Genomic DNA, 54024 nt, shown 5'->3' with positions numbered 1-54024 from the left:
AATTAGATTGATCATCATATCACAAAAATATTCTTGACCAAATAAAAGAATACTGTTAAAATTACAAATTATCGTAGAATAATAGCTTGAGAGTTTGTTGATAGAAACAAATCTCAGCTGTAAATAATATAATCAAGCAAGCTATGAATGTTATGGGTCAAACTATAACAGGAGCGGCTTCTGGAGAGATCGCATATTGCGACGCCGAAGGGTTCACAATCTCAGGCAAAAGGACAGAAGAGTAAAGATACTATTTGGTATGATTGGAAGAGTAAGTAAGTTCTCTTTTAACATTTTACCATGTGTATTTGTTATTCTGACGTTTTAAGAGATTGGGGGGGAACTCCAGTCTCTTTTTTTATTGCTATTATTCTTACAATAATTATTTGAAAGAAAACGGAGGAATTTCAAGTGGCACAGCATGAGTTAAAAAGGGAACTGAAAAATCGTCACGTACAACTAATCGCAATCGGTGGAACGATTGGTACCGGCTTATTTTTAGGTTCAGGAAAAGCAATTTCATTAGCAGGTCCCTCAATCATCTTAGCTTATTTAATAGTGGGTATAGCAACCTTTTTTGTTATGAGAGCATTAGGGGAGCTTTTGTTATCGAATGCAGGTTATCAATCGTTTACCGATTTTGCAGTGGATTATATTGGACCATGGGCAGGCTTTGTAACCGGGTGGACGTACTGGTTCTGTTGGATTATGACGGCGATGGCCGATATTATTGCGGTAGGAATGTATGTGCAGTATTGGTTTGATATTCCACAATGGGTACCAGCGCTTATCTGTTTAATCATTTTATTAGGATTGAATCTATTAACAGTAAAGCTTTTTGGAGAATTAGAATTTTGGTTTGCCATTATTAAGGTTATAACGATTCTTGCTTTAATTGTTATTGGGGTTGTTTTACTAGTGATTGGATTTAAAACAGAGGCTGGAACGGTTTCTGTACAAAATTTATGGCAACACGGAGGGTTTTTCCCGAATGGAATTAGCGGCTTTTTGTTTTCTTTCCAAATGGTCGTATTTGCTTTTGTTGGAGTAGAGTTGGTTGGTGTATCAGCTGCAGAAACAGCGGATCCAAAGAAAAATATTCCTTCAGCCATTAACAAAATTCCTTTAAGAATTCTGTTCTTTTATGTAGGTGCTCTAATTGTTCTACTTTGCATCAATCCATGGAATCAGTTGAATGCAGATACAAGTCCTTTTGTTAAGACCTTTAGTTTAGTTGGTATTCCCGTTGCGGCCGGGATCATTAATTTTGTTGTATTAACGTCTGCTGCATCTGCGAGTAATAGTGGATTATTCTCTACAAGTCGAATTATGTATAACTTAGGACGTCAAAACGGTGGAACAAGTATGCTTGCTAAATTGAACAAAAATGCAGTGCCAAGTAATGCATTACTTATTTCCACGGTCATTGTTTCTGTCGGGACGTTATTAAGTAAGCTTATCCCCGAGCAAGCCTTTGGAATTGTGACAACCATTAGTGCCATTTGTTTCATTTGGGTATGGAGCATTATATTAATCTCTCATATTAGATATAAGAAAACTCGTCCAGATTTACATCAAAAATCAGTTTTTAAAGCTCCACTAACACCATTTATTAACTATGTCGTACTAGCTCTTTTTGGGTTTATTTTACTTGTGATGCTTATTTCAGAATCCACTCGTTCAGCATTAATGTTGACACCATTATGGTTTGTTTTATTATTTGTTTTGTATTTCTTTAAAAGTAAGAGATCGGTGTAATAGATAGACACTTTGTCGATAGACAAGGTGTTTTTTATTTTTTTCAACTGTGTACAACATAAAAACAGAAGTTTAGGTGAATTTAATAATAAAACTGCCAAATAGGAGAAATTTATGCAAAGCCTAGTGAAGATACTAATACCCAGACAATTATTTCTATTACTACTATTATCAACTGGTTTACTAAACCATGTCATACTTATTCCTAATCTATTGACGGCAGCCGGGAGGGATAGTTGGTTAAGTGTGATTGTTGCTTACCCGATAGGAATAAGTTTACTTTGGTTAATTTACTACATCGTAAAAAATAGCCCAAATGAGGGGTTTTTTCATATGGTCCGACATCGCTTTGGACCCATTTTTTCTTATTTATTATTAGCTCCTGTTTTAATATTTTTGTTTATTAGCTCTTATATAACCTTTAGAGACTTGATGATCTGGTTAAATGCCTATTTTCTCGCTGAAGCACCTATCATGATGATCAATATCGTACTAATTATTGTGTGTTGTATCATTACACTCTCTGGTGTGAAAACCATGGCCATAGCAAGTGGATTATTGTTACCTATTGTGGTATTGCTAGGATTCTTTATTGCATTTACTAATACGAGCTTTAAGGACCCAAGCCTTCTATTTCCTGTATTAACAGATGGATATTCCCCTTTACTTAGAGGTACAATCTATGTTCTTGCGGGACTGTTAGAACTATATATTGTGGTTTTGTTACAACCGTTCTCACAAGAACCCATTACATTTAAACAACTACTGATATTAATGACCGTATTAACGGGATTAATTTTTGGGCCACTCTCAGCTTCTATTATGGAATTTGGTGTAGTTGAGTCAGTGAACTTTCGCTATCCAGCCTATGAACAGTGGAGAGTATTGAATATTGGTGAATACATCTCAAATCTTGACTTCTTTGCTCTGTACCAATGGTTAAGTGGTGCACTTATAAGAATTGGATTATTTATGTACCTCTTAGGACATTCTTTATCACGAAAAAGGAGCGAATATCGGCTGAATCCTAAGCTTGTAGGTATGATGTATCTCTTGCTATTAGGAGTTACTTTGATAAAGTTTGAATCATTCACTTTCTATCAAATCATTTATTTATATGTCTTACCAATCACTCTAGCTTTTTTTCTACTACAGATTTTACTATCAGCTTTTATTATTTTTGTCTTAAAGAAGAGGGATAAACAACATGAGCAGGAAAATGAACTCGGATCCAGTTCTTCATAAACCATCAAAGGATAAAACTAGCCTGATCACAGAGAAGCTGAAGAAAAGTGAAGATCTATTATGTAAGGAACATGGTCAAGAGGCTGAGAAATTTAAGCTTATTTATTTTGAATCGTTAGTTGATAGTCAATATTTAGATCAATATATATTACCAAGAATAAGCGGCCACGAGAAAGGCATAGTGAAAGCGAAATTAACTTCCTTGTTTCAGGCGGAAGATGTGACTGATAAATCAATTGACAACCTGTTACAACTTTTATTTGAAGGATATGTGCTATTTGATTTTCAAAGTGAGTTATTAAGTATTCAAGCGGGCGATTTTCCAAAAAGGCAGCCTGAGGAATCAGCGCTTGAAACCTCCATCAGAGGACCAAAGGATGGTTTTGTTGAGGATTTAAAGACAAACATTTCATTAGTTCGTCGGAGACTCAATACTTCTTCTTTATGTGTCGAAAAATATACAATTGGTACAAGAAGCAATACAAAAGTAGTCCTAATGTATATAGAAGATATTATAGACAAAAGGGTACTTAAAGAAGTTCATACACGACTAGATAAGATAGAGATTGATGTAATGACGAGTATTTACGATTTGGAGTCATTGATTCGTGATCGACCGTATTCGGTTCTTCCAAGTATGGACTATACTGGCCGGCCAGACTTTATCGTTCAGGCTTTGATCCAAGGTCGATTTGCTCTTATAGTAGAAGGAAATCCAACTGTCTCCATTGCTCCAACCAACTTATTATTACAAACGAAATCTCCTGAAGACCATTATATTAGCTATACGTATGTAACGATGGAAAGAATTATGAGGATGTTAGGAGTAACGGTATCTGGATTTTTACCTGGAATTTGGATTGCCTTTTCAGCTTTTAATATTGAGCAGATTCCGTATTTACTTGTTGCAACGATATCTATTTCACGTTTTGGATTGCCTTTATCTGCACCAATTGAGATGTTTGTAATCTTATTTTTGTTTGAGTTATTTAATGAAGCAGGAGTACGGTTGCCGCGAGCAATCGGACAAACGGTAGCTGTCCTTGGGGGCTTAATTGTGGGAGATGCAGCCATCAGAGCAGGCTTAACTTCTCCTACGATGCTTGTCGTTGCAGCCATTACATATATTTCGTCCTTTACCTTAGTGAATCAATCGTTAAGTTCAGCCATTACAATCATCAGATTTGGGGTCCTTATTTTAAGTACTTTTTTTGGATTATTTGGTGTCATTTCTGGCTATATATTAACCGTAATTTATTTATCAACCATTACTTCCTTTGGTACTCCTTATCTAGGAGCGTTAGCACCTGTGTCATTAATAGAGGTGATAAAGTCCTTTTTAAAAGCACCTACTCAGTATTATAAGTCAAGAACATCCTCCACAAGTCCTAATGACAGAACAAGAGGTGGAGATTGATCATGTTGAGAAGTTGGTTTATCTGTATCATAGTCTGTCTTCTGCTAACGAGCTGTTCAGGTATAAAAAATATTCAAGACCTAACCTATATTGTAGCCATTGGACTTGATTATAACGTGGAAACTCAGGAGTATACCGCCTATCTACAAGGGTTGAATTTTGCAGGTGTGGCAAAGCAGGAAGGGGGAAAACCTACTGAACCAATCCCTATCTTTGTGGCATCGGCTAAAGGTGAAACCCTCAACCTGGCTGTGCGCAATCTTTATAAACTGGCTGAACCTCCCTTGTTTTTTGGGCATGTAAAGTCACTCATACTTACTCAAGCAATTGTTGAAAACAAGTTTAATGAGGTAATTGAAGAAATTGGTAGAAATCGATCCCTGAGGCCAACCCTTCGCATTATTACTACATCAGAGGATATGCAAGACCTTCTGAATGTAAAGGCCTTATTTAATTATCCTGCTGTGTACACTGTACTATATAAGAAAAATCAATACGAATTATCTCGTGATGAGATTAGACCGACGATGTTAATGTTTTTCTTAAGAGAGTTTCATGAGCCCATGGGAATGTCGAAGATTCCTACTGTGAGTATTGATAAAGAAACTTGGAAGGCAGATGAACCTTACCCTATCTTATACTTTAGTGGATATTCGGTATTTCAACACCAAAAGTACATTCAAACCATCCCCTTTAAAGATGCTGTTTATATTAATTGGTTAAGAGAAAAGCATGTGGCGTTAAATCAAAAAGTAGAAGAAGATGGACAGTTAATTGCTGTCTTAAAGTTATCTACTCCGAAGGTTCAGGTCATGTATGAAGATAATTTAAGCGCACCTGTGTTCTCTCTAAACATCTCAGTAGAAGCCGACCTTTTAGAAAAATTAAAAGAGGTTCCTATCAAAAAGGTAAAGGAGATTCTTCAGAAAGATGTCGAATCGAAAGTAACAGAGCTTTATGTGAATGGAGTTGAAAAGAGGCTAGATGTTCTCAATCTAGGAGAAAGATGGTACAGAGCAAATCCAAAAAAATATCAAGAAATTAAGACCTCTAACCGTTTTTACTTAGATAAAAACTCGTTAAAGGATGTAAAAGTTTCTGTTAAAATTCTTCATTATAATAGTTACAAATATGAAAAAAGAGTTCATGAGGATATGGAATAATTTCGTCATTTTGTTTTATGCTGCTGCAGGAAGTATGGTTGTCGCGTTTGTTTGTATGCTGAAGGTGAAGAAGTCTGTTAACGATATTGTTATTAAAAGATAAGAGCTCTTGGACAAATCAAGAGCTCTTTATATATTTTTTCTTAACATCATAAAGTCTTGACCTGTTCTTGAACTTTTTGAAATACACGATGACAAAGAAAGCTGATACAAAAAGCACAGACACAGTAGATAAATAAAAAGGTAATTTGCCAAAAATAAAGGATCAACCCTGTAGCCGCAATACATAGCAAGGACAAAAACGTAGTTGAGAAAAATCGTATTGAAAAGAAAAATGAGTTTTTTACGATATCGATTGTTTTCATTCGGTAGTGAGACATCATTGGAAATATATAAATAGTTGTTAGTAATAATATAAATCCAATCAGTAAAAAGATAGAATAGAAGATAGGTTGTAAGGACCCGAGGCTATTCATCAAGGTAAAGTCTAAAAATAATAGACCGGAGAGTACTAACCAAATCAACCCCAGTACAAAGCTTTGTTTGAAGTTTTCTTTGAAGAATTTCATATACGAACGAAAGACACTATAGTCCTTGTGGATAATCCATTGTCGAGTGACACAATACATCGCAACGGTCGCAGGGAAAATGGTAATAACGGGAAGACAAAATAAAAGCCATAAAATGTTCAGTTGGAAAAAAGCGGTTACAATTTCTAGCATTCTAAAAAAAGCATTGTTTTCGTATTTCATTTTTTTCACCAAGTTTCTTAGTTTCTAGGATTATCATAAAAATAGCATATTCTTACCGATAAAAAAAGCTGGAATTTCTTTCAGCACAAATAATCACGAATTATGAGAGGAGAAGATTATGACCATTAAAGCACTATTTTTTGATTTGGACGATACATTACACGACTCGCAATATCCTTTTGAAAAAACGGTAGAAGAACTGCTCCCGGAAGTAGCTTCAGAATTGAATATGAATGCACTATATATAAAGTTTAGAGAAGCTAGTGATTGGTTGTGGAAGGACTATGTGGCAGGGGAAATGTCTCTAGTGGAGCTGCGAACAAAGAGGATGATCTTGGCTTTAAAAGGTATGGATATAACGGTAGATTCTGAAACAGCTCGATTGTTTCAAAACCAGTACGAGTATAATCAGAGTCAGCTTAAGATGTTCCCGGAGGTACCGAATCTTCTTGAAGAAATTAAAAGGAAGGGGATCACCGTAGGAATGATCACAAATGGTCCGGTCGAGCATCAACACAGTAAAATTTCTTCCTTAGGGCTGAAAAGTCATATTCCTATCGATCTCATTTTTGTATCTGATGGAGTAGGGGTAGCGAAGCCTAATCCAGATATCTTTCATCATGTGAGAAAGCATGTAAATCTATTGCCTCATGAATTACTATACGTAGGTGATTCATGGGAGAATGATATTGTTGGCTCATCGAAAGCGGGCTGGCAATCACTTTGGTTTAATCATCGGAAAAGAGAGCCAGAAACAAACCATAAGCCACTGGCAGTTATCCACAATCTATCAAACATTTTAGATTATGTATAAATGGTTATGAACAAAAAACTTGTGGGTAAGGTGTTAATAGATGAGTAATGAAGTGTATGGGTTTCGTTTTCTAGATACTTTTCAAAGTTCGTTTTATCAGTTATTTGCCGTTGGCCACCAAAAGATACAAGAGAAAAGCTATGATTGGGATGGGTTAAGACGTAAGGATGGTCCGTTATATCTTTTCCAATATACTGTATCTGGTTTCGGTAGCATTGATATAAACGGAAAAATTCACAGGGTGGAGCCAGGTTCTGCTTTTATGGTGGAAATTCCTAGTACACACAGATATTACTTGCCGACAGATAGTGAGGTGTGGGAGTTCTATTTTATTCTTTTTCGCCCTAGGAAAATTGAACAAGAGTGGCAGGAAGTCGTGAAAATGCTCGGTAGAATACCTAGAATTCAGGAAGACAGCTCTCCGATCCACTTTTTAAAAAGTACGTACTTAGCAGCAGTGAAGAATCAGATTAGAGATGGTTTTCGGGCATCGTCCATTGTCTATCAATTTGTTATGGAGCTTTATCGTTATGGAAAAGGATATGAACAAGTAGCAGAGAGATGGCCGGAGAAAATCACTCTAGCAGCACGTATATTGACAGAAGAATATCACTCTTTACAAAGTCTAGAGGAAATTGCTGCGCGTGTTCAACTATCAAAATACCATTTTTCAAGATTATTTAAAAAGCACACAGGAATTTCACCGATGGAGTTTGTCACAAAGGTGCGAATGGAAAAAGCAATTACCCTCCTACGAACGACCGATTATACGATCGAGGAGATCGCCAAACAAATTGGATATGCAAGCAGTAGTTATTTTATTAAGGTGTTTCATTCTTGGGTTGGATTCTCACCAGGAGAGTTTCGTACTGGGAAGGATTTGCTACTCATGAATGAGATTCGTTTTAATTAAGAGCAATATTGTACAACTGAAGGCAAAATAATGTGATAGATGTATTCATCTTCGTCCTTTATTATTCAAGACAAGAGCAAAATTATACATGAAGGGCGGGTATGAAGGATGAAACATCACATGTTTGCAAGTACGCCTCCATTAGGCTGGAATAGCTGGGACTGCTACGGGGCAACAGTTAGGGAAGAAGAGGTTCGAGGCAATGCAGAGTATATGGCCAAATATTTAAAGGAACTTGGCTGGGAATATATTGTGGTGGATATTCAATGGTACGAAGCGGGGGCCAACTCGTCTATTTATCGTCCGTTTGTTCCACTTGAGATGGATGACTATTCAAGGCTCATCCCAGCTGCGAATCGTTTTCCTTCTGCAGAAAATGGAAAGGGATTTAAGCCGTTAGCTGACTATGTACATGGTTTGGGATTAAAATTTGGCATCCACATCATGCGTGGAATTCCTCGCCAAGCAGTACATGCCAACACACCAATTCTGGGTACAGAGGTTCGAGCACGTGACATCGTCCACCCCAACTCTATCTGTCCATGGAATACGGATATGTATGGGATTGACGCGTCAAAGGAAGGTGCTCAGGAATACTATAATTCTTTGTTTGAGCTATATGCCGGCTGGGGAGTGGACTTCGTTAAAGTAGATGATATAGCTGCATCAAGACTTTACTATTTTCATAAAGATGAAATTGAGCTCATTCGAAAGGCCATTGATCACTGTGGAAGAGAGATGGTTCTAAGCCTTTCGCCGGGACCTGCTCCACTTGAATTTGCTGACACTTTAATTGAAAATGCGAATATGTGGAGAATGACGGACGATTTCTGGGATCACTGGGATTTACTCTACGGAATGTTTGAGCGTTGTGAAAAGTGGAGTGAATATGTTGGTGATGGTCACTGGCCGGATTGTGACATGCTACCGCTTGGTCATATTGGAATCCGCTCGGTCGATGGAGGGGGAGGAGATCGATGGACTCGCTTTACGAAGGATGAACAGATTACAATGATGACATTATGGTCCATTTTCCGCTCGCCTCTTATGTTTGGAGGAGACTTGCGAGACAACGACGAATGGACGTTATCACTTCTGACAAACCCCGATGTATTAAAGATGCATAAAGAAAGTCATAGCAATCAGCTTGTATCACGCGAAGAAGATCGAGTGGTTTGGAGTGCCAAGGATTTAGAGGGGAACACGTATGTTGCATTGTTTAATTTAAGCAATGAAACGGCAACTGTGAAGACAACTCTTAACCAGGTAGGAGTTACTGGGGTGAAGCAGGCACGAGAACTGTGGACACATAAAGAACTTGGTGAGATAGCAGATGAATTGGAACAGGTGCTTCCGCCACATGGAGCGGTGTTGGTGAAGTTGTATTAACAGAATGGATGCTTTTGTGGAAAAAACGAGTTTAAAAACGACAGGTTAAAGTAAATTTTATCGATTTTCTGCTTTTTTTAGTTGTTTGGTTTGGATTTCTGGATTTTTTAATCGAAATATAACGGATGAATGGGAATGGGGAAGGCTTTATTTGCGATTGTAGAGATTTGTTTGCGATTCTAGAGATATATTTGCGATTCCAGAGATTTATTTGCTATTCGAAAATTATATTTGCGATTACACCAATATATTTGCGATTCAATAAATTTATTTGCGATTCCGCAAACACTCAATTCTGAAAGCGCACGAACCCAATAGATAAAACGAACCCTGCCACATCACGCAGGGTTCGTACTTAATCTAAATCAAACTAGTCTTTTTCAACTGCATCGTTGAATTTCTTACTACAAGTTCAGGGTCATACACCTTCGACTGAGGTACTTCGCTTTTTTCCACTGCTGATACAATCCATTTTGCTGCTTCAATCCCCATGTCCATTTTCGGATGGGTAACAGTGGTTAATTTTACTTCTGTTGCTTCTGCTAAGAACGAGTCATCGTATCCAACAATAGATACATCTTCGGGTACTTTTAGATCGAGTTTACGAAGAACATCTAACACACTTACCGCCAGCTGGTCATTGTAGCACACAATGGCGGTTGGTTTTTCGTCCTTTGAGAAAAACTCTTCAATTTGTTTCAACGTTTTACTATTCACATCTTCTGTCGAATAGGTAATGACCATTTCAGGGAAAAATGTAACACCGTGCTCTCTAAATGCTCGAATAAATCCTTGCATCCGATTAACCCCTTGCAGGTCATCTGTTTTGAACAAACCGATAATCTTTTCATGACCCAATTTAATTAAGTGTTCGGTCGCGATAAAACCTCCGTGCTCGTCATTCATGATAATATGAGGAGGCATTAGCTGAGAATAAAATTGGTTAATCATTAAATAAGGAATATTGTTTTGTTCGAGTTCAAGATAGTAGTTAATGTTTGGGTTATAGTTGCTACTCTTTGTTGGTTCAACAATAAGCCCATCAACATTTCTATCTAACATCGTTTGTAAACATTGTCTTTCTTTCTCCACATTATTATCTGTACAAGATAAAGTTAACGTATATCCTTGTGTTGTCAGATAGGATTCAATTCCTCTAATAATGGACGGAAAGATATAATCAGAAATATAGGTAGTAATAACACCAATATTTTTTCCTTTTATTACAGAAGAGGAAGAAGTCTGTTGTTGCGATTGCTTAGGATTATGCGAACAGAAGGTACCAGCACCTTGTTCTCTGTAAAGTAAACCTTCATGAACGAGATCACCCACCGCTTGTCGCACCGTATGTCTACTAACCCCAAATATCTGCACAAGTTCATTTTCGGAGTAAATTTTTTCCCCAGGGTTTACCTTCCCTGTTTCAATCCACTCCACAATCTTTTCCTTAACCATGTTATATTTAGTTTTTTGTTGTGCCATTGAGGTATCACCGCTTTCTATTCGATGTACATAATTAAATATAACTTATACGTACAACATATATCTAATAATACCATAGTATCAAATAAAATGGAAAAAAACTATTCCATACAAGTATTTTTTATAAATAAATATGAACACGTACGGACATAATAAATAATTTTTGAAAAATCACATTGACATGTACGAACAGGTATATTACTATTTTAATTGTAGAGAATACGCTTTCAAAGAAATATCTCCTACGGGTCAATTGCTTTTACTTGAAAACTACTAAAATATTAGGAGGGATTTGTATGTAGTTCCCTAACATGTACGTACATATAAAAAAGACTATTATTAAACTAAAGAATAAGCTATTATTTTTTTAACGTAAAGTGATTACGCTTTCAATTAGTTTTTCTTAATTTCATTCTTTTATGACTACAATAGGTTGAAGATGGAGGGATTAACTTGTTTAAATCATCTAAAAAATTTGGTGTAATAATGCTTCTAGCAATAATGGTGATTGGTGCAGTCCTTAGTGGGTGCTCAGGAAGTGATAAAGCTAGCAGTGACGGCAAGGTTGAACTTACTTTTATGTTTAGAGGAAATCCTCAAGAACTAGAAGCTTATAAAGCTACTGTAAAGAGATATGAAGAAGCAAACAAGGATGTAAAAGTGACAATGGTTCAAACAGCTCCTGATCAATATGATACGAAGCTAAAATCAGCAATCGCAGGACGTAAGATTCCAGATGTTTTCTTCTATAACCCAGCTCAAGTAAAAGCATATGTAAACTCTGGAGTATTATTAGATATTACGGAACAAGTTGAAGGGTCAACTGACGTAAAAATTGATGACATTTGGGAAGCCGGGATTAATAAGTACCGTTTTGATGGTGAAACACTTGGCCAAGGTGCAATCTATGGTTTACCAAAAGATTTAGGGCCTTTTGCTCTTGGTTATAACAAAACAATGTTTGAAGAAGCAGGAATTCCACTTCCTGATAAAGACAAGCCATACACTTGGGATGAATTCATTGATGTTGCTAAGCAGTTAACAAAAGATAATGATGGCGACGGCAAAATGGATCAGTATGGAACTGGATTTAACGTAAACTGGGCATTACAACCGTTTGTTTGGAGTAACGGCGCAGATTGGATTAACGAAGATGGAACAAAGGTTACAATCGATGATCCTAAGTTTATCGAAGCATTACAATTCTTTGTAGATCAACAAAACAAATACCAAATCACACCTTCTATCGGTGATGCACAAACATTAGATACGTACCAAAGATGGTTAAAGGGTCAATTAGCATTCTTCCCAGTTGGACCATGGGATATGGCTGCATTTAAAGAGCAATTAAAGTTTGAATATGATTTACTTCCTTGGCCTGCAGGTTCTACTGGTGAATCTTCTGCTTGGGTTGGATCTTTAGGTATCGGTGTTGGAGCAACAACAAAGCATGCAAAAGAAGCAGCTGAGTTAGCAATGTATTTATCAGCTGACCAAGAAGGACAACAAGCATTAGTTGATGCACAAGTTCAATTACCAAATAGTGTAGAAGTTGCTGATACATGGGCTGCTGACACATCAATCAAACCTGAAAATAAACAAGAATTCCTAGATATCATTAATGACTACGGTCGTGGATTCCCAGCTGAAAAAACTTACACAGCTGAATGGTATGATGAGTTCTTCAAAAACATTCAACCAGTGTTAGATGGTAAGACATCAGTTGAAGACTACGTAAAAGAAGCACAACCGAAAATGCAAAAACTATTAGATGCAGCAATCGAACAAGAAAAACAAGCAAGTAAATAATACCACTTCACTTAAAGATTAACCTTGTGTAAATGATGCTAGATTCTTAGAATCATAAGCTAGCATCATTTACATCTATTAATAAAGTGTTACTTGTACCAAAAGAAGGCGTGTGTATTCATGCTTTTGTTGAAAGGGTGAGGAAAGATGAAAGCGACATCCAAGCTGTATCGCACAGAACAAAGATATGCCTATTTGTTTATTGCAGCACCAGTCTTAGGATTCCTCATTTTTGCAATGGTTCCTCTTATTTATTCAATGTACGGAGCCTTTACGAATTGGAATGGTCTAGGACAAATGGAGTTTATCGGCTTTGAAAACTTCATTAATTTATTTAAAGACGAGTATTTTTACAAGTCGATGTATAACACCTTCTTTATGATGCTAGGTATTCCAATTGGAATCGTGTTAGCACTTTTACTGGCTCTAGCTCTGAATAGAGGAATCTTTGGAACGAATACCTTCCGCGTACTTTACTATATTCCTGTCATTTCTTCCATTGCAGCGGTATCCATTCTTTGGCAATGGGCGTATAACGGAGATTATGGTTTAGTTAATCAATTTTTAGATCTTATCGGGATTGAAGGTCCTAACTGGTTGCAAAATACAGCTACCGTAAAACCAGCATTAATTATTATGGCTGTCTGGAAAGGGTTAGGATATACGATGTTGCTGTATTTAGCGGCATTACAAAGTGTACCTAAAACGTTCTATGAAGCTGCGAAATTGGATGGAGCAAACGCTTTTCAAGCCTTTTGGCATATCACGCTTCCAATGGTAAAACCAGTAACATTCTTTATTATCGTTACCAATATTATTGGTGGAGCGCAGATCTTCACTGAAATTAATGTTATGACACCTACTGGTGGTCCTGAGTATAGCTCAGCATCAGTTGTTTTCTACATTTGGCAAAAAGCATTTGGTAACTTCCAATTAGGTTATGCATCTGCAATGGCCTTAGTATTAGGACTCTTCATCTTTATTATTACCCTAATCCAATTTAAGATGAACGAAAAATCATCCTTCGATTTGGATTAACACCAGGATAATAAAAAGACTAATAGAAAGGGGCTTTTAATAATGGAAGTTGCAGTAGTTGAAAAAGAAGTAAAAGCTGAACCGATGTCTGAGAAAAAGAAAGATAGAATTACCAATATATTCGTTTTTGTTTTCCTGAGTTTTGGAGCAATTTTTATGGTAGCTCCACTCTTATGGATGTTCTCCACGTCATTAAAATCGAAGGAAGACGTGTTTGCTTTACCGCCAGTATGGATTCCAAAAGATATTTCATTTGCTAAGTATTTTGAAATTTGGGATATGGGTCCTCTTTTATCGGGTATTGGTAACAGTTTAATTGTGGCTTTGTCAGTAACAATTATTGGTACCTTTACTTCGAGTTTAGCAGCTTTTGCATTTGCGAAGCTGAAGTTTAATGGGAAAAATAAAATCTTTATTATGCTTTTTGCATCGGTTATGATTCCTTATCCGGTGCTCATGATTCCACAGTTCATTATGTTTTCAAGTATCGGTTGGGTAGATAGTTTATTACCATTAATTGTACCTGGTCTTTTTGGGAATTTGTTCATGATTTTCTTCTTAAGACAATACTTGAATAGCGTTCCCAATTCCATTATTGAAGCAGCAAAAATTGATGGATGCTCGTATTTTCAAATCTTTTATAAGATTATCTTTCCATTAATTAAACCAGCTGTAGCTGCTCAATTAATTTTATGGTTTATGGGAATCTGGAATGACTATTTAGGTCCGATTCTTTACTTGAACTCACCAGAGAAGCAAACATTACAGCTAGTTATTGCAAACTTTAACGCATCGTATGCGATCCAAAGTGATTATCCGCTCATCATGGCGGCATCAGTGGTTGCTTTATTACCGATGTTAATCGTATTTATTATCTTCCAGAAGCAGATTATCGAATCGATTGCTATTTCTGGTGTAAAAGGTTGATACATTGATTCAGGAAAGGCAAATCAAAATACCGGGAATATTTTGATTGAAAAATTGAATACAAAAAAATGAAAGGCACTTATCGAGAGTTACAACGGATAAGTGCATTTTTTTTCATATTTTATTTGTTGGGAGCCACAACAGTGAACAAACAAAAGAGATTTTTTCTAGTAGTAAGTATAGCCGTGTTATTAGTATTAGCAGTATTCATTACGCCTAGATTCATAGAACCAAGTACAAATGATTTATCGGGGCTAAGTCTTCCCTCTCCGCCTTCTGAAAAGGTTATTCCTAAAGTAATGAATGACATCATTTACAAAGAAGAGGAGTGGACGACGAATTTTACCCACGACGGGGCCATTATCAAAAATGGGGATTGGTATTATGTATACTCAACGGATTATATGGTCGGTGCACCACCGACACCAGGAATTCAAATACGAAAATCAAAGGATCTGATTCACTGGCAGTTTGTTGGTCGTGTGTTTGATCAAGTTTCAAGTGATGCGTGGGAATGGACTGGTGGGACGACGTATTGGGCGCCAAATGTTGTTAAAATGAATGATAAGTTTTACTTGTACTATTCCGTCTCCTCAGTTGGGAAGCGAACTTCATATATCGGTTTAGCGACAAGTGACTCCTTAGAGGGGCCTTGGAAGGATGAAGGAGCTGTGTTTAAAACGCAGGAAGGTGATGGGTATACGGTAAATGCCATTGATCCGGATATCACGTTTGATACAGAAGGGCAGCCTTGGATGGTTTATGGGTCATATTTTGGAGGCATTTTTATCACAAAAATTGATCCGCAAACAGGGAGATTGGTAGATCCAACGGAAGAAGGAACATTAATTGCCCAACGGAAAAACATGAGTTATGGAATCGAAGCACCAGAGATCATGTATAATCCGGACACCGGGTATTACTATTTAACGGTCTCGTATGAATGGTTAGAGGACACGTATAATGTGCGGACCGCCCGGTCAAAGAATATTACAGGACCTTATCTAGACTTCAACGAAAACGATATGGTTGATCCGTCAGATGATTCCTTTGATACCGGTAATAAAATCGTTGGTTCGTATGCTTTTAACAAAGATAGCGGCTGGTTTGGAACTGGTCATAATGGCTTGCTAGAAGATAACGGAGAATACTACCTTATCCATCAAGGAAGAGCAGGTGAGGAAATATACTGGTCTCATTTACATGTGAGAAAAATCGTATGGACAGAGGATGGCTGGCCGGTTGTATCTCCAGAGAGATATTCGGGTGAAAAAGAACAGAAAGTAGAAGAAAAACACATTATTGGAGATTGGGAGCAAATTCTCCTCCCGCGGTATGACGACACAATGCAAACTTCCCAGAAACTAACCTTCCTTTCAAATGGAAAGATAGAAGATGAAAGTGGAAAAAGTAGTTGGAAATTATCTGGTGACAACACGCTTAAACTAGTTATCTATGATCCTGGGGTCGCTCCTGATGATTATTGGGAGTATAGCTTAAAAGTACTACCAGGATGGGACTGGGAAAATTGGAATGAAACGCTTGTATTTACTGGGATGAATGAAGAAGGAACGGCCATCTGGGGGAAAAAGCAAATTAAAGGAGAGTGATTAGGATGAAGTTTCCTAAAGAACCTATAAAGTATAAATTATATGACGAATCGATTATTCACGATGAAAGTAAGTGGAACATCAACAATGCTCATGACCCAGCTAGCTTCAAGGATATTGATACGTACTATGTATTTTCTACGGATGCGAAGTATGGTGGACCTCCAACTGGTGGGATTCAAATCCGGAAATCAAAGGATTTAATAGAATGGGAGTTTGTTGGTCATGCGTTCGATGAAATACCAAAAGATGCTTACGATTGGACGGGGGCAAAGGGTCTCTGGGCGCCGGAAGTAGCTAAGTTCGGTGACACTTACTATCTTTACTATGCAGCTTCACAATTCGGGAAAACTCAGTCGTTTATTGGAGTTGCAACAAGTCAAAGTATTGAAGGACCATGGCAGGATCAGGGGGCAGTAGTGAAATCGCAGCAGGATGTACCTGGACCCAATGCGATTGATCCGAATATTACTTTTGACCGTGACGGAAATCCGTGGTTAGTCTATGGAAGCTTCTTTGGTGGATTATATGTTTTCCCTATTGACCCAGCAACAGGAAAAAAACGCGCAGGAAGTAAAGAAATCCTAGTTGCTAAAAGGCATACCAGTGTAGAGGCTGCGATTGAAGGACCTTATATTGTGTATCATCCTGAATTTGATGAATATTACTTATTCGTTTCTTATGATTCCTTATTTAAGAATTATCATATTCGCGTGGGAAGGTCTCGTTCTATAGAGGGTCCTTATCTTGACTATGATGGGAATGAAATGACCAATTTAGAACTTCCACCAAACGAAGTAGGAATGAAGATATTAGGTGGATATAAATTTGGAGATAAGGAAGGCTGGATAGCACCGGGACATAATTCGGTTTTGCAAGATGGCAATGATTATTATATCGTTCATCACGCAAGAGGAGAGAAGGATCCTCATTGGCATTACTTACATGTAAGAAAGATCGTATGGACTGAGGATGGTTGGCCACTCGTTTCTCCTGAAAGATATGCGGGTGAAGAGGAACAGCCTGTTAATCCAAGTCTGATGAATGGAAAATGGGAGTATGTTTGGATGGATAAAAATGAACATGAACTGATTCCTTCACGTTCAATTACTCTTCCTGCTAAGGGTGAAGGGGTATGGGAGTATAAAAAAGACAATATTTTTGAAGTTCATTTAGACGAAAAGCATTGTGAGATTATCGTATTACCAGCTTGGGATTGGGAGAATTGGAATGAAACACTCGTTTTTACAGGTAAGGATCAACAAGGAAATGTCGTCATTGGAAAAAAAAGTAGAGTAGTAGAAGGGAGTAGAGGTAATGGAAGTAAATGCATTTAAGTTAAATCGTGTCAAAGTGACTGGTGGACCTCTTAAAGCGGCAATGGATTTAAATAAGGAGTACTTACTGCAACTTGAACCTGACCGGTTATTATCCCGTTTTAGAGAGTATGCTGGCTTAGAGCCAAAGGCTGAGAATTACGAGGGCTGGGAAGCGCAAGGGATATCGGGTCATACTCTTGGACACTACTTGTCTGGTTGTGCCATGATGTTTGCCTCTACGGATGATGAGAGATTTTTACACCGTGTGAATTATATGGTAGATGAGTTAGAACAATGTCAACATGCGAATGGCAATGGGTATGTGGGCGGTGTGCCGCGTGGAAAAGAGCTGTTTGAGGAAGTGAAGTCAGGTGATATTCGCTCAAAAGGTTTTGACTTAAACGGTGGCTGGGTTCCTTTGTATTCTATTCATAAATTATTTGCAGGATTAAGAGATGCTTATCACTTAGCGAATAATCAAAAGGCACTACAAGTGGAAGAGAAGTTAGGTTTGTGGTTAGTAGATGTTTTTTCGGACTTAACGCATGACCAAATACAAGAGGTTTTACATTGTGAATTTGGTGGGATGTCAGAGGTTTTAGCGGATTTAGCTGTTGATACGGCAGATGATCGTTTTTGGAGTTTATCTGAACAATTTCATCATGAAGAAATACTTAACCCTCTGGCAAATGGGGTGGATGAGTTAGCAGGTAGGCATGCAAACACACAAATACCAAAAATAGTTGGGGCTGCGCGTCAGTACGAAGTATCACAAAATGAATCGTACCGGCATATTGCAGAGTTTTTCTGGGAACAAGTCACCAACCACCATTCGTATGTCATAGGTGGGAATAGTATGAATGAACATTTTGGAGAGCCAGACAAGTTAAATGATCGACTTGGTGCCTTTACATGTGAAACTTGTAATTCCTACAACATGCTCAAGCTTACGAAACATCTCTTTCAATGGAATCCATTAGCGATTCAGGGAGATTTTTATGAACGTGTTTTATATAACCACATCCTAGCTTCACAGCATCCAACAGAAGGAACGGTTACGTATTTTGTCTCACTCGATATGGGTGGACACAAAGTGTATAATTCGAAATTTAATGATTTTACCTGTTGTGTTGGCTCTGGAATGGAGAATCACTCAAGCTATGGAAACAATATTTATTTCTATGGTGAACATTCCTTGTACATTAATCAGTATGTACCATCAACGCTTGATTGGGTGGAGATGGGAGTTACACTACATCAATCCACTGAGTATCCGAAAGACGGTAAGGTAACGGTAACAATTGATTGTGAAGAGGCAAAGACATTCTCCCTTTCCCTTAGGTTCCCATATTGGGCAGAACAAGGAATGTGTGTCTTTGTTAATGGAGAAATGTACCTTCATAACAACAAACCTTCAAGTTTTGTCACCATTACTCGAACTTGGCAGCAAGGAGACAAGGTTGAGTTAGTTATGCCTATGACTTTGCGAATCGAAAAGATGAACGATAACCCAAATCGAATAGCCTTTATGAGCGGCCCGCTTGTGTTAGCAGGGGATTTAGGTCCGATTAACGAGAAAGAACAATCAAAGGATTTGTTGTTTACACCTGTACTTGTGACAAATAATTCTAGTATCACAAATTATATTCATCCAATTGCTGAAAAAAAGCACCAGTTTCTTATGAAAGAAATCGGTTATCCGCGAAATGTGGAAATGTATCCTTTTTATTTAATGCATGACCGTAGTACAACCGTATATTGGGATGTATTTTCGGTGGAGAAGTGGCAACAGACGGAAATGGCTTATAAGGCCTCACTTGAAAAAGAACGTGAGCTACAGATGAAGACGGTTGACTTTTTCCAACTTGGTGAAATGCAGCCTGAACGAGATCATGAGTTTCAGGGAGAACATGTTGGATTAGGTGTGGAGTCGAATCGTAAGTACAGAGATACATGGCCTAGTGGTTATTTTTCTTTCTCATTAATGGTAGATTCCGAGTCCTCACAATCGCTAGTTGTTATGTATACAAAAGAAATAGAAACCAAGAAATCCTTTGATTTAAGTATAGATGGGTATCTTTTGAAAGATGGATTAATAGAATTAGAGGAAATGAACAAGTTTGTACTTGTACGGTATGAAATTCCACGTTCGGTAACAGAGAACAAGACAAGTGTAAGAATCCAATTTAAGGCACATGAAGGCTGTAAAGTACCAAAAGTATTTGCTGTCCGTATGATTAAGAACTGATTTTTAAACAATTTTGTCAAATAAACTTTAATATTTTTTTATAAATACCATTGAAAAAATAAGGATAGGTGGTACAATCAAGTTAAAGGTTATGCGTACAAGTTGGAGAAAAAATAATAAAAACAGCCAACTTGTAAGGTTGATTGTAAAGGATTACATATAAAGCCTCTATTATCTTGTACGCATAACATTATATTCTAAGTAGAAAAAGTTACATTTTAATCCGATGATGGATATATAAGACAAGTCTCGGATCATCTTTTTATCTTAATGTAAACGCATTCTTTCTAAGGGCAGGGTGATGTTAATGGGTAAGTATTCAATTGGTGTTGATTATGGAACACAGTCGGGAAGAGCGGTACTTGTCGAGATTGGAACAGGCAAGGAAGTAGCAACGGCTGTCAAACCTTATACGCATGGTGTGATGGATGAATTTTTACCAGATGGAACGACGAAGTTAGAGCACGACTGGGCACTTCAGCATCCAACAGATTATTTAGAAGTTTTACAGATTACGATTCCAGAAGTGTTGGAGAAAGCTCAAGTTTCACCTGAAGATGTAGTTGGGTTAGGGATTGACTTTACAGCTTGTACGGTATTGCCAATTGATGAATTCGGAACTCCGTTATGCTTAAAGCCGGAATATCGCGCAAATCCACATAGCTATGTCAAGCTATGGAAACATCATGCAGCACAGGATGAAGCGAATCGTTTGAATGAAATTGCTGAACATCGTGGAGAAGCATTCCTAAAGCGTTATGGTGGAAAGATTTCCTCCGAGTGGATGATTCCAAAGGTATGGCAAATCCTAAATGAGGCACCAGATATATATGAAGCGGCCGACCAAATTTTAGAAGCAACAGACTGGGTCATTTACCAGTTAACAGGTGAAATTAACCGTAATAGTTGTACGGCTGGATATAAAGCCATCTGGCATAAGCAAGAAGGGTATCCGTCGAAGGATTTCTTTAAAGCACTAGATCCTAGATTAGAAAATGTAGTGGAAGAAAAGCTATCTACTAAAATAGTTCCAATTGGTGCTAAGGCAGGAGAAATTACGGAAGCAGCAGCGAAGCTTACAGGATTAAAGCCTGGTACGGCCGTAGCAGTTGCAAACGTAGATGCACACGTTGCCGTGCCAGCTGTAGGAATCACGGAAGCTGGAAAACTATTAATGATCATGGGAACATCAACTTGTCATATTTTACTAGGAGAAGAAGAACGAATGGTTCCGGGTATGTGTGGTGTCGTTGAGGATGGTGTTCTTCCTGGCTTTATGGGGTATGAGGCAGGGCAATCCTGTGTAGGTGACCATTTTGAGTGGTTTACAGAAAACTGTGTACCTGAAAGCTATCAGGATGAGGCAAAAGCAAAAGGAGTCAATATCCACCAGTTGCTAACAGAAAAGGCCAGCCAGCTGAAAGTGGGCCAAAGTGGACTACTTGCTCTAGATTGGTGGAATGGAAATCGTTCAACTCTTGTGGACGCGGACTTAACAGGCGTTCTATTAGGAGCAACCCTTCTAACGAAGCCGGAAGAAATCTACCGTGCGTTAATTGAAGCAACAGCGTATGGAACTAGAATGATCGTTGAGACATTTAGAGAAAATGGAGTACCAGTCGATGAAGTATATGCAGCAGGAGGAATTGCAGAGAAAAATTCACTAATGATGCAAATCTACTCTGATGTGCTAAATATGGATATCAAAATTTCTGCTTCCTCTCAAACACCTGCACTTGGTTCGGCCATGTTTGGAGCAGTAGCAGCTGGAAAAGAACGTGGCGGTTACGACACAATCACAGATGCTGCGAAGGAAATGGGAAGTGTGAAGGATGAGTTTTACCAACCAAAACTTGAGAATGCGGCTGTTTATAATGTGTTATACAGCGAGTATGCTCGACTTTATGACTACTTCGGTCGTGGAGAAAACAATGTCATGAAAACTTTGAAAAAGCTTAAGAATGCTAGTTCCTCAGAAATGAAGGAGGAAACAGTATGCTAGAACAACTGAAACAAGAGGTGTTACAGGCCAATCTAGATCTTCCTAAGCACGGCTTAGTGACATTTACTTGGGGCAATGTGAGTGGAATTGATCGTAAAGAGAACCTAGTTGTCATTAAGCCAAGTGGTATACCGTACGAGGAGTTAAAAGCGGAAGATCTCGTAGTCGTTGATCTAGAAGGAAATATCGTGGAAGGTAATTTACGACCTTCTTCCGATACGCCTACTCATCTTGCGTTGTATCGCGCATTTCCTTCTATAGGGGGAATTGTTCATACTCACTCACCTTGGGCAACAAGCTGGGCTCAAGCAGGACGTTGTATCCCTGCGTTAGGAACGACACATGCAGATTATTTTTACGGAGAAATTCCATGTACAAGAGAGATGACAAAAGAAGAAATTGATCGTGCCTACGAGTTGGAAACTGGAAATGTTATCATCGAGACCTTTGCAGTTGGAGGAATCGATCCAGTAGCGATTCCAGGGGTATTAGTGGCAAATCATGCACCGTTTAGCTGGGGGAAGGATGCCCATCAGGCGGTACATAATGCGGTCGTGCTTGAGGAAGTGGCAAAAATGGCACTGCAAGCGTATCAATTAAATCCAGGTGTTCGTCCAATTGCCCAAGCGATACTAGATAAACACTATTTACGAAAGCATGGTGCAAAGGCGTATTACGGGCAAAAATAACATTACTTGTACGTATAACTTGTTTGTTTCTATGATATGACTAATACATTTTCTATTTAGGGGGATTTACCTTGTTAACGACAAAAGCTTATGAATTTTGGTTTATAACAGGAAGTCAATTATTGTACGGAGAAGAAGTTTTAAAAGCAGTAGAAAGCAACTCACGTGCAATAGTAGAAGGTTTGGATGCAAATGTTCCTCATAAACTAGTATTTAAATCTGTAGTAAAGGATGCAGATGCTATTCGTAAAGTGATGCTTGAAGCGAATGCGGACGATAATTGTGCAGGTATTATTACTTGGATGCATACATTCTCACCTTCAAAAATGTGGATTGCGGGATTATCCGCACTACAAAAGCCATTTCTACATCTTGCAACACAATTTAACCGTGATATTCCGTGGGATTCGATTGATATGGATTTCATGAACTTAAACCAATCGGCACATGGTGACCGTGAGCATGGATTCATTACTAGTCGACTAAATGTAAAGCGCAAGGTGGTTGTAGGTCACTGGGAAAACCAAGAGGTAAGAGAGCGTGTGGGAAGCTGGATGAGAACAGCAGTTGCTTATTCAGAAAGTCAAATCTTGAAGGTTGCCCGTTTCGGTGACAATATGCGTCAGGTAGCAGTTACAGAAGGTGACAAGGTTGAGGCGCAAATTAAATTTGGTTGGACAGTGAATGGTTACGGTGTAGGTGACCTCGTTCAACGAATGAACGATATCTCTGAACAAGAACTTGACCAGCTAATGGCTGAGTATGAAGAAAAATATACAATCGTTCCAGAAGGATTAACGGATGGTCCAATTAGAGAATCCATTCGTTACCAAGCGAGAATTGAACTTGGGATGAAGGCATTCCTAGAAGAGGGTGGCTATACTGCTTTCACGACTACTTTTGAAGATCTTCACGGTATGCGTCAGCTACCAGGTTTAGCTGTACAACGATTAATGGAACAAGGGTACGGCTTTGCTGGTGAAGGGGATTGGAAAACCGCTGCATTGGTACGTTTAATGAAGATTATTGCTGGTAATGAAGAAACGTCATTCATGGAAGATTACACATACCACTTTGAACCAGGAAATGAAATGGTCCTTGGTGCACATATGCTAGAAGTTTGCCCTACCATTTCTGCTACACGTCCTAGAATTGAAGTTCATCCGTTAGGTATTGGTGGTAAGGAAGATCCTGCAAGAATCGTGTTTGATGGAATTGGTGGATCTGCACTAAATGCTTCCATCATCGACTTAGGACATCGTTTCCGTCTTTTAGTCAATGAAGTGGATGCGGTTCAACCAGAAAAAGAAATGCCAAACCTTCCAGTTGCGCGAGTATTGTGGAAGACACAACCTTCGTTAAGCCAAGCGGTAGAAAACTGGATTCAGGCAGGAGGAGCTCATCACACTTGCTACTCTTACAAAGTAACTACAGAACAATTAAGAGACTTTGCTGAATTAACAGGAATTGAAATGGTTGTCATTAATAACGATACAAAAACAAATGACTTTAACAAGGAATTACGCTGGAATGAAGTTATTTATCGATAAGATCTAATAAATCTAGGTGGGGCTATTAGAAATAATAGCCCCCAATTGTAAGGAAGAGGAGGAACACCCTTGAATAAAACAGTTGATAAACAAACAGTGGAGCATGTAGCCGTCAATGCAATTCGTACACTAGCCATTGACGCAATCGAAAAAGCGAAATCAGGACACCCAGGAATGCCAATGGGAATGGCTCCTGCAGGTCATGTGTTATGGTCAAAGATTATGAATCACAACCCAGCAAACCCTACATGGTTTAACCGTGATCGATTTGTCCTATCGGCAGGACACGGCTCGATGCTGTTATATAGTCTTTTACATTTAAGTGTCTATGATGTTTCCTTGGGCGATCTTAAGCAATTTAGACAGTGGGGAAGCAAGACACCTGGTCACCCTGAATTCGGTCACACACCAGGAGTAGATGCAACAACAGGTCCATTAGGTCAAGGAATTGCGATGGGTGTAGGAATGGCAATGGCGGAAGCTCACTTATCTTCTGTTTATAACCGGGAAGGGTTCTCGCTTGTTAACCACTATACATATGCCATTTGTGGCGACGGTGATTTAATGGAAGGTGTTTCAGCGGAAGCAGCTTCTCTTGCTGGACATTTAAAGCTAGGTAAATTAGTTGTTATATATGATTCAAACAACATTACATTAGATGGAGAGGCACATCTATCATTCTCCGAAGATGTTCAAAAAAGATTTGAAGCGTATGGCTGGCAGGTGCTTCGAGTAGAAGAAGAGAATAATCTAGAGGCGATTGAATTAGCCTTATTAGAAGCAAAAAAGGATACGACAAAACCTACCTTGATTGAAGTAAAGACCACACTAGGATATGGAAGTCCGAACAAAGGTGGGAAGTCTGGGCATCAAGGTACGCATGGATCTCCGCTTGGAGGAGAAGAGGTCAAGTTAACGAAGGAATTCTTAGGATGGCCGCAGGAAGATTTCTATGTTCCTGAAGAAGTAAGGGAATATTGGCTTGAGGTAAAAAAACGTGGAATTGTGGCTAATCAAGAATGGGATGCCTTGTTGAGTCAATATAAGGAAGCTTATCCTGAACTAGCTAAGCAACTGGAGCGAGACTTAAAAGGCGAGCTTCCGGAAGGTTGGGATCAAAACGTTCCTGTGTATGAAAAAGGTACTTCTGTTTCCACTCGAATTGCCTCTGGTCAGGTGTTAAATGCTTTAGCTCAAAGAATACCGAATGTTTTTGGTGGATCGGCTGACTTAGAGTCGTCAACTATGACGCACTTAAAGGATTTAGGGAGATTTTCAGCAGAAAGCTACGAAGGCCGAAATATTTATTTTGGTGTAAGAGAGTTCGCTATGGGAGCTGCCGTAAATGGATTGGCGCTACACGGAGGAGTAAGGCCTTTTGGTTCTACCTTCTTTGTTTTCTCAGACTATTTAAAACCAGCTATTCGACTTTCTGCCCTTATGAACCTTCCAGCTATTTTTGTGTTTACTCACGATAGCATTTTTGTAGGAGAAGATGGACCGACACATGAGCCAATTGAGCAATTATCCGCACTTAGAGGAATTCCGAATGTGACAGTCCTTCGACCAGCGGATGCGAACGAAACGGCAGCAGCGTGGAAGTATGCCGTACAAAATCAAGAAGGCCCAGTTGTTCTAGTGTTAACTAGACAAAACTTAACCGTAAATATTGATGCGAATACAGCAAACGAACAAATAGCTAAAGGTGCATATATTGCGGCAGATTCTGACAACGGAACTCCAACGGTTCAGTTACTAGCTACTGGTTCAGAACTAGATCTAGCTCTTCGTGTAAAGGCGGAGCTAGACCAAGAAGGAATTTTGGCTCGAGTGATCAGCATGCCTTCATGGGAGTTGTTTAATAAGCAGTCGAAGGAATATCAAGACTCTATCTTATCAACTGACAGCAAGTTGGATGTTGCAATTGAACTAGGTTCTCCATTAGGTTGGGCACAGTATGTAGGAAGAGATGGCTTAATTATCGGGATACCGACATTCGGAGCATCTGCACCTGGAGATAAAATTGCTAAAGAATATGGCTTTACGGTAGAGAGCATCGTTAACAAAATTAAGGAACGTCTTTAGGAGGTAGGATTCATGAGTAATCGTGTAATTGTTAATGCAGACGTAACAAAAGGAAAAATTAATAAAAATATCTATGGCCATTTTGCTGAGCATCTTGGCAGATGTATATATGAAGGAATTTGGGTAGGAGAAGATTCTTCGATTCCCAATACGAAGGGAATTCGGAACGATGTATTAGCAGCGCTTAAGCAATTAAAGGTTCCGGTTCTTCGCTGGCCGGGTGGTTGCTTTGCTGATGAATACCATTGGAAGGATGGAATTGGTCCAAAGGAAAACCGTAAGCGTATGGTGAACACGCATTGGGGTGGAGTCGTCGAAAACAACCATTTTGGAACGCACGAATTTATGCTTCTTTGTGAATTGCTAGAATGTGAGCCCTATATTTGTGGAAACGTGGGTAGCGGAACCGTTCAAGAAATGTCCGAGTGGGTTGAATATATGACATTCGAAGGCGAATCACCAATGGCGAACTGGCGTCGCGAAAATGGTAGAGATGAGCCTTGGAACATGAAGTATTTTGGTGTCGGTAATGAAAACTGGGGCTGTGGCGGTAACATGCGACCAGAATATTATGCGGATCTGTATCGTCGTTATCAAACGTACGTCCGAAATTATGGTCAAAACAAGATATATAAAATTGCTGGTGGTGCCAACGTAGATGACTACAATTGGACCGAAGTATTAATGAAAAATGCTCATTGGTTAATGGACGGCTTAAGTCTTCACTATTACACCATTCCTGGTGATTTTTGGCTAGGAAAGGGATCAGCTACTGATTTCCCTGAAGATGAGTGGTTCATTACCATGAAAAAAGCTCTACACATGAACACATTGATAACAAAGCATAGCACCATTATGGATAAGTACGATCCTGATAAGCGTATTGGCATGATCATTGATGAGTGGGGAACATGGTTTGATGTTGAACCAGGAACAAATCCAGGCTTCTTATATCAGCAAAATACGATTCGTGATGCATTAGTGGCTGGCTTGCATTTTAACATCTTCCATGAACATAACGATCGTGTTCAAATGACGAATATTGCTCAAACCGTAAACGTATTACAAGCCATGATTTTAACGGAAGGGGAAAAGATGATTTTTACTCCAACTTATCATGTATTTGATATGTACAAAGTTCACCAGGATGCTGAGCGTATCGCTGTAGATTCAACATTCGGTGAGTATGAGTACAACGGAGAAAAGCTTCCACAAGTAACCGCTTCTGCTTCTAAAAATGCAGAGGGAACCATTCATGTGAGCTTATGTAATATTGATCATCAAAACGAATCTGTTCTAGAACTTGACCTTCGTGGAGTGAATGCTGGAACTTCAAAGGTAAAAGGCACCATTTTAACTGCAGCAAGCATGAACGCTCACAATACCTTTGAGCAACCTGAAGTGGTGAAACCAGTAGAATTTACAAGCTTTACAGTGGAAAACAACAAGTTATCTATCAAGTTACCTCCAATGAGTGTTGTTACTTTATCCGTAGAATAGGCGGGTGGAAGGTTTGAGCGGGAAAAGCTTATGTAAAGGCTGCGTAGAAAGCGTGATTGTCACTGAAGAAGTGATAGAGGAACTGATAAAAGAAATGGAAGAACAGCCAAGCCTAATCGTTTCTGAAGAAGTCTATCAAGAGCGATTAACAGCTTGTGAAGGCTGTTCATCATTGCAATATGGAACTACTTGTGCTCATAGCGGATGTATTGTCCGCTATCGAGCTAAGTTTAAAAACAAAAGCTGTCCTTTTGCTGGGAAGCCAAAATGGGAAAAAGTTAGCTAAATAGATTAGGAGAGCATACAAAACCCGATACTCTGTATGGAATCAGAAAGGAATAGATCACATGAAAAATCAGGCGAAAATGATTTTAGAAAAAGACTTTAAAATCTCTGAAATTGACAATCGAATTTATGGATCTTTTATTGAGCATCTAGGACGTGCGGTGTACGGGGGCATTTATGAACCAGGTCATCCTACTGCTGATGAACATGGATTTCGACACGATGTAATCGAAATGGTGAAGGAGTTGCAAGTCCCTCTTGTCCGTTATCCAGGTGGAAACTTTGTTTCCGGATATAACTGGGAGGATGGCGTTGGTCCAGTAGAACAACGTCCAAGAAGATTAGATCTAGCTTGGCGTACAACGGAGACAAATGAAATGGGAACAAACGAATTTATGCAGTGGGCAAAACTAGTGAGCGCTGAAGTAAATATGGCGGTGAACCTTGGGACACGTGGAATTGATGCTGCAAGAAATTTAGTAGAATATTGTAATCACCCAGGTGGTTCTTATTATAGTGATCTCAGAATCTCTCACGGTTTTAAAGAGGCTCATAAAATTAAGACGTGGTGCCTAGGAAACGAAATGGATGGCCCGTGGCAAATTGGACATAAGACAGCAGCTGAGTACGGACGTCTTGCTCAAGAAACGGCGAAAGCAATGAAGTGGGTAGACCCAACGATTGAGCTAGTGGCATGTGGAAGCTCACATCGCAAAATGCCAACTTTTGCGGATTGGGAAGCGACTGTTCTTGATTTCACATATGACCATGTAGAGTTTATCTCTCTTCACCAATACTATGGTAACCGTGATAATGATATTTCTAATTACTTAGCATTGTCATTAGAAATGGACGACTTTATTCGTTCAGTCATTTCGATTGCAGACTATATTAAAGCGAAGAAACATAGCAAGAAGAAAATTCACTTGGCGTTTGATGAGTGGAATATATGGTATCACAGCAACGAGGCAGATAAACAAATAGAACCTTGGAGTATTGCACCTCCGCAACTTGAAGATATTTATAATTTTGAAGATGCCCTTTTAGTAGGCTGTATGCTAATTACTATGTTAAAGCATGCAGACCGATTAAAAATTGCTTGTTTGGCTCAGTTAGTAAATGTTATTGCTCCAATTATGACAGAAAGCAACGGAGTAGCGTGGAAACAAACCATCTTCTATCCATATATGCACACATCTGTATATGGTCGAGGAGTAGGCTTAAACCCTATCATTTCAAGTTCAAAATATGATAGTAAAGATTTCACAGATGTACCATTCCTTGAGTCAACAGCAGTGTATAATGAAGAAAATGAAACATTAACGATTTTTGCTGTCAACCGTCATCTCGAAGAAGGATTACATTTAGAAGTGGATATCCGTAACTTTGAGGGCTACGAAGTGATTGAGCATATCGTGTTAGAGAATGATGACATCAAACAGACGAACTCGGCACAGGGGACACCAGTTGCTCCTCACTCTAATGGAAATGCAAAAAAAGAGAACGGTGGAGTGAAAGCGCTATTACCGAAGTTATCTTGGAATGTCATCCGTCTAGCAAAGCAAAAATAAGCGTGAGTTCTTCCATATCATCCTTGTGGTGATATGGAATCATTTATATTCATCGTTTTTAGGAAAGGTTGGACGAAAATGAAGGTCAATAAGGAATACTTTGGACAAATCAATGACACAACCGTAGATACATACACACTTGTAAATGATGGCGGAATGAGCGTAAGCTGTATTACTTTAGGATGTATTATCACAAAGATAATTACTCCAGATCGAAATGGAGTAATGGAAAACGTAGTGATTGGTTATGACTCCATCGATGAATATCTAGCAGACTCGTATTTTTTAGGAGCAGTTATTGGTAGATTTGCTGGACGCATAGCAGGAGCTTCCTTTGAATTAGACGGCAAAACCTTTTCCTTGGCAAAAAATAATAATGGGAACCATCTTCATGGTGGAATTAAGGGTTTTGACAAGGTCATATGGGATGCTGAAGTTCTTGAGAGTGAAGATGAGGCAGGAGTACAGTTTTCCTACTTTAGTCCAGACGGGGAAGAAGGGTATCCAGGAAATCTGAAAGTAACGGTTACCTACACGTTAAACAATCATAATGAGTTAAAGATTTCCTATAAAGGATTATCCGATCAGAAGACCATTCTAACCATGACTAACCACTCCTATTTTAATTTAAGTGGAGATTTAAAACGTGATACATTAGACCACACTCTATTTATAAAAAGCAGTAAATACCTTGAATTGAACGACGAGCTTCTGCCAATACAGACCGCAGATGTGAAGAATACCCCGTTTGATTTTACAGCTGGACGTGTCATACGAGAAGGAGCAGAATCCCACCATCCGCAAAATAAACTAGCTGGTGAAGGGTATGACCATCCATTTTTATTAGACTCACGTCATGATGAAGAGATTGTACTAAAGGATGAAGAAAGTGGTCGTAAGTTAACGATTGAAACAGATGAAGTGGCTGTGGTTTTGTATTCTGGTACACAAATCAAAGCAGAAGGGGAGATCCGAGGCGTTCCCGCTCGAAAGTATCTAGGTCTTTGCTTAGAAACTCAAGGGTTACCTGATGCCGTTCATCATCCAGAATTTCCTAGCTGCATCATTGAGAAGGATCAGCCGCTTACATCAAGTACAACCTATAAATTTGGAACGTTTTAAATAGGCATTGGAAAAGGAGGAGTACCAAAATGGAGAATTATATAGCAGACGTCATGACTTTGAGCCAACAATGTGACTGTGGAAATCATCATAATGCGATTCCGATTGAAGCGATAAAGATTGGAAATGATGCTCTGAAAGAAGCCGCTCAATTTATTCAAAGAAAAGCTTATCAAAAAGTGGTTATTGTGGCAGATGCACAAACGTATAAGGCTGGAGTCGAAAGATTCGCTGAACACTTAAAAGAAAAGAATATTCCTTTTTCAGTAACTATTTTAAAACCAGACGAAAATAATGATGTCGTTGCCGATGAAAAATGTCTTGTTCAGGCGTTACTTGACATTCCGACAGAAGCTGATGTTCTCATCGCTTTTGGGTCGGGAACGATTCATGACATCACACGTTTTTGTGCGACAAAGCTAAAAATTCCGTTTATCTCCGTACCATCTGCTCCTTCAGTTGATGGATTTACGTCATTAGGTGCTCCTCTCATCGTTCGCGGAGTAAAAACGACCTTTCAGATGAGTTCGCCTATTGCTGTTTTTGCTGATTTAACGATTCTACAGTCTGCGCCAAGAGAAATGATTGCAGCAGGGTTTGGTGATATGATGGCCAAATATACGTCTCTAGCAGACTGGAAACTCGGTCACGTAGCAGTTGGGGAACCATATTGCCCTCTATCGGCACAAATCACTAGAGATGCCCTAGAGAATTGTGTGGAACATGCGGAGGAAATTGAAGCGGGAGATCAGAAAGGTGTTCGGATTTTAATTGAGGCGCTTATCAAGTCTGGATTAGCCATGCTTTTATTTGGGCAATCTCACCCAGCTTCTGGTGGAGAGCATCATCTATCTCACTACTGGGAAATGGAGTTTTTGAAACTGGGCCGTCCTGCCGTTCTTCATGGAGCAAAGGTATCTGTTGCTACTTTACTATTAGCTGATATTTATAAACGCGAGTTTCTAGAGCTTATTACAGAAGAAAAGAATATGGAGAATATAGATGATCCATTCATAGTCAAAAATATCCAAGTGCATCTTCCAGTGATCCAATCTATTTATGAAGAAATCCCTCAGCCAGAGAGGCTTCGAGAGATATTAGAAAAATTAAATGGTGCAGTTACTCCAGGAGAGCTTGGAATCAGTGAAGAGTTAGTGAATAGAAGCTTACAAGAAGCACACCACCTCCGTAACCGCTTTACAGCATTGAAATTTTTGAATGAAGTGGCAAAAGTGAGTCCTCAATATGTTTAATAAGGAAAGGTGAAGACCATGCAAAAGGTAGAGACATTAAACAATCCAATATTGTTACAACGAGCAGACCCATGGGTGTATAAGCACACAGACGGCTATTATTATTTCACTGCTTCTGTTCCTGAATTTGATTTAATTGAGTTAAGAAGGGCAGAAACCATCCAAGAACTAGGGGAAGCAGAACCGGTTGTTGCTTGGCGAAAATACGAATCAGGACCAATGAGTGCAAATATTTGGGCACCGGAGCTTCATTACATTGATGGGAAATGGTATATCTACTTTGCAGCCGCACGAGCAGATGACATTTTTGACCACCGCATGTATGTCCTTGAAAATGATTCAGCTAATCCTTTAGAGGGTGAATGGGTAGAAAAAGGTCAAGTGAAAACAGATTGGGAATCCTTTTCTCTAGATGCAACCACCTTCGAACATAAAGGGGAGAGATACTATGTATGGGCACAACGCGATCCAAACATTGTAGGAAACTCTAACCTATATATAGCCAAAATGGTGAGCCCTTGGGAAATTGAAGGTCCTCAAGTGATGATTACACAACCAGAATATGACTGGGAGACCATCGGATTTTTAGTGAATGAGGGAGCAGCTGTATTAAAGAGAAACGGTAAGATTTTTATGACTTACTCAGCGAGCAAAACCGATTTCAATTATTGCATGGGTCTTTTAACGGCAGATGAGGATAGTGACTTGCTTGACACTAAGTCTTGGAAAAAAGCTGATAAGCCAGTTTTCCAAACAAGTGAAGAAAATGGCCAGTATGGTCCAGGTCATAATAGCTTTACTGTATCCGAAGATGGTACACAGGATATTCTGATTTATCATGCTCGTAACTACAAAGAAATTGAAGGAGATCCACTGTGGGATCATAATCGCCATACTCGTGCGCAGGTATTTACATGGAATGAAGATGGAACACCAAATTTTGGCGTACCTGTAAGGGATGCAAAATAGAAGAAATCGGAGGAGTCCATGATGGTGAAAACAGAAGATAAAAATCTAATTTTAGAGCAAAGAGCCGATCCATGGGTCTACAAGCATACTGATGGATATTATTATTTTACCGCATCTGTCCCTGAATACGATCGAATTGAGGTACGTCGTTCAAAGACATTACATGGAATTGCAGAGGCAGAACCAGTTGTGGCATGGAGAAAGCATGAGACTGGGCCAATGAGTTCATTAATATGGGCGCCGGAGCTTCATTTTATTAACGGAAGCTGGTATATCTACTTTGCAGCTGCTAAATCAAAAGAAATCATCAACGGTTTGTTTGATCACCGTATGTTTGCTATTGAAAATAAGTCTGCTAACCCATTAGAAGGTATATGGGAGGAAAAGGGACAAATTAAAACCGATTGGGAATCCTTTGCATTAGATGCGACATCCTTTGAGCATAATGGGCAGCAATACTTGGTTTGGGCACAGAAGGATCCTAATATAAGAGGAAACTCTAATCTGTATATCGCTCCACTAGAAAATCCTTGGACCATCAAAAGTCCTCAGGTCATGATTTCGAAACCAGAGTTTGACTGGGAAACGATTGGCTTTTGGGTAAACGAAGGTGCTGCTGTGATTAAAAGAAATGGTCGTGTGTTCATTTCTTATTCAGGAAGTGCCACAGATGAAAACTACTGCATGGGATTGATTTCAGCAGATGAAACTAGTGATCTATTAGATCCTAACTCTTGGACGAAATCGGATAAGCCCGTATTTCAAACGAACCGTGAAGCGGGACAATATGGTCCAGGGCATAATAGCTTTACTGTTTCAGAAGATGGAACTGGGGATATTCTTGTTTATCATGCACGAACATATACAGAGATTGTTGGAGATCCATTGTACGATCCGAATCGACATACACGAGCTCAAGTGTTTACGTGGAAAGAAGACGGAACACCGTACTTTGGAAAACCTGAGTAATTTTTATATGGCTAAAGGAAGAAATTCATATCAACCTTTGATATGGATTTTTTCTATTACTGTGACCTCAATTTAAAACAGAAGAAGGTATAACTATGGGAAAATCACTATCATCTAATGAACCACATAAACTCACCTTACGAGCCATCACTTGGCCAATTTTTATTGAATTATTTTTACAGACGATTATGGGAAGTACAGACACCATCATGCTCGCTCATATTTCAGATGATGCGGTTGCAGCAGTCGGTGTCGCGAATCAATTAGTTTTCTTTGCTATTTTACTTTTTGCCTTTACCTCAACAGGGACAGCGGTTCTGATATCCCAGTACTTAGGGGCAGGAATGAGGTTAGAAGCAAAGGAGACCGCGGGTATTTCTATTACGATTAATTTATTAATCGGTCTTGTGGTAAGTGCGCTGATGTTTATTTTCCAAGGACCACTGCTCGATCTCTTTAAGCTCGAAGAACACTTAGCATCTATTGGCCATTCTTACCTTTCCATTGTAGGTGCAACTTTGTTCTTACAAGCCTTGCTTGTCACCGTGTCTTCCATTTTACGAGCTTATGGGTTTACGAGAGATGCGATGTTTGTATCTCTTATAATGAACATCATACATCTAATAGGAAATGCATTAGTTATTTATGGCTTGTTTGGAATGCCTGTATTTGGGGTCGAGGGAGTGGCTATCTCAACTGCTATTAGTAGGGCGATTGCGCTAGGTATTGCTCTTTATCTGATGTATAAAAGACTTCCGATCAAGGTTGAGCTTCAGGATTATACGCATTTTGATGCATCTAAGGTCAAAAAGATTCTGCAAATTGGCGTGCCTGCTGCCAGTGAGCAGTTATGCTATAACACAAGTCAAATGGCGATTACCGCCATTACTGCCTTAATGGGTGCTGCGGCTTTAACGACTCGAGTCTACACCTGGAACATTATGACGTTCATCTTGTTGTTCGGATTGGCGATGGGACAAGGAACTCAAATCTTAATCGGTTATCGTGTTGGTGCCGGTGACTTTGACGGAGCGTACCGCCAACTTCTTAAAAGCTTAAAATCTAGCTTTATTATCACCATCCTGATTGCGGTCTTTGTTGCGGTGTTCCGAGTTCCGTTAATGAACATCTTTACGGATAACAAGGAGATTATTCATGTTGGTAGTCAACTGTTGTTACTCTGCCTAATTCTTGAACCGGGCAGAACGTTTAATCTATTAGTGGTCAATGCACTTCGGGCCACCGGCGATGCGACTTTCTCCGTAAAAATGGGAGTTCTGTCCATGTGGGTAATCGGTGTACCCGTCGCATATGTACTTGGCATCCACTTCGGATTAGGGCTCTATGGAGTCTGGATCGCCTTTATTGTTGACGAGTGGCTAAGAGGAATTGTGATGTATTTTAGATGGAGAAGCAGAGTGTGGGAGAAAAAGGTGCTTGTTGTGAAGGAAGAAGTGGCTAGTTTATAAGTGTCGTAGAACTCAGGAATTCCTGGGTTCTTTTTTATACAATCTTCTTCTATCTATATTAGATGAATCTTTACGTCTATTCATGAATAGCATATAGGCAGATAAAGCATTAGTTTAATGGAGGAGTGTTTATGCAACTTTTTTACACGGTCCGCCCTGGGGATACACTTTTTCAAATTGCCAGTCGATGGAAGCTTTCCTACGAATCTCTTGCTGCCGCTAATAATATACAGCCACCATATACGATTTATGTTGGTCAGCAACTATCGGTGCCACCGGGAGTGAATAGAGTTCGGGTAAAATCAGGTGATACCATTTTTAACATAGCTCAAACGTTTGGTGTGCCACAATCTGTGATTATTCAGGCAAATCAGCTTCAGCCGCCATATACGATACAAGTGGGGCAACTGCTAACGGTACCTCCCGGGAATCCATTCTATGTCGTTCAGCCTGGAGATACCTTGTTTCAAATAGCAAACAAATACAACGTCACCACAAGGGGACAAAGTAACTATGAGCTGATTCGACAGGTGAACGAACTTCCAAACTACAATCTATCACCAGGAATGCGATTAAGAATTCCGTATGCTCCACCTGGGGATCTTGGTATGATTGCGTATACCTCCAATCGGGGAGGTAGCTACGACCTTTGGGTTTATAATCTTAGAAATGGGGGGAATGTCCAGCTCACTAATGGATTAGGAGAATCCTATACTACTCCATTTTGGTCACCAGATAGTACCAAGATTGCCTTTGTAGGAAGAAATGGTGTCTTGTTCATCCTCGATGCAGGGGATGGGAGCACCTCTAGGATTGACCAATTCACTGAAGGAGAAGGGATCTTTTTAGATTGGTCACCAGACAGTCAAAGGCTTGCTTATGTTAAAAATAATCAAATCATCTTATATCGAGTGTCTACCCATCAGGTTCAACGAATAGAAGCAGTAAATGCGACGGATGTTCAGTGGTTTCCAAATGGGAGCGAACTCCTTTATCAAGCTCCTGATGAATTGGGTGTTAGTCAGCTTTATCTTATTGCTACGGATGGTACCGACAAACAGCAAATTACTGAAAACACGGGTGGAAGATTGAACAATGTTCGCTTATCCCCGAATGGTTTATATGTCTTATACACAAGTCCAGGAGCAAGTATTTCTATTATCTATACGATCGAACTTACAAGTGGACAGATTTTCGAGGTAAAGGGTGGCCCGCTTGCGAAAAATTATTATCCGATATGGTCACCAGATTCCTCGACAATTGCTTATAGTGCGACAGCCTTTGAAGATGTAGGCTATTTCTCATTAATTCGTACCACAGGTAGGAAAGGAGAAAATGACCGGACGGTAGCCATATCGTCTTGCTACGCAACCCCTGTTACTTGGTCGCCAGAATCACCAAAATTAGCTTATCTCTCGGGGTGTAATGGAGAAGGAATAGGGAGAGAAATGTGGATGCTAGATTTACGCCATCCCGTTCCGATAAAGATTGTGGAGGGTGGACAAATAACTTCCTTACAATGGTCACCTGTTCCCATTTCATCTTTGAAAAAGACATTTACAAGTGATAGCTTTAACATCCAATTTCAATACCCGGCACACTGGAAGCAGGTAAGTGATGAAAGATATGAAGGCCCTGATGGATTTTTTCAAGTAGCAGCCATATCTTCCGATGAATCCATCCACTCAGTCTGCCAAAACGAAGCCTTCCACCAACTACTCCCGTACGGTTCCAAACCACTTATCTTACAGACAAACATACAAACTCAGGACGCTTGCTATATCTTTCCGTCAGAAGATCAACCCGCTGAAATGAGAGGGCAAGCAGCACTGATTGTCCGATATCCAGAACCGATTCAAATCGGAGACACCTTCTATAATTATTTCATTCTATGGGCAGACCAAAATCACTTATATGAGATTAGCTCCACGCTTACTTTTTTACGATAGTGATAGACATAACTAGGAAAAATGGGGACTTTCCTTAAGAAACCGGCTAATTACCGCAAAAAAAAAATCCTCATCTTTACACCAGATGAGGATTCATTAATGATTAATTAGATATATATTCTAAATTAATCATCGAGCTCGACAAAATCTTCATGTTTGAATACCATGGACAATACTTGACGTCCATCCACCGTAGTCCCTGACAAGGTTACGACAATGCCATCAGCATCTTCATCAGTATCACCTGCAATAGCTACACGTAGCATATTGTTACCACTAAAGGTAGTTGGTCCAGCTTCTATTCTAACAACGGCACAGTCTCCTGCAGGAATTGTGACTCTTTGACTGTAGAACTGAATCTCATCAGGTGTATTTGGTGGGTATAAGAGAATATCACTACATTTATGAACAGTTAATAGAATAGATGAAGTGTTGTTTGCAAGATTCTTAAAGCCAATAAATAAATATTTTACGGCTCCTGATTGTGTAGTATCAATAGACAACGGTACAAAAAATGGTCCAGAAGTGATTTGGTTCGCCATACGGAAATCCCCCCTTTACTTTTTGATACTTTATTTATATTCTATTAGGATATTTTCCGAAATGGACAAACTGTACACTTCAAATGTCTATTTTCATTTTATAAATAGCAGTGAAATCAAGTAGGATAGGCTATTTATGGATTTCCTAGTTTAATATAGTTACCTTTAATTGTTTTACTCCAAAATTGATTGCATCCTGTTGAGAAGGAATAAAGACATCAATCTTATTTCCTTTAATGGCCCCGCCAGTATCTCCGGCGATAGCTTCACCGTAACCCTCCACATAAACTTTGCTGCCGAGTGGAATAATTGTAGGATCCACTGAAATAATTTTTGCATTAGGATTTTCCTTTAGGTTAATTCCTGTAGCGGTAATGCCAGAACATCCTTCACATGAAGCAGTATAGGCAGTAGCTTCCACTATAATTTCCTTTGAAGCTGAGTTGCTCGTTGATGGAGGGGGTGCTGAAGCTGAAGATGTACTTTCCTCTGATTCTTGTGCTTCAGGCATCATTGAATTTTCAGTTGTAGCTGTTGTAGTAGTATTAATATCTTCATAGATTAATAGGTTTAATCCAGGATGAATAAGATCACTATGTAATTGGTTCCATTCTTTAATTTGTGAAACTGTTACTTGATGTTCTAAGGCTATGTCCCATAAAGTGTCATCTTGCTTAACAGTATATTTTTTATGTTGAGAAATGGTTATAACATCCCCAGGGTGAATAAGGTCAGTAGTGAGATTATTCAACGTTTTAATATTTTCTACAGTTGTATTATTCACACGTGATAGATTCCAAAGGGTATCTCCTTTCTGTACTGTAATCGTCGCAGCTTGTACATTTGTACTTATCGATACTGAGAGTACAGTAACTGCTACACCTGAAATAATTTTTTTAAGCATTTCTTACCCTCCATGTTCTTAGGTTGCTAATTTTTAATTATCGTAACATATATTTTTCTGAGAAAAAGAACAGGGAGGTGTTAATTCGATTACGCCTATGGCATTTCTATTACAATAATATTTCTAATATTAATCAACATAAATATCTATTAAATAGAATAGGTGATAGCATCCATGACTTTTATTAACGTCTAAAAATCTATATTTCCTTTTTGAACAATAGGAGTTGAAGAAGGATACTATATTTTTTAATTTAAATATCAGCAAAAAAGGGAGGCTGTTTTTCTATGAACAAACTCCCTTTTATATTTAATTAGTTGATCTTTAAGTTCGTGTTAGCTTTTTGTTGCAGGAAATCCTTGGTCGAAATTACGTTAGCATACATACCATTAAGTGCGGTGACAAATGCATAGTGTACTTGTTCTGCTGGAACGACCTTATCCTTGTAAGCTAATTCTCTTGTCGCACAAGCATCTTCAATAAGTGTGGTTTCATAGCCCAGATCAACTGCGGCTCTAACTGTCGCGTCTATACACATATGTGTCATCATACCTACAACCACTACCTTGGTTACTCCGTTTTCTTTTAGTTTGCTTTCTAATTCAGTCTTTAAGAAGCTGTTAGGGAAGTTCTTTTCGATAATGCATTCGTTTTCTAATGGAGAGACCGCATCATGAATTTTAACTCCCTCAGTATCTGGAAGAAAGAAGCCTAAAGATGGATGACTTGCGATATGTTGGACATGGAAAATATGATCCTTGTTATTCTTTCTAAAGTATTCAAGAACTTTAGCAGCATTAGCTGCTGCCTTTTCTGGGTTGCTTAATTCCATCTTTCCATTTGGAAAATAGTCATTTTGAATATCTACAATAATTAAAGCTGTACTCATTTTTTTCACCTCAATTAGAATTTTTGTTACACTAAAATCATAAATAATATACTGATTTTGATCGATACTTTGATGAAACACTTTAATACTAAATAATTTCATGGTGAAAGGAATTTATGATGGAACTTGATAACATTGATTTTCAAATCCTTAGATTACTAACCGAAAATTCGCGTATTCAATGGAAGGACTTAGGGGAACAGATTCATATGACAGGACAAGCAGTTGGAAACCGAATCAAAAAACTTGAGGAAAGTGGTGTAATAAAAGCTTACTCTCTAATCGTAGATGAAATGAAATTAGGACTTACTTATACAGCGTTTGTCATCATTTATATGAAAACTGCAAACCATGAGTCGTTTAAAAGGTTTATCAACGACAGTAATGAGATAGTTGAAGCTCACAGAGTATCAGGAGAAGGATGTTACCATTTAAAAATAAAAGTAAAGACTCAAGATCAATTGAATCTTTTTCTTAATAAAATCCTCGATTATGGGAACTATACTTTGTATCTATCAATACAAGAGGTTAAGCAAGGTAATCCGTTGATTGCCACATTACAATAAACATTATTTCTTAAAGAATGTTTGTGAAATAACCTAATATCGGGGGCGTTAGTAAAACAAGAAAGGACATTACATACTCTTATAGCTAGTATGTAATGTCCTTTTTCATATTTTTTGGTACATCTTTCTCAAAATTATGGATGAATAGTTACCGCAGTTCCGTTTGGGACAATCCTCGCTAATTCCTCTACATCTCTATTGTACATGCGAATGCAGCCTTTTGAGACGGCCTTTCCAATCGAGCTGGGGTCATTCGTCCCATGAATTCCATAACTTTGCTTGGATAAGCTCATCCACATCGTCCCGAAAGGTCCTCCGGGATTAGGTGCTTTATTTAGAATAATATAACTTCCTACTGGTGTTTCAAATAACATTCTTCCTACCGCAATAGGGTATTGTTTTTGAAGCGTACCATTTCTAAATAATCGTAGAGTGCGACTATTTATACTCACATCAATTCGATATGGACTGCTCTCTGGCGAAGGAACGCCTGGAATATTGATGGATTGTCCGGGATAAATGAGGTTTGGATTAATGGATGGATTAGCTCGGAGAATGGTTGCTAGCGGGGTACGATAATCCTTTGCAATTTGATTAAGGGTTTCACCTGCTTTAACTGTATGAATCAGCGGGAACACCTCCTAGGGAACTTTTTATTACATTCTATGTTAGTGGGTAAAAGTGATTCATAATAGGTTTATTTATTTCAAAATACAGAGGAAAAATGGCTCATTCAGTAACCAACTGAATGGGCTTTTTTTATTACCATTTGTTTCTCCATTTCTTCCTCTTTTGGACATAGTTCCGCCATAATTGCTGACTATAATTTGTCTAGATAAAGCTTTAGGAGAAACAAAGGAGGGTGTCTTCACCTTGAAAAAAAGAAAACTTATAGTAAACATTTCAATAGTTATTACCAGTGCTGCACTGATTCTATATTTATTAGCTGACCGCTACCTGATTGAGCATGTTGAGGTAGAAAATGCACTTGTCAGTTCCGAAACAACGAACTCAACAACCACATCTAGTGAAACTACTACAACCGTGGATGAGACCTATGAAGCGGATGATTTGAGTTATACGAGTGATACAAAGTCGATTGAAATTGAGAAAGTAGTGACTGGCTCAGGAAGTGATCAGGTTGTGTACTACGTAGCGGATGTCCAGTTAACAGATTCAAGTAGTTTGAAGTCAGCATTTGCCAATAACCAATTTGGTAATAACATTGTCCAAGTAACTTCCGAAATTGCAAGTAATAATAACGCCATTTTTGCGATTAACGGTGATTATTATGGATTTCGTGAAGATGGGATAACGATTCGTAATGGGCAAATCTTTAGAGATAATCCGGCACGTACGGGGCTAGCATTTTATGAGGATGGATCCATGAAAATCTATGAGGAGACAGAAACTTCTGCAGAGGAATTGATTGCAGAAGGAGTAACGCAAACCTTCTCTTTTGGACCTGCTCTCGTTGAAAATTCAGTGGCCATTGAAGATTTTGGAGATGTGAGCATTGATAAGAATTTTGGAAATCGTTCGATTGAGGACTCAAACCCGAGAACAGGGGTAGGTATCATATCTGAAAATCATTATGTGTTCGTCGTCGTGGATGGCAGAAGTGAAGGATATTCAAAGGGATTAACCTTAGGTGAGTTTGCTCAAGTGTTTGAAGACTTAGGCGCTACGGAAGCCTATAACCTAGACGGTGGCGGTTCGTCAACCATGTACTTTATGGGGGAAGTCGTTAATAATCCACGAGGTACAGGAGAGGAACGTGGCGTAAGCGATATTATCTATATCCAGTAAGAGAGGTGAATTATATGATTATTGTCATTCCTGCGTATGAACCAAACGAGAAAATGCTTCAGTTGATTAAAGAAGTCAAACAAAGCAGTAACTACCGTGTATTAATCGTAAATGACGGGAGTTCGGTGGAGTGTGAAGGCATTTTTGAAAAGGCGGCACAAAGAGGCTGCATGGTTTTAACTCATGAGACAAACCAAGGGAAGGGAGCCGCTTTGAAAACAGCCTTTACCCATATTCATACGCACTATCCAAATGAAGATGGGGTAGTGTGTGCCGATTGTGATGGGCAGCATCGTTGGGGAGATATTCAGCGTGTAGCGCAAGAGATAGCTGTTCATCCTCAAACGATTGTATTAGGGGCTAGGGAATTTGTAGGCGAAGTTCCACTAAAGAGTTTAATAGGAAATAAAGTAACAAGAACCATTTTCTCATTGGTAGCTGGATATAAAATAAACGATACCCAGACGGGACTAAGAGGATTCTCAGTTGATATGCTTCCATGGCTGATTGACATTAAGGGGAAACGGTATGAATATGAGATGAACCAATTGCTAGAGGCGAAATCTGCTGGTTATCGCATTTCTAGTATACCTATTCAAACGGTCTATGAGAATAACAATAAAGGAAGTCATTTTCGCCCTATCTATGATTCCATCCGAATTTACCTTCCTATATTAAAGTTTAGTCTTTCTTCGGTTTCTTGTGGATTAATTGATTTTATCTGTTTCTTCTTGTTACATTGGCTGACGAATAATTTGTTATTCTCTGTAATTGGTGCGAGAGTAATCAGTTCCTTTATCAATTATGTAATAAACAAAAACATCGTTTTTAATAGAAAAAAACAATCTCATATAAAGCCGATACTTAAGTACTATAGCTTGGCTGGATTCATATTAATCAGTAACTATTTGATGATTTCTTTATTTAACGACACTGGTAATCTCTCACTTTTTACAAGTAAAAGCTTTACCGAAGGAATCCTGTTTATGGTCAGCTATTATGTACAGAAGAAGTTTATTTTTTAAAAAGTCCTTTCATGAGGGCTTCTTTGTTGTTTACTAGAAATGATAAAATAAAATGACAAAATATGGTTCTTGATAATGGAGGGAGAAAGCTGATAATGAATATGGATGCCATCTTTCATGAATTTCCTTTGTTGCTGTCAGAAAAACTCGCTTTAAAGAGAATAGAAGACAAAGATTATCATGGCCTCTTTGCTATTTATGATAATAAGAGAGTTTTTGAGTATTGTGGAATTCTTCCTAAACATAATAAAGAGACTGTAAGAAAAATGATCAGTCACTTTGAACGTGATTATCATAAGAAGACCCGTGTGAAGTGGGGCATTTTTATAAATGAGGAGTTAGTTGGAATCATAGAGGCTTTTGATTTTAATCAGAAGGTCAACATGGTAACAATAGGATATTATTTGGCTGAAGCCTTTTGGGGTAGAGGAATTGCTACGGAAGCAGTAAAATTATTAGTAGAGTTTTTATTTCTAAAAGCTAATGTTAATCGGATTCAGGCGGAGGTCATGCCGCAAAATGAGTACTCAAAAAAAGTATTACTCAAAAATGACTTTTTAAAAGAAGGTTTATTGAGACAAGCAACGGTCTGGACGGGAAAAGGAATAGTCGATCTAGAGATTTACAGTCTGTTGAAGATGGAATATATGAACGCATAAAGTAATGGATCATACATGTACTAAGGAGGTTATTTTTAAGATGGATTTTATTGCGATAGATTTTGAAATTGCGAACAATAGGATGAGTAGCGCTTGTTCACTAGGAATGGTCTTTGTTAAGGATAATCAAATTGTCGATGAGAAATATTTCTTAATCCAACCTCCAACCTTAACATTTCTCGAGGAAACAACAAAAATCCATGGTTTGACCGTGGAGGATGTAAAATATGAAAGGAAGTTCAATGAGATTTGGGAGGAGATCAAACACCATTTCGAAGGAGCGACTATTATTGCTCATAATGCTCAATTTGACATGAGTGTTCTCCACTGCTGTTTGATGGAATATTCTCTTGAAATCCCTGAGTTTGAATTTATTTGCAGCATTCCTCTGAGTGCGAAGGCTTGCAGAGAAAAGGTGGGGAATTCTTTAGTAGAAAGGTTAAATCATTTCGATATCATCTTAGAAAATCATCACAATGCCTTGCACGATGCAAGAGCTTGCGCGGAATTAGTTACCACTTGTGTATCAGTAAAAAATAAAAAATCACTTCAATCGTATTGTAAAACATATCGTAGTATTCCAATTAAGAATTTTTCCGAGCTAAAACCACAAACGTATTTTAAACAGAAAAAGAAGCAAAAGTCTTTTGCAAAAGTGGTTATTTCAGAGATTTCTGCCAATGTTCAAACCTTTAATGAAGAGCATCCTTTTTTCGGAAAGAATATTGTTTTTACCGGTGAATTGAATCTTGATCGTAAGGATGCTATGCAAAAAGTGGTCAATGCAGGTGGTACGATTAAAAGTGGAGTAAGCGGAAAAACCCACTATTTAATTGTCGGAAAACAGGACAAAATGATCGTGGGGGCTAGTGGAATTAGCACCAAGGAAGAAAAGGCATATGCTTTAATTGAAAAAGGCACGGCGATAAAAGTAATTGGTGAGGAAGAGTTTGTGGAATTATTGGGGAGTTAAGGGAATCGCAAGTAAATCGGTTGGTTCGCAAATAAATTTGTAGAATAGCAAATAAAATCTGAGAATCGCAAATAAATTTGTAGAATCGCAAATAAATTCTTGTAATCGCAAGTAAAATCTGAGGATCGCAAATAAAATCCCAGAATCGCAAATAAATTTTATTTTTGAAGAAAAATCTCTTCATTTTTATCTATGAATGGCATTTTTTGCTCATCATGAACGCAATTACAGTCAAAACTAAGCTACTTTTCATATTCCATAATAGAAAACTTCCCAATCTAAAATAAACATCTCCTGAATTAAGGTGTATACTAGATGAGTTATTTAGTTTTTTAGAGGGGAATGAGATCATGAATAATACAAACGAGAATATGCAGAGATACCTTTACAATTATTCATGTCAAGAAGATGAAGTGGAGCTCTGTGCCTTAGAGATGCGTTCTTTTTTTGGACAGGACTCTGACGATTATATAATAGAAAGTAATATAAAAATAGATCCAAGCAGAAGCCCGTTTATTCGGGATCGCATAGATATCATATTTGAAGGCAGTGAGTTGGAAGAAATAATTACTAAGGTGAAAAATTTATCACCTTTAAAGGAAACCTATCGGGTCATTTTTTTGAAGACTTTTTCATTAGAAAAAGTGGGCTTTGAAGAGCGCAGAAGAGTGGAAAGGGAAGTAGCTCTTCATGTGCCAGGAGAGCCGGATCTAAAGCATCCTGACATCTTGTTCGGAATTGTAGAAGTTAATGGAAAATGGGTATTTGGGTATTATCAAAAGGGTGAAGCTGTATGGCTACAGCACCAAACAAAACCGCAGGGCTATTCTACTGCTTTAAGTACCCGTGTCGCTAGAGCTGTCGCTAATATTGCCGTACCGCACCCAGCAGGGAAAAAAGCCATCGACCCATGCTGCGGCATAGGTACTGTACTCGTCGAGGCCTTATCTATGGGGATCGATATTGTTGGGAGCGATGTGAATCCCCTGATTCTTCCTGGAACACGTGAAAATATTGCCCATTTTGGGTACCATTGTGAAGTTCTATTTAGGGATATTCGAAAGGTAACGGGAAGCTATGATGTGGCGATTATTGATATGCCATATAATCTTTGTTCTGTTATCTCTCCACAAGAACAACTTGAATTGCTTCAAAGTGCCTATTCGTTTGCTGAGAGAATCGTGATTGTCACCATTGAACCAATTGATTCAATGATTGAAAACGCAGGGTTTCGTATTGTAGATCGCTGTAACGTTAGAAAAGGAACATTTACAAGACAGGTAATCGTTGGAGAAAAATAAAAAAGGGTTGTCACCTAAGGTGACAACCCTTTTTATTTTGGAGTTAGTCGATTATATCAAATTAGGGATGGGCAAAATGTTGAGCAGGAGTATATGTAGGCATCACTGTGTTTAGAGAATAAAAATGTCGGAGAACATAATATTAAATGTAACATGAAGGGGATTTTAGATGGATTCGATAGTAAAAGCGATGGATCTAGGTGCAAAAGGTCTTTGGTTGCCAATCACACTTGTAATTATTTTATTATTAGTTGTGTTTATTATGCCGAAGAAGGAAATTAGTTGGAGGGGAATTTATGTCACTATAGGAGTAGTCGGTTTGACCACGTGGGTGGCTGATAATATTTTTGCTGGGTATTTGAATCTAGTTGATTTTGGTCATCCCAAATATTCTGGAATTGGTGAGTTACTAACTTACAGTTTTGTTCCTTCATCCCTGTCTGTGATTTATTTGAATTATTTGAATAAGGATAATAAGTGGAAATTAGCGATTATATTTACCATCCTATCTTTTATAATCGAATGGTCAGTGGCCAAGGTTGGATTTATGAAGCTCACCCATTGGAATCATCTCTACAGCATTCCTATCTTTATTTTAGTCTACAGTTATTTCTTACCGCTACACGCAAGAATAATAAAAAAAATGTAAATATTACAGAGGCAGTATAGTAAAATCAAACTGCCTTTTTTGATGCAGACAATTAAATGTCATGGTTCCCCCTTTCATCAACAATATCTTGAATAATCTCAATATGCACCGCTGCCCATGCATTTTCTCGAAAATGAACAATGACACTTATGGTAAGGGTTACCATATAGAAAATACCAAAGAGAAGAAAAAGGAGACTTCCTTCCTTGAAAAGAAATTCCTGTAATTGCTTGGAAAACAGGAAAAAGAACCATGGAATGCTAGTAACAAAAATAGGTATGATTCCAGATCCCTGTTTCTCTTTAATCATACGGTAGTATATTAATTGTAAAGTGGCCGTTTCAATGGTCTGATAAAACGCCCGAATTTCTTGAATCTCCGTCAATTCCTTCGCTTGTCTCAAAGGTTCGTCCTGTTTGTTTGCTTTTGATAGTTTTATGTACAGTTTATGAGCGTCTCCGCGAAAAGCCATTTTCATCACCTATTCTCAAAATAAATTCCTATACAATTCCTCAAGTAAGGTACCTGTAAATAATGAAACTTAACATTCCCATTATAAAGAATCCTATGCTTAGTTCCAAAAAACGATTTGCAGAAGCGGGAGGGACTTTTAAGAATCCTGTAATACTTTTTAGAGTTAATTAAGGACCAGTTCCATTTTAAGTGAACGTTTAATATACATAATTAGTCATGAATATTTATGGGGAGTGGATAGGAATGAATGAGGAACTTCAGAAGCTAATGAATAATTTGATTCAAATTGAGCATGTTTCTTCTACACTGTATCTTGCCATGTCAGCATATATGGGCAAAATGAACTTCACCGGTATGGCAAGCTGGCTTCGTTTACAATCAGAAGAAGAAAGGACTCATATGCTTACATTGGTTGATTATGTAGTAAATAAGGACGGGACTGTTACGCTTCATGGAATTCCTACACAACCGAGTGATTTCGGAACACCATTAGAGACTTTTCAAAAAGTATTAGAGCATGAACAGTTCGTGACTAATTCATATCGCCAGGCATTTACTTATGTAAATCAAGTTGATCCGCAAGCAGCCGTGATAATTCAAGATTTCCTAAGGGAACAAATAGATGAGGAAGCACAAAGCCAAACCATTGTTAATCGCCTGAAAATTGCAGAAAATAATCCCTCAGCTTTATTATTGGTTGATCAGGAGCTAGGACAAAGGAAAAATGGTGGCGGGGCAGTAGCACCTGCTGCAGGTTAAAACACTTTAAGCAGGGCGACTGATGTTTGTTAGAGGAAGAGCGTAACACATTTGTGTAGAGAGTCTTATGCATGATGTAGATAAATATCGAGATGAAAAGATTTTTCTAAAAAAGAAGCTCTAGGACATTCTGGAGCTTCTTTTTAAATTACACAGTTTTACTTATTTTAAATGGTTCTTTTTGTTTCTGAGACTGAAAAATAAATAACCCACCATAAAGGAGGAGCGTACCGATCATCAAAATGATGCCAATATATACACTCATCATACTTGGTACTAAAAATGCTCCAAGTAATATCGTTGATCTCGCAATTAAATCGGCTCCACTAAAGCTAAGACCAGAAAATGCAGAATACGAACCTCGTTTATCCTCTGGCATCATGTTAGCCTTTTCTGCATTCGCAATCGGAGAATAAACAAGCTCTCCAATGGTCGCTATCAGATTGAATGTAATAAGCACATACCAGACATTAGCCGATGTAATGACTGTATAGCCGATTGCATAAAGGAACAGTCCAAAGAGCAGTGCGCTTTTTTTATCAAATCTGTCCGTCATTTTTGTAACAAGAAACGTTAGTAATACAACAAGAAGCATATTTTGTATGTTTAAGATACTTAACATTCTAACCCCTGCAACCTCGAAACTGCCAATAAACACAGAGCGAAACTCGTCCGCTAAACGAACGCCAATATAACTGTTAAGTGAAAATTCTGCCGCATAAATGCACATTCCTCCCACAACAGCCATCACAAATGGTTTATCTTGAAAAGCAATTTGATAATTAGAGCCCAAATCGATAAACATGTTACGATGCCTTTTCTCCAACTGTTTCACAGATGAATCTTGTAGCCAAATTCCATATACGAGAGGTAAGCTTGCTGAGACAATCGTAAGAACGAGAAACAAAGCGAGCTGATGGTGAAGATAAAAGAGCCCTCCAAGCATGGCCCCTATAGCCATTGATAAGTTCGTAATCCAATAATCTAACGAATAAACAGCTTTGCGATTTTCAGTAGTAGTTGAGTCTATGATTATTGCCTGCATCGCGGGTCTCCCGAGGCTATTAGCACCCATGAAAACCATGTAACTCATTGCAAATAGGATGATCCATTCTTGGTCAGGTAAAAGACTTAGGGTCATTAAGCCGAACGTAAGAAAACTTATGGCAGAAGTAAGTATAAGTACGGTTTTCCTCCGGTATCGATCCGATAAATAGCCACCTAAAAGTGTACTAATAAAACCGATAAAAACATTTGCCCCTAAAAATAATCCAGCCCAAACAGGTCCTTTATGCTCGGCGAAAAAGAGGGCCATAAAAGGCATAACCGCGCTTGAAATAGCTTTGTTAAAAAAAGATGTGATTAGGCGCACTTTTAAATTTTGTGGATAGTACTTCCAATTCATATTGCCAGCTCCTTCCTATATTTGTATAGTAAAGAAGACTAGTCTGAGGAAAAATTCCCTTTTTAAAATTAAATGTCCACTTTTTAGAGGTGCTATATGATGTTGGATCGATATTTACTAACTCTGAGAACCCAGGAAAACTCTGGGAAAATAAAAGTAGAAGATATAGCCAAACTACTAAACTTAAGCACAAAGCAAACAAGGCGAAAGCTTCATCAGTGGGACAAGGAAGGGTGGATCTCATTTTCATCTGGACTTGGACGTGGCAATGCATCTGTCCTTAAATGGCTAAGGGATGTGGAAATGGAATATGAGAAGCTGTTTCTACAAAAGCTTGAGGCAGGAGCCATTGAGGAAGTTAGTAAACTCTTACTACTAGAGTGGTCGGTGGAAACCAAACAACGTTTAATGATGGCGTTTCAAGAGAATTTTGGCTTTCATCAAGAGGAGCAGGATCGCCTTATCATTCCGAGGTTCAATCCCTTCCTAACGGTACATCCACTTAAGGCAGCTGATACTCATAGTGCCAATCTAATTGCGAATTTATACAATCGGGTAGTTACATTACATGCAGATAACTCGATTACTCCCGAGCTTGCTCATACATGGGAATACAATGATCGTTTTTTAATTTTGTATTTAAGAAAGGATGTTGCTTTTCATGATGGCTCTATTATGAAAGCAGAGGACGTAGTTGAAACCTTTCAGCGTATGAAAAACGATGATCATTATTCAAAACTATGGGAACCAGTGACTGTAATTGAGAGCCCGGCTCCACTTATTGTAAAGCTAGAGTTTCCTAGGGGTTGTACCTATATCCTCCAACTATTAAGTCTTTTAACAGCAAGTATTTTTAAAGTGTCCAATGGTTCATTGCTTGGTACCGGGGGCTTTTATTTAGCGGAAAATTCCGAAGAGAAAACTGTTCTTTCCGCTTTTAAACAATACTTTGGACGGCGGCCACTACTTGATTGTGTGGAATATATTCAAGTTCCGAGAGAGTTTGAGGTAATCTACTATGGAGCGAATGAATCTGATAAAGTGGACACGCAAAAGGTAGAAAGTGATTCAGGCTTTGGTATTGTTGTGATGAATCCATATCGTAATTCCGATATGAATAGAAAGGAAGTACGTGACTATATTCATATGCTAATTGCCAACCATCGTCACGAACTGTCAAAAGTGAATTCACGGATTAGTGGGAACAATGAAGGTTGTCTATTCGGAATATCAGAGACTTATACAATGCCTAACATTCCAAAGCCAATATTCACTCAGGCCTTAAAGATGCAATTTGTGAACTATACAAGTGAAACATCAAACTGGTTAAAGGACAAACTGGAACAGGAGGGAATTAAGGTAGAAGTCCAGGAAATTTCCTTTCGAGAAGCCGTGTATGAGCCCAATATAAGATTAGATACGGATTTATTTATTCATGGAGAAATATTTGAAATGAATCAAACCTTTTCATATTTCTTTTTTCTGAAAAATAGTTACTCCCCTCTTCAGTTATTAACAGAAAGAAACCCAAAATTGCAAAAGCATATACAAAACTACGATCATATCCCTTTCGAAAACTGGAATGACAAGCATATGGAGATTGAACAGTATTTACTAAGTGAATCCCTATGTATCCCTTTATATTACGTTAAAAGGAGAATTCCCTTTTCGCTTAGTCTAATGAATATTGAAATTAAACATTTTGGATATGTAGACTTAACAAAGCTTTGGGTGAAGCCGTGTATTTAGTTGTAATAATGTTTATTTTTCCAAACATTTGATAGTATTAATGGTAAAATAAGGATATTAAATAATCTTAGAAAAGGCGGATGGTTCGATGTTGTTAAACCGGGATACCCAATTCATTCGAGAGGCATATTTAAAAACGGAGCAAATTGTTTCATATGATGAGTTTCCTCTGAATTTACCCATCATCCGGAATTTTCAGGATTTAATTTTTCATCCGAATGTTACTTATATCATTGGTGAAAATGGAATGGGAAAATCAACTTTGCTTGAGGCTATTGCCATTGCCTTAGGATTTAATCCAGAGGGCGGGACTTTAAACTTTAATTTTTCAAGTTATGATTCACACTCAAATCTGGACAAATATATACGAGTCGTGAAGGGAGTTAATAAGGCAAAGGATCATTTTTTCTTCCGAGCAGAAACCTTCTATAATGTGGCCACCAACATAGAGGAATTAGACAAAGAACCTTCTTCAGCTCCAAGAATTATTGATTCCTTTGGCGGTAAATCCCTTCACGAACAATCACATGGCGAATCATTTTTCGCAGCATTCACTGAACGTTTCCGAGGGAACGGTTTATATATCCTTGACGAGCCGGAAGCAGCTTTATCACCACTAAGGCAACTCTCCATGTTATCGAGAATCAATGAGCTAATTAAAGAAGGATCTCAATTTATTATATCAACACATTCGCCTATATTAATGGCTTATCCCGAATCAAAAATCATTCAATTGACCAAAGAGGGGATGGATGAAGTTAAATTGGAAGAAACCTATCATTATTCGATTATGAAACAGTTTTTTGAAGATAGGGAGCGGTTGCTTCACCATCTTTTTAATGAGTGAAACTTATTTGATACATAAACGTATAATTTACTAAGCCATTAATAAAAAGTAAGGGGGTATATAAATGTCGATAGTATATAGCTTCATATTCTTTTTATTATTTATCGTTTTCATTCTTATTCTTGGGTTAAGAGGTACCAATAGACCAACACGCCGGTCAAATTCCTACAGTAACAGTTTCTTTACCAGTCATTCTGGATCAAGTTCGAATGATTATTACTCAAGCGATTGCAGTAGCGGCAGTGACAGTGGTAGTGGATCCTGCGGTGGTGGCGGAGATTAGATTATACTGATGCGTTAATCCGTTGGATTAACGCATTTTTAGCTAATGAAGTTATTCAAAGAAAGAAGAATAAACAAATATCTAGAGGTGAACAAGTTGAGAAGAGTTGAGAAGAGTACAAAGTTAGATTTAGAAAGAATTATTTTTATTGGGAGAACGTTTGAAGAGTATATGAACATGTTTTCATTATCTCTCGATGAAATGCGAGGTAAAAGAATTCTAGATTGTCCGGCGGGAGCATGTTCTTTTACAGCTCATGGCAGCGATTTAGGCTTAGATATAACAGCATGTGATATTGCTTACGACCATGAGGTTGAACAACTGAAGCAAAAGGGAATACAAGATATTGAACATGCTATGCTACATATGGAGAAGGTAAAAGATAACTATATTTGGGACTACTATCATGATGTTGATGGTCTCCGACAAAATCGTATAAAAGCATTAAATGATTGTACGAAGCATATGGTAAATGCTAGTGAACAATATATTCCTGTAGTTCTCCCGAATTTACCTTTTAAAAATGAAGAGTTTGATATTCTTCTCACAGCCAACTTTTTATTCATGTATGCTGACCGCTTAGATTATGATTTTCATATAAATACAATTGAAGAGTTATTAAGAGTAACTAGAGAAGAAATACGCATCTTTCCCCTTGTAGATTTAGAAGGAAAAAGATACGAACACTTGGATAAAGTAATTGCTCACTTAATGGAAAAAGGCTTGGAGGTTAAGGAAGTTAAGGAAGTTAAGGAAGTTAAGGTTTCATATGAGTTTCAAGCTAATGCTAATACCATGTTACAAATTTCTAAGAAAAAGCGGTAATGTGATTTGAAACTGGTAAGAAAGGCAGAAGGCTGTTAATAAAAATGAAGGGGTACCACAAAAGTTCAACCAACTGGTGGAGGAGAAGAGGAAGGACTAACCTTCCACTACTTTTGGATTTCTTCTAAAGAAGAGGTTGAGCTAAGTAAATGCCATGGTGATTATTTGGATCAAGTCCTTTAGAAGACCGTTTCGTAGTGGAAGTTAATAAATATGCCTGATACCTGATAATTGAATAGTAAATGGTTTGTGTGTTTCATCTTTAAGCAACAGGGACTGCTTGATTAGATCGAGCTTGTAAACACGTCCTTTAATAGTTTTCAAGGAACCATTAGAATAATAATCAATTGAAATTAACTTATTTACTGATAGCTTTTTTAAAAACATAATAACTCCTCCTTTGAAATTTTCTTACATGAGTCATTATATAAGATACTTTTTAACACGAAGTTAATAACATATTAAGAATATATTAAATAGAAACCAATTAATGGAAGTGGATTGTAATAATACAGGAGTGAAAGAAATCGTGATCATAAACAACGAAGAATACCAGGTAAATGGACTAAGTTATACGATTAGGTCAGCGGTTGAAAGAGATGCTGAGACTTTGTCTGAACTAAGGCTACAAATTGATGGAGAAACGGAATATATGGATCGAGAAAGAGGAGAAGGATTCATAGATATTGCTGGTTTTGAGCAGTTAATAAAAAGTGATTCAGAGAGTGGTAGAAGCATATTTCTAGTGGCTGTGGTAGATGGTCGTATTGTCGGATATTCAAGATGTGAAGGTTCTAATTTAAAGAGATTATCACACAAGGTAGAGTTTGGTATTTGTGTATTGAAAGACTTTTGGGGTTATGGGATTGGAAGGAACTTATTAAAAGAATCTATAACTTGGGCTGACTTCAATGGAGTGAAGAAAATGAATTTATATGTATTAGAAATAAATACGAAAGCCATTCAACTATATGAAAAGTTTGGATTTACAGTTGAAGGAGTATTAAAGAATGACAAGCTTCTATCAGATGGGAAATATTATAACACCATTGTGATGGGGAGATGGAA

Annotated in this window: 48 protein-coding genes and 1 riboswitch; of the genes, 39 read left to right on the top strand and 9 right to left on the bottom strand. The window is 38.3% G+C overall.

Annotated features, from left to right (window positions below; genetic code table 11):
- Positions 1-170: 170 nt before the first annotated feature.
- Positions 171-247, top strand: a riboswitch (glycine riboswitch).
- Positions 248-411: 164 nt separating this feature from the next.
- The 4 genes from ACGLXV_RS05465 (at position 412) to ACGLXV_RS05450 (ending at position 5583) form a co-directional block, all read left to right on the top strand.
- Positions 412-1758: an amino acid permease gene (locus tag ACGLXV_RS05465; protein WP_391557839.1), complete on the top strand. Its 1347-nt coding sequence runs from the start codon at positions 412-414 to the stop codon at positions 1756-1758.
- Between the two features lie 114 nt (positions 1759-1872).
- Complete coding sequence (locus ACGLXV_RS05460; RefSeq protein ID WP_391557838.1) at positions 1873-3003, top strand: GerAB/ArcD/ProY family transporter; 1131 nt, start codon at positions 1873-1875, stop codon at positions 3001-3003.
- A complete protein-coding gene (locus tag ACGLXV_RS05455) occupies positions 2966-4420 on the top strand; it encodes a spore germination protein (RefSeq protein ID WP_391557837.1) in 1455 nt (484 codons plus the stop codon). Before ACGLXV_RS05460 ends, ACGLXV_RS05455 begins: the two co-directional genes overlap by 38 nt.
- A gap of 2 nt (positions 4421-4422) precedes the next feature.
- Entirely contained in the window at positions 4423-5583 is a 1161-nt protein-coding gene (locus ACGLXV_RS05450; RefSeq protein WP_391557836.1) for a Ger(x)C family spore germination protein, read from the top strand.
- Between the two features lie 149 nt (positions 5584-5732).
- Here ACGLXV_RS05450 and ACGLXV_RS05445 read toward each other — a convergent pair whose 3' ends face one another.
- Positions 5733-6305 (bottom strand): YesL family protein, encoded by a 573-nt coding sequence (locus ACGLXV_RS05445; protein ID WP_391557844.1) that lies wholly within the window; start codon positions 6303-6305, stop codon positions 5733-5735.
- A gap of 148 nt (positions 6306-6453) precedes the next feature.
- Here ACGLXV_RS05445 and ACGLXV_RS05440 point away from each other — a divergent pair, with 148 nt between their 5' ends.
- The 3 genes from ACGLXV_RS05440 to ACGLXV_RS05430 all read left to right on the top strand — a co-directional run bounded on the left by ACGLXV_RS05440 (position 6454) and on the right by ACGLXV_RS05430 (position 9451).
- Positions 6454-7149, top strand: coding sequence for an HAD family hydrolase (locus ACGLXV_RS05440; RefSeq protein WP_391557835.1), 696 nt, complete (start codon positions 6454-6456; stop codon positions 7147-7149).
- A 40-nt stretch (positions 7150-7189) separates the two neighbouring features.
- Complete coding sequence (locus ACGLXV_RS05435; protein WP_391557834.1) at positions 7190-8062, top strand: helix-turn-helix transcriptional regulator; 873 nt, start codon at positions 7190-7192, stop codon at positions 8060-8062.
- 108 nt (positions 8063-8170) lie between these two features.
- Positions 8171-9451 carry a glycoside hydrolase family 27 protein gene (locus ACGLXV_RS05430; protein WP_391557833.1) on the top strand — a complete coding sequence of 427 codons (1281 nt, stop codon included), beginning with the start codon at positions 8171-8173 and terminating at the stop codon, positions 9449-9451.
- Between the two features lie 360 nt (positions 9452-9811).
- Here ACGLXV_RS05430 and ACGLXV_RS05425 read toward each other — a convergent pair whose 3' ends face one another.
- Positions 9812-10933, bottom strand: a complete 1122-nt coding sequence (locus ACGLXV_RS05425; RefSeq protein WP_391557832.1) for a GntR family transcriptional regulator — start codon at positions 10931-10933, stop codon at positions 9812-9814.
- A 486-nt stretch (positions 10934-11419) separates the two neighbouring features.
- On the opposite strand from ACGLXV_RS05425, the gene ACGLXV_RS05420 reads away from it, so the two are divergent.
- The 19 genes from ACGLXV_RS05420 to ACGLXV_RS05330 all read left to right on the top strand — a co-directional run bounded on the left by ACGLXV_RS05420 (position 11420) and on the right by ACGLXV_RS05330 (position 37297).
- Complete coding sequence (locus ACGLXV_RS05420) at positions 11420-12742, top strand: ABC transporter substrate-binding protein (RefSeq protein ID WP_391557843.1); 1323 nt, start codon at positions 11420-11422, stop codon at positions 12740-12742.
- A 147-nt stretch (positions 12743-12889) separates the two neighbouring features.
- Complete coding sequence (locus tag ACGLXV_RS05415) at positions 12890-13780, top strand: carbohydrate ABC transporter permease (protein WP_066054332.1); 891 nt, start codon at positions 12890-12892, stop codon at positions 13778-13780.
- Positions 13781-13864: 84 nt separating this feature from the next.
- Positions 13865-14707 carry a carbohydrate ABC transporter permease gene (locus ACGLXV_RS05410; protein WP_391557842.1) on the top strand — a complete coding sequence of 281 codons (843 nt, stop codon included), beginning with the start codon at positions 13865-13867 and terminating at the stop codon, positions 14705-14707.
- Positions 14708-14850: 143 nt separating this feature from the next.
- Positions 14851-16317 (top strand): arabinan endo-1,5-alpha-L-arabinosidase, encoded by a 1467-nt coding sequence (locus tag ACGLXV_RS05405; protein ID WP_391557831.1) that lies wholly within the window; start codon positions 14851-14853, stop codon positions 16315-16317.
- A 5-nt stretch (positions 16318-16322) separates the two neighbouring features.
- Positions 16323-17654, top strand: a complete 1332-nt coding sequence (locus ACGLXV_RS05400) for an arabinan endo-1,5-alpha-L-arabinosidase (protein ID WP_391557830.1) — start codon at positions 16323-16325, stop codon at positions 17652-17654.
- Complete coding sequence (locus tag ACGLXV_RS05395; protein WP_391557829.1) at positions 17635-19884, top strand: beta-L-arabinofuranosidase domain-containing protein; 2250 nt, start codon at positions 17635-17637, stop codon at positions 19882-19884. Before ACGLXV_RS05400 ends, ACGLXV_RS05395 begins: the two co-directional genes overlap by 20 nt.
- Positions 19885-20185: 301 nt before the next feature.
- Positions 20186-21886: a ribulokinase gene (araB, locus tag ACGLXV_RS05390; RefSeq protein WP_391557828.1), complete on the top strand. Its 1701-nt coding sequence runs from the start codon at positions 20186-20188 to the stop codon at positions 21884-21886.
- Positions 21880-22575, top strand: coding sequence for an L-ribulose-5-phosphate 4-epimerase (gene araD, locus ACGLXV_RS05385; protein ID WP_391557827.1), 696 nt, complete (start codon positions 21880-21882; stop codon positions 22573-22575). Before araB ends, araD begins: the two co-directional genes overlap by 7 nt.
- Before the next feature lie 71 nt (positions 22576-22646).
- On the top strand, positions 22647-24125 hold the full coding sequence (araA, locus tag ACGLXV_RS05380) for an L-arabinose isomerase (protein WP_391557826.1): 1479 nt from the start codon (positions 22647-22649) through the stop codon (positions 24123-24125).
- Positions 24126-24194: 69 nt separating this feature from the next.
- A complete protein-coding gene (gene tkt / locus ACGLXV_RS05375; protein WP_391557825.1) occupies positions 24195-26210 on the top strand; it encodes a transketolase in 2016 nt (671 codons plus the stop codon).
- A gap of 12 nt (positions 26211-26222) precedes the next feature.
- Positions 26223-27710: an alpha-N-arabinofuranosidase gene (locus ACGLXV_RS05370; RefSeq protein ID WP_391557824.1), complete on the top strand. Its 1488-nt coding sequence runs from the start codon at positions 26223-26225 to the stop codon at positions 27708-27710.
- A 13-nt stretch (positions 27711-27723) separates the two neighbouring features.
- A complete protein-coding gene (locus tag ACGLXV_RS05365; protein ID WP_240390674.1) occupies positions 27724-27996 on the top strand; it encodes a DUF6171 family protein in 273 nt (90 codons plus the stop codon).
- 61 nt (positions 27997-28057) lie between these two features.
- A complete protein-coding gene (gene arfA, locus ACGLXV_RS05360; protein WP_391557823.1) occupies positions 28058-29566 on the top strand; it encodes an arabinosylfuranosidase ArfA in 1509 nt (502 codons plus the stop codon).
- A gap of 78 nt (positions 29567-29644) precedes the next feature.
- On the top strand, positions 29645-30688 hold the full coding sequence (locus ACGLXV_RS05355) for an aldose epimerase family protein (RefSeq protein WP_391557822.1): 1044 nt from the start codon (positions 29645-29647) through the stop codon (positions 30686-30688).
- Between the two features lie 29 nt (positions 30689-30717).
- Complete coding sequence (locus tag ACGLXV_RS05350) at positions 30718-31941, top strand: sn-glycerol-1-phosphate dehydrogenase (RefSeq protein WP_391557821.1); 1224 nt, start codon at positions 30718-30720, stop codon at positions 31939-31941.
- Between the two features lie 18 nt (positions 31942-31959).
- Complete coding sequence (locus ACGLXV_RS05345) at positions 31960-32910, top strand: glycoside hydrolase family 43 protein (RefSeq protein ID WP_391557820.1); 951 nt, start codon at positions 31960-31962, stop codon at positions 32908-32910.
- 18 nt (positions 32911-32928) lie between these two features.
- Positions 32929-33879, top strand: a complete 951-nt coding sequence (locus ACGLXV_RS05340; protein ID WP_391557819.1) for a glycoside hydrolase family 43 protein — start codon at positions 32929-32931, stop codon at positions 33877-33879.
- 95 nt (positions 33880-33974) lie between these two features.
- Positions 33975-35348 carry an MATE family efflux transporter gene (locus tag ACGLXV_RS05335; RefSeq protein WP_391557818.1) on the top strand — a complete coding sequence of 458 codons (1374 nt, stop codon included), beginning with the start codon at positions 33975-33977 and terminating at the stop codon, positions 35346-35348.
- Positions 35349-35479: 131 nt separating this feature from the next.
- Entirely contained in the window at positions 35480-37297 is a 1818-nt protein-coding gene (locus tag ACGLXV_RS05330) for a LysM peptidoglycan-binding domain-containing protein (RefSeq protein ID WP_391557817.1), read from the top strand.
- Positions 37298-37422: 125 nt separating this feature from the next.
- Here the strand turns inward: ACGLXV_RS05330 and ACGLXV_RS05325 are convergent, their stop codons facing one another.
- The 3 genes from ACGLXV_RS05325 to ACGLXV_RS05315 form a co-directional block, all read right to left on the bottom strand.
- The gene (locus ACGLXV_RS05325) at positions 37423-37839 is read right to left on the bottom strand and encodes a hypothetical protein (protein WP_391557816.1); all 417 of its coding nucleotides are present in this window, start codon (positions 37837-37839) and stop codon (positions 37423-37425) included.
- Between the two features lie 145 nt (positions 37840-37984).
- Positions 37985-38743: a 3D domain-containing protein gene (locus ACGLXV_RS05320; RefSeq protein WP_391557815.1), complete on the bottom strand. Its 759-nt coding sequence runs from the start codon at positions 38741-38743 to the stop codon at positions 37985-37987.
- Between the two features lie 313 nt (positions 38744-39056).
- A complete protein-coding gene (locus ACGLXV_RS05315; protein ID WP_391557814.1) occupies positions 39057-39632 on the bottom strand; it encodes a cysteine hydrolase family protein in 576 nt (191 codons plus the stop codon).
- Between the two features lie 119 nt (positions 39633-39751).
- On the opposite strand from ACGLXV_RS05315, the gene ACGLXV_RS05310 reads away from it, so the two are divergent.
- Entirely contained in the window at positions 39752-40198 is a 447-nt protein-coding gene (locus ACGLXV_RS05310) for an Lrp/AsnC family transcriptional regulator (RefSeq protein ID WP_391557841.1), read from the top strand.
- Positions 40199-40332: 134 nt separating this feature from the next.
- On the opposite strand, the gene ACGLXV_RS05305 is transcribed toward ACGLXV_RS05310, so the two are convergent.
- Positions 40333-40827, bottom strand: coding sequence for a L,D-transpeptidase family protein (locus ACGLXV_RS05305; protein ID WP_391557840.1), 495 nt, complete (start codon positions 40825-40827; stop codon positions 40333-40335).
- A gap of 244 nt (positions 40828-41071) precedes the next feature.
- Between ACGLXV_RS05305 and ACGLXV_RS05300 the strand changes: the two genes are divergently transcribed.
- The 6 genes from ACGLXV_RS05300 (at position 41072) to ACGLXV_RS05275 (ending at position 46614) form a co-directional block, all read left to right on the top strand.
- Complete coding sequence (locus ACGLXV_RS05300; protein ID WP_391557813.1) at positions 41072-42007, top strand: phosphodiester glycosidase family protein; 936 nt, start codon at positions 41072-41074, stop codon at positions 42005-42007.
- 14 nt (positions 42008-42021) lie between these two features.
- Positions 42022-43032, top strand: a complete 1011-nt coding sequence (locus tag ACGLXV_RS05295) for a glycosyltransferase (RefSeq protein WP_391557812.1) — start codon at positions 42022-42024, stop codon at positions 43030-43032.
- A gap of 95 nt (positions 43033-43127) precedes the next feature.
- Complete coding sequence (locus ACGLXV_RS05290; protein ID WP_391557811.1) at positions 43128-43691, top strand: GNAT family N-acetyltransferase; 564 nt, start codon at positions 43128-43130, stop codon at positions 43689-43691.
- Between the two features lie 40 nt (positions 43692-43731).
- A complete protein-coding gene (locus ACGLXV_RS05285; protein ID WP_391557810.1) occupies positions 43732-44664 on the top strand; it encodes an exonuclease domain-containing protein in 933 nt (310 codons plus the stop codon).
- Positions 44665-45014: 350 nt separating this feature from the next.
- Positions 45015-45965 (top strand): TRM11 family SAM-dependent methyltransferase, encoded by a 951-nt coding sequence (locus tag ACGLXV_RS05280; RefSeq protein ID WP_391557809.1) that lies wholly within the window; start codon positions 45015-45017, stop codon positions 45963-45965.
- 169 nt (positions 45966-46134) lie between these two features.
- Positions 46135-46614 carry a hypothetical protein gene (locus tag ACGLXV_RS05275; RefSeq protein WP_391557808.1) on the top strand — a complete coding sequence of 160 codons (480 nt, stop codon included), beginning with the start codon at positions 46135-46137 and terminating at the stop codon, positions 46612-46614.
- A 52-nt stretch (positions 46615-46666) separates the two neighbouring features.
- Here ACGLXV_RS05275 and ACGLXV_RS05270 read toward each other — a convergent pair whose 3' ends face one another.
- Entirely contained in the window at positions 46667-47086 is a 420-nt protein-coding gene (locus ACGLXV_RS05270; RefSeq protein WP_391557807.1) for a hypothetical protein, read from the bottom strand.
- Positions 47087-47331: 245 nt separating this feature from the next.
- On the opposite strand from ACGLXV_RS05270, the gene ACGLXV_RS05265 reads away from it, so the two are divergent.
- A complete protein-coding gene (locus ACGLXV_RS05265; protein WP_119706913.1) occupies positions 47332-47847 on the top strand; it encodes a ferritin in 516 nt (171 codons plus the stop codon).
- A 148-nt stretch (positions 47848-47995) separates the two neighbouring features.
- On the opposite strand, the gene ACGLXV_RS05260 is transcribed toward ACGLXV_RS05265, so the two are convergent.
- Positions 47996-49252 (bottom strand): MDR family MFS transporter, encoded by a 1257-nt coding sequence (locus ACGLXV_RS05260; protein WP_391557806.1) that lies wholly within the window; start codon positions 49250-49252, stop codon positions 47996-47998.
- Positions 49253-49348: 96 nt separating this feature from the next.
- Between ACGLXV_RS05260 and ACGLXV_RS05255 the strand changes: the two genes are divergently transcribed.
- The 4 genes from ACGLXV_RS05255 (at position 49349) to ACGLXV_RS05240 (ending at position 52956) form a co-directional block, all read left to right on the top strand.
- Positions 49349-51001: an ABC transporter substrate-binding protein gene (locus ACGLXV_RS05255; RefSeq protein WP_391557805.1), complete on the top strand. Its 1653-nt coding sequence runs from the start codon at positions 49349-49351 to the stop codon at positions 50999-51001.
- An 88-nt stretch (positions 51002-51089) separates the two neighbouring features.
- Positions 51090-51848: an AAA family ATPase gene (locus tag ACGLXV_RS05250; RefSeq protein ID WP_391557804.1), complete on the top strand. Its 759-nt coding sequence runs from the start codon at positions 51090-51092 to the stop codon at positions 51846-51848.
- A 64-nt stretch (positions 51849-51912) separates the two neighbouring features.
- Entirely contained in the window at positions 51913-52131 is a 219-nt protein-coding gene (locus ACGLXV_RS05245; RefSeq protein WP_391557803.1) for a hypothetical protein, read from the top strand.
- Positions 52132-52227: 96 nt separating this feature from the next.
- Positions 52228-52956, top strand: a complete 729-nt coding sequence (locus tag ACGLXV_RS05240) for an SAM-dependent methyltransferase (RefSeq protein ID WP_391557802.1) — start codon at positions 52228-52230, stop codon at positions 52954-52956.
- Between the two features lie 204 nt (positions 52957-53160).
- Here ACGLXV_RS05240 and ACGLXV_RS05235 read toward each other — a convergent pair whose 3' ends face one another.
- Positions 53161-53343: a YolD-like family protein gene (locus ACGLXV_RS05235; protein WP_119706919.1), complete on the bottom strand. Its 183-nt coding sequence runs from the start codon at positions 53341-53343 to the stop codon at positions 53161-53163.
- Between the two features lie 142 nt (positions 53344-53485).
- Here ACGLXV_RS05235 and ACGLXV_RS05230 point away from each other — a divergent pair.
- On the top strand, positions 53486-54024 hold a 539-nt coding region (locus ACGLXV_RS05230), incomplete at its 3' end, for a GNAT family N-acetyltransferase (protein WP_391557801.1).

Origin of the sequence: Robertmurraya sp., assembly GCF_036676585.1 — a bacterium.
Lineage (GTDB): Bacteria > Bacillota > Bacilli > Bacillales > Cytobacillaceae > Robertmurraya_A.
The sequence above is the reverse complement of the archived record's forward strand: the minus strand, read 5'-3'. Positions and strand labels throughout refer to the sequence as shown.

Bases quoted from the DNA above. Each gene is read 5' to 3' on its own strand.
- ACGLXV_RS05460 (WP_391557838.1), top strand. From the start codon at position 1,873: ATGCAAAGCCTAGTGAAGATACTAATACCCAGACAATTATTTCTATTA.
- ACGLXV_RS05455 (WP_391557837.1), top strand. From the start codon at position 2,966: ATGAGCAGGAAAATGAACTCGGATCCAGTTCTTCATAAACCATCAAAG.
- ACGLXV_RS05450 (WP_391557836.1), top strand. From the start codon at position 4,423: ATGTTGAGAAGTTGGTTTATCTGTATCATAGTCTGTCTTCTGCTAACG.
- ACGLXV_RS05445 (WP_391557844.1), bottom strand. From the start codon at position 6,305: ATGCTAGAAATTGTAACCGCTTTTTTCCAACTGAACATTTTATGGCTT.
- ACGLXV_RS05440 (WP_391557835.1), top strand. From the start codon at position 6,454: ATGACCATTAAAGCACTATTTTTTGATTTGGACGATACATTACACGAC.
- ACGLXV_RS05435 (WP_391557834.1), top strand. From the start codon at position 7,190: ATGAGTAATGAAGTGTATGGGTTTCGTTTTCTAGATACTTTTCAAAGT.
- ACGLXV_RS05430 (WP_391557833.1), top strand. From the start codon at position 8,171: ATGAAACATCACATGTTTGCAAGTACGCCTCCATTAGGCTGGAATAGC.
- ACGLXV_RS05425 (WP_391557832.1), bottom strand. From the start codon at position 10,933: ATGGCACAACAAAAAACTAAATATAACATGGTTAAGGAAAAGATTGTG.
- ACGLXV_RS05420 (WP_391557843.1), top strand. From the start codon at position 11,420: ATGCTTCTAGCAATAATGGTGATTGGTGCAGTCCTTAGTGGGTGCTCA.
- ACGLXV_RS05415 (WP_066054332.1), top strand. From the start codon at position 12,890: ATGAAAGCGACATCCAAGCTGTATCGCACAGAACAAAGATATGCCTAT.
- ACGLXV_RS05410 (WP_391557842.1), top strand. From the start codon at position 13,865: ATGTCTGAGAAAAAGAAAGATAGAATTACCAATATATTCGTTTTTGTT.
- ACGLXV_RS05400 (WP_391557830.1), top strand. From the start codon at position 16,323: ATGAAGTTTCCTAAAGAACCTATAAAGTATAAATTATATGACGAATCG.
- ACGLXV_RS05395 (WP_391557829.1), top strand. From the start codon at position 17,635: ATGGAAGTAAATGCATTTAAGTTAAATCGTGTCAAAGTGACTGGTGGA.
- araB (WP_391557828.1), top strand. From the start codon at position 20,186: ATGTTAATGGGTAAGTATTCAATTGGTGTTGATTATGGAACACAGTCG.
- araD (WP_391557827.1), top strand. From the start codon at position 21,880: ATGCTAGAACAACTGAAACAAGAGGTGTTACAGGCCAATCTAGATCTT.
- ACGLXV_RS05370 (WP_391557824.1), top strand. From the start codon at position 26,223: ATGAGTAATCGTGTAATTGTTAATGCAGACGTAACAAAAGGAAAAATT.
- arfA (WP_391557823.1), top strand. From the start codon at position 28,058: ATGAAAAATCAGGCGAAAATGATTTTAGAAAAAGACTTTAAAATCTCT.
- ACGLXV_RS05355 (WP_391557822.1), top strand. From the start codon at position 29,645: ATGAAGGTCAATAAGGAATACTTTGGACAAATCAATGACACAACCGTA.
- ACGLXV_RS05350 (WP_391557821.1), top strand. From the start codon at position 30,718: ATGGAGAATTATATAGCAGACGTCATGACTTTGAGCCAACAATGTGAC.
- ACGLXV_RS05345 (WP_391557820.1), top strand. From the start codon at position 31,960: ATGCAAAAGGTAGAGACATTAAACAATCCAATATTGTTACAACGAGCA.
- ACGLXV_RS05340 (WP_391557819.1), top strand. From the start codon at position 32,929: ATGATGGTGAAAACAGAAGATAAAAATCTAATTTTAGAGCAAAGAGCC.
- ACGLXV_RS05335 (WP_391557818.1), top strand. From the start codon at position 33,975: ATGGGAAAATCACTATCATCTAATGAACCACATAAACTCACCTTACGA.
- ACGLXV_RS05330 (WP_391557817.1), top strand. From the start codon at position 35,480: ATGCAACTTTTTTACACGGTCCGCCCTGGGGATACACTTTTTCAAATT.
- ACGLXV_RS05325 (WP_391557816.1), bottom strand. From the start codon at position 37,839: ATGGCGAACCAAATCACTTCTGGACCATTTTTTGTACCGTTGTCTATT.
- ACGLXV_RS05320 (WP_391557815.1), bottom strand. From the start codon at position 38,743: ATGCTTAAAAAAATTATTTCAGGTGTAGCAGTTACTGTACTCTCAGTA.
- ACGLXV_RS05315 (WP_391557814.1), bottom strand. From the start codon at position 39,632: ATGAGTACAGCTTTAATTATTGTAGATATTCAAAATGACTATTTTCCA.
- ACGLXV_RS05310 (WP_391557841.1), top strand. From the start codon at position 39,752: ATGGAACTTGATAACATTGATTTTCAAATCCTTAGATTACTAACCGAA.
- ACGLXV_RS05295 (WP_391557812.1), top strand. From the start codon at position 42,022: ATGATTATTGTCATTCCTGCGTATGAACCAAACGAGAAAATGCTTCAG.
- ACGLXV_RS05290 (WP_391557811.1), top strand. From the start codon at position 43,128: ATGAATATGGATGCCATCTTTCATGAATTTCCTTTGTTGCTGTCAGAA.
- ACGLXV_RS05285 (WP_391557810.1), top strand. From the start codon at position 43,732: ATGGATTTTATTGCGATAGATTTTGAAATTGCGAACAATAGGATGAGT.
- ACGLXV_RS05280 (WP_391557809.1), top strand. From the start codon at position 45,015: ATGAATAATACAAACGAGAATATGCAGAGATACCTTTACAATTATTCA.
- ACGLXV_RS05275 (WP_391557808.1), top strand. From the start codon at position 46,135: ATGGATTCGATAGTAAAAGCGATGGATCTAGGTGCAAAAGGTCTTTGG.
- ACGLXV_RS05270 (WP_391557807.1), bottom strand. From the start codon at position 47,086: ATGGCTTTTCGCGGAGACGCTCATAAACTGTACATAAAACTATCAAAA.
- ACGLXV_RS05265 (WP_119706913.1), top strand. From the start codon at position 47,332: ATGAATGAGGAACTTCAGAAGCTAATGAATAATTTGATTCAAATTGAG.
- ACGLXV_RS05260 (WP_391557806.1), bottom strand. From the start codon at position 49,252: ATGAATTGGAAGTACTATCCACAAAATTTAAAAGTGCGCCTAATCACA.
- ACGLXV_RS05255 (WP_391557805.1), top strand. From the start codon at position 49,349: ATGATGTTGGATCGATATTTACTAACTCTGAGAACCCAGGAAAACTCT.
- ACGLXV_RS05250 (WP_391557804.1), top strand. From the start codon at position 51,090: ATGTTGTTAAACCGGGATACCCAATTCATTCGAGAGGCATATTTAAAA.
- ACGLXV_RS05245 (WP_391557803.1), top strand. From the start codon at position 51,913: ATGTCGATAGTATATAGCTTCATATTCTTTTTATTATTTATCGTTTTC.
- ACGLXV_RS05235 (WP_119706919.1), bottom strand. From the start codon at position 53,343: ATGTTTTTAAAAAAGCTATCAGTAAATAAGTTAATTTCAATTGATTAT.